The organism is Streptomyces sp. NPDC058195 (genome assembly GCF_042883525.1).
GTDB lineage: Bacteria > Actinomycetota > Actinomycetes > Streptomycetales > Streptomycetaceae > Streptomyces.
Genome location: NZ_JBHVVM010000004.1, coordinates 200,372 through 255,583 on the forward strand (window position 1 = coordinate 200,372; position 55,212 = coordinate 255,583).

Annotated in this window: 55 protein-coding genes (1 of these 55 running past the window's edge); 41 read left to right on the top strand and 14 right to left on the bottom strand. The window is 72.5% G+C overall.

The annotated features are described in order from the left end of the window. The 11 genes from pafA to ACFVWY_RS06945 form a co-directional block, all read left to right on the top strand. Positions 1 to 433 carry the end of a Pup--protein ligase gene (gene pafA, locus ACFVWY_RS06895; protein ID WP_389868048.1) on the top strand. The gene continues 929 nt to the left of window position 1, outside the view, so 433 of the gene's 1,362 nt are visible here — the last part of the coding sequence; the start codon falls outside the window, past its left edge; its stop codon occupies positions 431 to 433. 126 nt (positions 434 to 559) lie between these two features. Further along, positions 560 to 1,507 (top strand): FKBP-type peptidyl-prolyl cis-trans isomerase, encoded by a 948-nt coding sequence (locus ACFVWY_RS06900; RefSeq protein WP_389868050.1) that lies wholly within the window; start codon positions 560 to 562, stop codon positions 1,505 to 1,507. A gap of 43 nt (positions 1,508 to 1,550) precedes the next feature. Beyond that, positions 1,551 to 1,925, top strand: coding sequence for an FKBP-type peptidyl-prolyl cis-trans isomerase (locus tag ACFVWY_RS06905; RefSeq protein WP_389868051.1), 375 nt, complete (start codon positions 1,551 to 1,553; stop codon positions 1,923 to 1,925). A gap of 114 nt (positions 1,926 to 2,039) precedes the next feature. Then, positions 2,040 to 2,993 carry a helix-turn-helix transcriptional regulator gene (locus tag ACFVWY_RS06910; protein WP_389868053.1) on the top strand — a complete coding sequence of 318 codons (954 nt, stop codon included), beginning with the start codon at positions 2,040 to 2,042 and terminating at the stop codon, positions 2,991 to 2,993. Between the two features lie 16 nt (positions 2,994 to 3,009). After that, positions 3,010 to 3,969, top strand: a complete 960-nt coding sequence (locus ACFVWY_RS06915) for a helix-turn-helix transcriptional regulator (protein ID WP_389868055.1) — start codon at positions 3,010 to 3,012, stop codon at positions 3,967 to 3,969. Between the two features lie 18 nt (positions 3,970 to 3,987). Continuing rightward, on the top strand, positions 3,988 to 4,257 hold the full coding sequence (locus ACFVWY_RS06920; RefSeq protein ID WP_389868056.1) for a hypothetical protein: 270 nt from the start codon (positions 3,988 to 3,990) through the stop codon (positions 4,255 to 4,257). A gap of 75 nt (positions 4,258 to 4,332) precedes the next feature. Further along, on the top strand, positions 4,333 to 4,533 hold the full coding sequence (locus ACFVWY_RS06925) for a hypothetical protein (RefSeq protein ID WP_389868058.1): 201 nt from the start codon (positions 4,333 to 4,335) through the stop codon (positions 4,531 to 4,533). Positions 4,534 to 4,805: 272 nt separating this feature from the next. Then, positions 4,806 to 5,099: a Sec-independent protein translocase subunit TatA gene (tatA, locus tag ACFVWY_RS06930; RefSeq protein ID WP_389868348.1), complete on the top strand. Its 294-nt coding sequence runs from the start codon at positions 4,806 to 4,808 to the stop codon at positions 5,097 to 5,099. A gap of 65 nt (positions 5,100 to 5,164) precedes the next feature. Next, a complete protein-coding gene (tatC, locus tag ACFVWY_RS06935; protein ID WP_389868060.1) occupies positions 5,165 to 6,115 on the top strand; it encodes a twin-arginine translocase subunit TatC in 951 nt (316 codons plus the stop codon). Between the two features lie 18 nt (positions 6,116 to 6,133). Continuing rightward, complete coding sequence (locus ACFVWY_RS06940; protein WP_389868062.1) at positions 6,134 to 7,042, top strand: diacylglycerol kinase; 909 nt, start codon at positions 6,134 to 6,136, stop codon at positions 7,040 to 7,042. Between the two features lie 44 nt (positions 7,043 to 7,086). After that, positions 7,087 to 9,921 carry a DEAD/DEAH box helicase gene (locus ACFVWY_RS06945; RefSeq protein WP_389868064.1) on the top strand — a complete coding sequence of 945 codons (2,835 nt, stop codon included), beginning with the start codon at positions 7,087 to 7,089 and terminating at the stop codon, positions 9,919 to 9,921. A 165-nt stretch (positions 9,922 to 10,086) separates the two neighbouring features. Here the strand turns inward: ACFVWY_RS06945 and ACFVWY_RS06950 are convergent, their stop codons facing one another. Further along, positions 10,087 to 10,530 carry an SPW repeat protein gene (locus tag ACFVWY_RS06950; RefSeq protein WP_389868065.1) on the bottom strand — a complete coding sequence of 148 codons (444 nt, stop codon included), beginning with the start codon at positions 10,528 to 10,530 and terminating at the stop codon, positions 10,087 to 10,089. A 455-nt stretch (positions 10,531 to 10,985) separates the two neighbouring features. On the opposite strand from ACFVWY_RS06950, the gene ACFVWY_RS06955 reads away from it, so the two are divergent. Next, complete coding sequence (locus ACFVWY_RS06955) at positions 10,986 to 11,177, top strand: hypothetical protein (RefSeq protein WP_389868067.1); 192 nt, start codon at positions 10,986 to 10,988, stop codon at positions 11,175 to 11,177. 90 nt (positions 11,178 to 11,267) lie between these two features. On the opposite strand, the gene ACFVWY_RS06960 is transcribed toward ACFVWY_RS06955, so the two are convergent. Both ACFVWY_RS06960 and ACFVWY_RS06965 read right to left on the bottom strand, forming a co-directional pair. Then, positions 11,268 to 12,110 (bottom strand): siderophore-interacting protein, encoded by an 843-nt coding sequence (locus ACFVWY_RS06960; RefSeq protein ID WP_389868068.1) that lies wholly within the window; start codon positions 12,108 to 12,110, stop codon positions 11,268 to 11,270. Between the two features lie 46 nt (positions 12,111 to 12,156). Further along, entirely contained in the window at positions 12,157 to 13,065 is a 909-nt protein-coding gene (locus tag ACFVWY_RS06965; protein ID WP_389868350.1) for a 5'-3' exonuclease H3TH domain-containing protein, read from the bottom strand. A gap of 382 nt (positions 13,066 to 13,447) precedes the next feature. Between ACFVWY_RS06965 and ACFVWY_RS06970 the strand changes: the two genes are divergently transcribed. From ACFVWY_RS06970 to ACFVWY_RS06985, 4 genes are all read left to right on the top strand, one after another. After that, complete coding sequence (locus ACFVWY_RS06970; protein WP_389868070.1) at positions 13,448 to 14,521, top strand: glycine betaine/L-proline ABC transporter ATP-binding protein; 1,074 nt, start codon at positions 13,448 to 13,450, stop codon at positions 14,519 to 14,521. Beyond that, positions 14,514 to 17,150 carry an ABC transporter permease/substrate binding protein gene (locus ACFVWY_RS06975; protein WP_389868071.1) on the top strand — a complete coding sequence of 879 codons (2,637 nt, stop codon included), beginning with the start codon at positions 14,514 to 14,516 and terminating at the stop codon, positions 17,148 to 17,150. Before ACFVWY_RS06970 ends, ACFVWY_RS06975 begins: the two co-directional genes overlap by 8 nt. Positions 17,151 to 17,332: 182 nt before the next feature. Beyond that, the gene (locus ACFVWY_RS06980; RefSeq protein ID WP_389868073.1) at positions 17,333 to 17,899 is read left to right on the top strand and encodes a helix-turn-helix domain-containing protein; all 567 of its coding nucleotides are present in this window, start codon (positions 17,333 to 17,335) and stop codon (positions 17,897 to 17,899) included. A 10-nt stretch (positions 17,900 to 17,909) separates the two neighbouring features. Beyond that, entirely contained in the window at positions 17,910 to 18,614 is a 705-nt protein-coding gene (locus ACFVWY_RS06985) for a helical backbone metal receptor (RefSeq protein ID WP_389868075.1), read from the top strand. On the opposite strand, the gene ACFVWY_RS06990 is transcribed toward ACFVWY_RS06985, so the two are convergent. Further along, on the bottom strand, positions 18,553 to 19,704 hold the full coding sequence (locus ACFVWY_RS06990) for a TDT family transporter (RefSeq protein WP_389868076.1): 1,152 nt from the start codon (positions 19,702 to 19,704) through the stop codon (positions 18,553 to 18,555). The genes ACFVWY_RS06985 and ACFVWY_RS06990 overlap by 62 nt on opposite strands. Before the next feature lie 71 nt (positions 19,705 to 19,775). Here ACFVWY_RS06990 and ACFVWY_RS06995 point away from each other — a divergent pair, with 71 nt between their 5' ends. After that, complete coding sequence (locus ACFVWY_RS06995; protein WP_389868078.1) at positions 19,776 to 20,711, top strand: LysR family transcriptional regulator; 936 nt, start codon at positions 19,776 to 19,778, stop codon at positions 20,709 to 20,711. Positions 20,712 to 20,815: 104 nt separating this feature from the next. Beyond that, positions 20,816 to 21,772, top strand: a complete 957-nt coding sequence (locus tag ACFVWY_RS07000) for a phosphotransferase family protein (protein WP_389868080.1) — start codon at positions 20,816 to 20,818, stop codon at positions 21,770 to 21,772. 58 nt (positions 21,773 to 21,830) lie between these two features. Here the strand turns inward: ACFVWY_RS07000 and ACFVWY_RS07005 are convergent, their stop codons facing one another. Next, positions 21,831 to 22,559: a FadR/GntR family transcriptional regulator gene (locus ACFVWY_RS07005; protein WP_389868082.1), complete on the bottom strand. Its 729-nt coding sequence runs from the start codon at positions 22,557 to 22,559 to the stop codon at positions 21,831 to 21,833. A 194-nt stretch (positions 22,560 to 22,753) separates the two neighbouring features. Here ACFVWY_RS07005 and ACFVWY_RS07010 point away from each other — a divergent pair, with 194 nt between their 5' ends. Beyond that, positions 22,754 to 23,716: a DUF2510 domain-containing protein gene (locus tag ACFVWY_RS07010; RefSeq protein ID WP_389868084.1), complete on the top strand. Its 963-nt coding sequence runs from the start codon at positions 22,754 to 22,756 to the stop codon at positions 23,714 to 23,716. Positions 23,717 to 23,732: 16 nt separating this feature from the next. Here ACFVWY_RS07010 and ACFVWY_RS07015 read toward each other — a convergent pair whose 3' ends face one another. Continuing rightward, the gene (locus ACFVWY_RS07015; RefSeq protein ID WP_389868086.1) at positions 23,733 to 24,935 is read right to left on the bottom strand and encodes an amino acid deaminase/aldolase; all 1,203 of its coding nucleotides are present in this window, start codon (positions 24,933 to 24,935) and stop codon (positions 23,733 to 23,735) included. Positions 24,936 to 25,486: 551 nt separating this feature from the next. Between ACFVWY_RS07015 and ACFVWY_RS07020 the strand changes: the two genes are divergently transcribed. The 3 genes from ACFVWY_RS07020 to ACFVWY_RS07030 are packed head-to-tail and all read left to right on the top strand — an operon-like array spanning position 25,487 to position 28,313. Next, the gene (locus tag ACFVWY_RS07020; protein WP_389868088.1) at positions 25,487 to 26,338 is read left to right on the top strand and encodes a hypothetical protein; all 852 of its coding nucleotides are present in this window, start codon (positions 25,487 to 25,489) and stop codon (positions 26,336 to 26,338) included. Then, on the top strand, positions 26,335 to 27,531 hold the full coding sequence (mycP, locus tag ACFVWY_RS07025) for a type VII secretion-associated serine protease mycosin (protein ID WP_389868089.1): 1,197 nt from the start codon (positions 26,335 to 26,337) through the stop codon (positions 27,529 to 27,531). The genes ACFVWY_RS07020 and mycP overlap by 4 nt, the downstream gene beginning before the upstream one ends. A gap of 53 nt (positions 27,532 to 27,584) precedes the next feature. Next, positions 27,585 to 28,313, top strand: a complete 729-nt coding sequence (locus ACFVWY_RS07030) for an SseB family protein (RefSeq protein ID WP_389868091.1) — start codon at positions 27,585 to 27,587, stop codon at positions 28,311 to 28,313. 108 nt (positions 28,314 to 28,421) lie between these two features. On the opposite strand, the gene ACFVWY_RS07035 is transcribed toward ACFVWY_RS07030, so the two are convergent. Then, positions 28,422 to 28,784 (bottom strand): DUF1844 domain-containing protein, encoded by a 363-nt coding sequence (locus tag ACFVWY_RS07035; protein WP_352277548.1) that lies wholly within the window; start codon positions 28,782 to 28,784, stop codon positions 28,422 to 28,424. Positions 28,785 to 29,127: 343 nt separating this feature from the next. Between ACFVWY_RS07035 and infC the strand changes: the two genes are divergently transcribed. The 9 genes from infC (at position 29,128) to ACFVWY_RS07080 (ending at position 38,979) form a co-directional block, all read left to right on the top strand. Beyond that, positions 29,128 to 29,805, top strand: coding sequence for a translation initiation factor IF-3 (gene infC, locus ACFVWY_RS07040; protein WP_389868094.1), 678 nt, complete (start codon positions 29,128 to 29,130; stop codon positions 29,803 to 29,805). A 120-nt stretch (positions 29,806 to 29,925) separates the two neighbouring features. Beyond that, on the top strand, positions 29,926 to 30,120 hold the full coding sequence (rpmI, locus tag ACFVWY_RS07045) for a 50S ribosomal protein L35 (RefSeq protein ID WP_018103793.1): 195 nt from the start codon (positions 29,926 to 29,928) through the stop codon (positions 30,118 to 30,120). Positions 30,121 to 30,229: 109 nt separating this feature from the next. After that, the gene (gene rplT / locus ACFVWY_RS07050) at positions 30,230 to 30,613 is read left to right on the top strand and encodes a 50S ribosomal protein L20 (RefSeq protein ID WP_072484442.1); all 384 of its coding nucleotides are present in this window, start codon (positions 30,230 to 30,232) and stop codon (positions 30,611 to 30,613) included. Positions 30,614 to 30,737: 124 nt separating this feature from the next. Beyond that, positions 30,738 to 31,568, top strand: coding sequence for a TrmH family RNA methyltransferase (locus ACFVWY_RS07055; protein WP_389868096.1), 831 nt, complete (start codon positions 30,738 to 30,740; stop codon positions 31,566 to 31,568). A gap of 103 nt (positions 31,569 to 31,671) precedes the next feature. Then, positions 31,672 to 32,835, top strand: coding sequence for an ATP-binding protein (locus ACFVWY_RS07060; RefSeq protein ID WP_389868097.1), 1,164 nt, complete (start codon positions 31,672 to 31,674; stop codon positions 32,833 to 32,835). 145 nt (positions 32,836 to 32,980) lie between these two features. After that, positions 32,981 to 34,108, top strand: coding sequence for a phenylalanine--tRNA ligase subunit alpha (gene pheS / locus ACFVWY_RS07065; protein WP_389868099.1), 1,128 nt, complete (start codon positions 32,981 to 32,983; stop codon positions 34,106 to 34,108). Continuing rightward, positions 34,108 to 36,621, top strand: coding sequence for a phenylalanine--tRNA ligase subunit beta (pheT, locus tag ACFVWY_RS07070; RefSeq protein ID WP_389868101.1), 2,514 nt, complete (start codon positions 34,108 to 34,110; stop codon positions 36,619 to 36,621). Before pheS ends, pheT begins: the two co-directional genes overlap by 1 nt. Positions 36,622 to 37,011: 390 nt before the next feature. Beyond that, complete coding sequence (locus ACFVWY_RS07075; RefSeq protein WP_389868103.1) at positions 37,012 to 38,361, top strand: transcriptional regulator; 1,350 nt, start codon at positions 37,012 to 37,014, stop codon at positions 38,359 to 38,361. A gap of 87 nt (positions 38,362 to 38,448) precedes the next feature. Beyond that, complete coding sequence (locus ACFVWY_RS07080) at positions 38,449 to 38,979, top strand: NUDIX hydrolase (RefSeq protein ID WP_389868105.1); 531 nt, start codon at positions 38,449 to 38,451, stop codon at positions 38,977 to 38,979. A 98-nt stretch (positions 38,980 to 39,077) separates the two neighbouring features. Here the strand turns inward: ACFVWY_RS07080 and ACFVWY_RS07085 are convergent, their stop codons facing one another. After that, positions 39,078 to 39,938, bottom strand: coding sequence for a 3-hydroxybutyryl-CoA dehydrogenase (locus ACFVWY_RS07085; RefSeq protein ID WP_389868107.1), 861 nt, complete (start codon positions 39,936 to 39,938; stop codon positions 39,078 to 39,080). A gap of 223 nt (positions 39,939 to 40,161) precedes the next feature. Between ACFVWY_RS07085 and ACFVWY_RS07090 the strand changes: the two genes are divergently transcribed. Next, positions 40,162 to 41,427 (top strand): glycoside hydrolase family 10 protein, encoded by a 1,266-nt coding sequence (locus ACFVWY_RS07090; RefSeq protein WP_389868109.1) that lies wholly within the window; start codon positions 40,162 to 40,164, stop codon positions 41,425 to 41,427. A gap of 63 nt (positions 41,428 to 41,490) precedes the next feature. Here ACFVWY_RS07090 and ACFVWY_RS07095 read toward each other — a convergent pair whose 3' ends face one another. After that, positions 41,491 to 41,700 carry a DUF1918 domain-containing protein gene (locus tag ACFVWY_RS07095; RefSeq protein WP_389868110.1) on the bottom strand — a complete coding sequence of 70 codons (210 nt, stop codon included), beginning with the start codon at positions 41,698 to 41,700 and terminating at the stop codon, positions 41,491 to 41,493. 84 nt (positions 41,701 to 41,784) lie between these two features. Further along, positions 41,785 to 42,756 carry a DMT family transporter gene (locus ACFVWY_RS07100; protein ID WP_389868112.1) on the bottom strand — a complete coding sequence of 324 codons (972 nt, stop codon included), beginning with the start codon at positions 42,754 to 42,756 and terminating at the stop codon, positions 41,785 to 41,787. On the opposite strand from ACFVWY_RS07100, the gene ACFVWY_RS07105 reads away from it, so the two are divergent. Continuing rightward, positions 42,755 to 44,224, top strand: a complete 1,470-nt coding sequence (locus tag ACFVWY_RS07105) for a PLP-dependent aminotransferase family protein (RefSeq protein ID WP_389868114.1) — start codon at positions 42,755 to 42,757, stop codon at positions 44,222 to 44,224. The genes ACFVWY_RS07100 and ACFVWY_RS07105 overlap by 2 nt on opposite strands. A 145-nt stretch (positions 44,225 to 44,369) precedes the next feature. Further along, entirely contained in the window at positions 44,370 to 44,945 is a 576-nt protein-coding gene (locus ACFVWY_RS07110; RefSeq protein ID WP_389868116.1) for a histidine phosphatase family protein, read from the top strand. A 177-nt stretch (positions 44,946 to 45,122) separates the two neighbouring features. Here the strand turns inward: ACFVWY_RS07110 and ACFVWY_RS07115 are convergent, their stop codons facing one another. The 3 genes from ACFVWY_RS07115 to ACFVWY_RS07125 all read right to left on the bottom strand — a co-directional run bounded on the left by ACFVWY_RS07115 (position 45,123) and on the right by ACFVWY_RS07125 (position 47,049). Beyond that, positions 45,123 to 45,866, bottom strand: a complete 744-nt coding sequence (locus ACFVWY_RS07115) for a Clp protease N-terminal domain-containing protein (RefSeq protein WP_389868118.1) — start codon at positions 45,864 to 45,866, stop codon at positions 45,123 to 45,125. A gap of 79 nt (positions 45,867 to 45,945) precedes the next feature. Next, on the bottom strand, positions 45,946 to 46,449 hold the full coding sequence (locus ACFVWY_RS07120; protein ID WP_389868120.1) for a hypothetical protein: 504 nt from the start codon (positions 46,447 to 46,449) through the stop codon (positions 45,946 to 45,948). A gap of 102 nt (positions 46,450 to 46,551) precedes the next feature. After that, entirely contained in the window at positions 46,552 to 47,049 is a 498-nt protein-coding gene (locus ACFVWY_RS07125; protein WP_389868122.1) for a peptidylprolyl isomerase, read from the bottom strand. 107 nt (positions 47,050 to 47,156) lie between these two features. Here ACFVWY_RS07125 and ACFVWY_RS07130 point away from each other — a divergent pair, with 107 nt between their 5' ends. From ACFVWY_RS07130 to ACFVWY_RS07160, 7 genes are all read left to right on the top strand, one after another. Continuing rightward, entirely contained in the window at positions 47,157 to 48,113 is a 957-nt protein-coding gene (locus ACFVWY_RS07130) for a GlxA family transcriptional regulator (protein ID WP_389868124.1), read from the top strand. A 104-nt stretch (positions 48,114 to 48,217) separates the two neighbouring features. Next, entirely contained in the window at positions 48,218 to 49,216 is a 999-nt protein-coding gene (gene gap / locus ACFVWY_RS07135) for a type I glyceraldehyde-3-phosphate dehydrogenase (protein WP_389868126.1), read from the top strand. Between the two features lie 104 nt (positions 49,217 to 49,320). Continuing rightward, the gene (gene argC / locus ACFVWY_RS07140; RefSeq protein ID WP_389868128.1) at positions 49,321 to 50,349 is read left to right on the top strand and encodes an N-acetyl-gamma-glutamyl-phosphate reductase; all 1,029 of its coding nucleotides are present in this window, start codon (positions 49,321 to 49,323) and stop codon (positions 50,347 to 50,349) included. A gap of 85 nt (positions 50,350 to 50,434) precedes the next feature. After that, positions 50,435 to 51,589 (top strand): bifunctional glutamate N-acetyltransferase/amino-acid acetyltransferase ArgJ, encoded by a 1,155-nt coding sequence (gene argJ / locus ACFVWY_RS07145; protein ID WP_389868130.1) that lies wholly within the window; start codon positions 50,435 to 50,437, stop codon positions 51,587 to 51,589. Then, complete coding sequence (argB, locus tag ACFVWY_RS07150; protein ID WP_389868132.1) at positions 51,586 to 52,488, top strand: acetylglutamate kinase; 903 nt, start codon at positions 51,586 to 51,588, stop codon at positions 52,486 to 52,488. Before argJ ends, argB begins: the two co-directional genes overlap by 4 nt. Beyond that, positions 52,485 to 53,675 carry an acetylornithine transaminase gene (locus ACFVWY_RS07155; protein ID WP_389868134.1) on the top strand — a complete coding sequence of 397 codons (1,191 nt, stop codon included), beginning with the start codon at positions 52,485 to 52,487 and terminating at the stop codon, positions 53,673 to 53,675. Before argB ends, ACFVWY_RS07155 begins: the two co-directional genes overlap by 4 nt. Positions 53,676 to 53,729: 54 nt before the next feature. Next, entirely contained in the window at positions 53,730 to 54,266 is a 537-nt protein-coding gene (locus ACFVWY_RS07160; protein WP_093541137.1) for an arginine repressor, read from the top strand. Positions 54,267 to 54,287: 21 nt separating this feature from the next. Here ACFVWY_RS07160 and ACFVWY_RS07165 read toward each other — a convergent pair whose 3' ends face one another. Then, entirely contained in the window at positions 54,288 to 54,989 is a 702-nt protein-coding gene (locus ACFVWY_RS07165) for a L,D-transpeptidase (RefSeq protein WP_389868136.1), read from the bottom strand. Between the last annotated feature and the right edge of the window lie 223 nt (positions 54,990 to 55,212).

Below are 55,212 nucleotides of genomic sequence, written 5' to 3' on the forward strand. Positions count from 1 at the left end.
GCTCGACGCGGTCGAGGCCGAGGACCTCGACCGGATCGAGACCGAGATCGACTGGGTGATGAAGTACAAGCTCATCGAGCGGTACCGGGCCAAGCACAACATGACCATGTCGCACCCGCGGGTCGCCCAGATAGACCTCGCGTACCACGACATCCACCGTCGGCGCGGCCTGTACTACCTGCTGGAGCGCAAGGGACAGGCCGCCCGTGTCTGCAACGACCTGAAGATCTTCGAGGGCAAGTCCGTGCCCCCGCAGACCACCAGGGCGCGGCTGCGCGGCGACTTCATCCGCAAGGCCCAGGAGCAGCGGCGGGACTTCACCGTCGACTGGGTCCACCTCAAGCTCAACGACCAGGCACAGCGCACGGTGTTGTGCAAGGACCCCTTCCGTTCGGTGGACGACCGAGTGGAGAAGCTGATCGCGGGTATGTGAGCGGGCGCGGGTCACTCCCGGCCACCGGCGCGACGCGGGCCCCGTACGTATCTCGTACGGGGCCCTGCGTACGCCCTAGAGTGGCGGGGACTCAACCCATCGTGTCGTCTGAGATCTGAGGAACAAGTGCGCCGACTTGCCGGCCTTCTCGTTGTCCCCCTCCTGCTGCTGACCGCGGCATGTGGTGACGAGAAGGGCTCCGATTCCGTTTCCGCTTCCGCCGAGTCGAAGGAAGGGTTCCCCGCGATCACCGCGGGTGCGAAATTCGGTGAGAAGCCGACCCTGGCCAAGGGGGAGGGCAAGCCGCCCAAGGAGCTCAAGACCAGAGTCCTCAGCAAGGGCGACGGCGCCACGCTCAAGAACGGCGACGCGATCCAGGTCAACTACCTCGGCCAGTCCTGGGACTCCGACAAGCCCTTCGACAACAGTTTCGACCGGAAGCAGCCGTTCGACCTGACCCTGGGCGCCGGCATGGTCATCCAGGGCTGGGACAAGGGGCTCGTCGGCCAGAAGGTCGGCAGCCGCGTCCAGCTGGTCATCCCGCCGGACCTCGGCTACGGCGCCCAGGGCCAGGGTGACATCAAGCCGAACGCCACGCTCGTGTTCGTCGTCGACGTCCTGAAGGCGACGCAGATCCCGGCCTCCGCCAAGGGCACCGAGGTCGCCCAGGACAACATCGATCTGCCGAAGGTCGGCACCAACACGGACGGCAAGGCCCCCAAGGTCACCGTCCCGACCAAGAGCGCCCCGCCCGCCAAGCTCGTCTCCAACTACATCCTGGAGTCCAAGGGCGAGGTCGTGAAGGACACCGACAGCGTCGTCGTGAACTACGTCGCACTGACGTGGAAGGACGGCAAGACCTTCGACAGCACCTACGCCGCGGGCAAGACGCAGACCTTCCCGCTCGCCCAGGTGACCCTGAAGGGGCTGAAGAACGGCCTGGTCGGCAAGAAGATCGGCAGCCGGGTGCTGCTCGTCATCCCGCCGGACCAGGGCTTCGGCGACAAGGCGCAGCAGACCATCCCCGCGAAGTCCACGCTGGTCTTCGCCGTGGACCTGCTGGCGAAGATGTAAGACTGTCCCGGTTGCCCAGTTCATCATCAAGAGGAGCAAGTCAGTGAACATCGAGAAGCCCGAGATCGACTTCCCGGAAGGCGCGCCGCCGGCCGACCTGGAGATCAAGGACCTCTGGGAGGGCGACGGCCCGGTCGCCAAGGCGGGCGCCACCGTTTCCGTTCACTACGTCGGTGTGGCCTTCTCCACCGGTGAGGAGTTCGACGCCTCCTGGAACCGCGGCAGGCCGCTGGAGTTCCAGCTCGGCGCCGGCCAGGTCATCGCGGGCTGGGACCGCGGCGTGCAGGGCATGAAGGTCGGCGGCCGTCGTCAGCTGACCATCCCCGCGCACCTCGGGTACGGCGACCGCGGCGCCGGTGGCGGCGCCATCGCGCCCGGCGAGACGCTGATCTTCGTCTGCGACCTGGTCGCCGTCTGATCTCCGCCTCCGCAGGAACGAGGGCCCGTGCCGTCAGGCACGGGCCCTCGCTTTTGTCCCGGCAGCGCGGGGCGGTACGGTCGACCGTCGTAGAGCGAAACAGAAGGGGCGCCGATGGCGATTGCCAAGGCCGAGCGGCTGATGAACCTGGCGCTGTGTCTGCTGGGGACGCGCCGTCCGCTCAGCAAGCGCGAGCTGCGCGGTTCCATCGAGGCCTATCTGGAAGCGGGCTCCGACGACGCCTTCAACCGGATGTTCGAGCGTGACAAGGAAGATCTGCGCGAGCTCGGTCTGGTCATCGAGACCGTGGAGAACCTGGACGGGGAGACCGGCTACCTCGCCCGCCGCGACAGCAACCGGCTGCCCCCGATCACCCTGGACGCCGAGGAGGCCGCCGCGCTCGGGCTGGCCGCCAAGGTCTGGCAGCAGGCCCGGCTGGCCGGTGCGGCCAGCGGCGCCCTCCAGAAGCTGCGGGCCGCGGGCATGCCGGAGGCCGAGGACGCCTACGAGGTGCACAGCGCCCTCGAACCGCGCATCCCCGTCCACGAGACGGCGTTCGAGCCCCTGATGCTGGCCTGCCGCGACCGCCGCCCGGTCACCTTCGACTACCGCAAGGGCAACGCCGCCACGCCCGAGCAGCGCCAGGTCGAGCCCTGGACCCTGGAGTGCTGGCGCGGCCACTGGTACCTGGCGGGCTGGGACCGGGACCGCCGCGCCGAGCGGGTCTTCCGGCTCTCCCGCATCACCGGCCGGGTCCGCTCCCGGGCCGGAGCCTTCACCGCCGGGGTGCCCGACGTCGTGACCGTACGCGAGACCGTCGAGAGCTGGGCGGGGGAGACGGCCACCAGGACCGCGCGGATCAAGCTGCGAACCGGCGCCGGTTACCCGCTGCGCTCGCGCGCCGTGACGGTCCGGGAACTCGGGAACGGGTGGGACGAGTTGGAGATTCCGTACGGACACGGCCTGGACGCCTGGCTCGTCGAGTTCGGTCCGGACGTCGTCGTACAGGAACCCGCCGACCTGCGGGCCGATGTGGTGGACCGGCTGCGCGCCGTGGCCAAGGACTGAGGGAGAAGCGCCACCCATGGCCACGAACGCGATCGACCAGACCCGCCGGATGCTCTCCCTGGTGACGTACCTGCGCGAGCGCCCCGGCGCCCACGTCCAGGACGTCGCCCGCGCCTTCGGGATCACCGAGGACGAGCTGATCTCGGACCTCGACGTGCTGCCCATGTGCGGCACCAGCTTCCGCGGCGGGGACCTGCTGGACATCGACACCGACGGCGACCGGATCTGGTGGCACAACCCGGACGACGTCGCCGAGCCTCTGCGGCTCGCCGCCGACGAGGCGACCGCGCTGCTGGTCGCCGCCCGTGCGGTGGCCACGCTGCCGGGGCTGCGCGAGAGCGACCGGCAGGCGCTGCTGCGGGCCACCGCGAAGCTGGAGACCGCGGCTGGTGAGGTGGGGGCGGCGAGCTCGCGGCTCTCGGTCACCTTCGAGTCCGAGGGCGGCGTCTTCGCCGAGGTCGACCGGGCGATCTCCGAACGGCGCCGTCTCTGGCTGCGCTACTACTCACCCGCGCGCGACGAGCTGACCGAGCGCGAGGTGGACCCGATCCGGCTGTTCGCCGTGGGGCACACCTACATGGAGGCGTGGTGCCGCTCCTCCGAGGACCGGCGCACCTTCCGGCTCGACCGGGTCGCCGCGATCCGCCTGCTGGACGAGCCCGCCGCACCGCCCGAGCTGGAGCTGCGCGATCTGTCCGCGGGACTCGTCCAGCCGGCCGCGGAGGACCCGGAAGTCATCGTCGAGGTGGGCCCCGGCGGACGCTGGGTCGCCGAGTACTACCCGCACGACAGCGCGGAGGAACTGCCCGACGGCGGGCTGCGGATCGCGCTGCGCACCCCCGACCCGGCCTCGTTGCGCAGGCTCGCGCTGCGGCTGGGCGGCGAGGGCCGCATCGTCTCCCCGCCGGAGCTGGCGAGCAGCGCGCGGGACGCGGCCCGTGCCGCGCTCGCCGGGTACGACGACGGCGCGGTCTGAGCGGATACCGAGGAAGATATGAGCCAGATGTCTGTGGTGTCAGGCGTTCCGACCGTGGTGGTGCCCGAATCCGTACGGTTCAAGGCCGCGTGCCCGGACTGCCACGAGCGCTTCGAGCTGGCCGCGGCGGCCCTCCGCCTGGCCGTGGGGGCGAGCCGCCGGACGACGTTCTACTCCTTCACCTGCCCGCGGTGCGGGGCAGCCGTCCGCAAACCGGCCGGGGAGCGGATAGTCGAACTGCTCAGCCGGGGCGGTGTGCGGACCCTGCGTCTGCACACCGGCTGCTAGAGAGCGCCCGAAACCGCCTGGCCCTTCGCCACCGCACGCCGTCCGACACCACCTAGAAACATCGAGGCTCCGCGCATGTTCTGGCCCATGCTCGCCATCGCCCTGGGCTTTCTCGGGATCGCCGTCCTCGGCGCGCTGGCCGTCAGAGTCTTCGTCGAGGCCCAGCGGCTCGGGCGTCAGGTGACGCGTACCACCCAGCGCATCAACCGGGCCGCGGAGGACCTGGAGCGAGCCGCGACCGACCTCGCCGCGACCGGCGAGACGCTGCGCCCGTAGAGGTGGCTCCCCTCCCCTCCCGGCAGCCCGGAACCCGCTGTGAGCTGGGAGGATCGATCCGGCCGGGCGCGGCCTCCTGTTTCGCGGGTTCGGGGGGTACGCTGCTCACGGCGGCCCTGAGAGCGAGGCATGGGCCGTAATCGCACGGATGCATGGGTATTGCCCTGCGTTTACTCCTGCGGGATACGATCGCTGACGGTAAGAAGATCGGACGTCTTGTCCGAGGTTCCATCCGCCCCACCCCTGCCGCCTCGGTGAGAAGGTACACGCATATGTTCGGAAGGCTCGGCGCTCCCGAGATCATCCTGATCCTCGTCGTCATTGTTCTGCTGTTCGGCGCGAAGAAGCTTCCTGACATGGCTCGCTCGCTCGGCAAGTCGGCCCGCATCCTCAAGAGCGAGGCCAAGGCCATGAAGTCCGAGGGCGGCCCTTCGGCGACGCCGGCCGAGCCGGCCGCCAACGACACCGCCCAGGACCAGGCCGCCCCGCGCACCATCAAGGCAGCGCCCGGCGACGTGAGCAGCTCGCGTCCGGTCGGGGAGCCGACCGACTCGACCAACCGCTGACAAGTAACGGGCCGACGCAGGCGCGCTGATCGGCACGGGCCTGCTGCACGAGATGAGGACGTGGGTTGCTCAAGTCTGCCCGCAAGCAGGAGACGGACCCAGAGGGCCGCATGCCCTTGGTGGAGCACCTGCGTGAGCTGCGTAACCGCTTGGCCAAGGGGCTGCTCGGGATCGTCATCGTCACGATCGTGGCCGCGTTCTTCTACAAGGACATCATCGAGTTCTTCACCAACCCGGTGCTGAAGTCGGTCGGCTGTGAGTACAGCCTCGCCGAGCTGGCCAAGAAGAGCGACGCCACCTGCGCACGCATCGTGCTGAACGGTCTGCTCACGCCGTTCACCCTCGCCCTCAAGGTCTCCCTGATGGCCGGTGTGGTCCTCTCGTCCCCGGTCTGGCTCTACCAGCTGTGGGCCTTCGTGGCCCCCGGGCTCCACAAGCACGAGAAGAAGTACTCGCTCGCCTTCGTGGGCGCCGGGTTCCCGCTCTTCCTCGCGGGCGGTTTCTTCGCGTACAAGACGCTGCCCACCATGGCGCGGGTGCTGCTGGAGTTCTCCCCGGCCGACCTCGACAACCAGCTGCCGCTGGACGAACTGCTCGACCTGATCACACGCATGGTCGTGGTCTTCGGTCTCGCCTTCGAACTGCCGCTGCTGCTCGTGATGCTGAACGTCGGCGGGATCATCACCGGCAAGCGGATGCTCGGCTGGTGGCGGGGCATGATCATGGGCATCACCGTCTTCGCCGCCGTGGCGACGCCCAGCACCGACCCGGTGAGCATGCTGCTCCTGGCCGGACCGATCTGGGTGCTCTACTTCGCGGCCACGGCGGTCTCGCTCGTCAACGACCGGCGCAAGGCACGGGCCGCGGCGGCCGGACCCGATGACGACGAAGCCTCGGAGCTGGATCTCACGCCCGAGGACATCGGTGAGGTCGAGTCCGTCGCGTCCCGCAGGTCGCTGCCTTCGCAGTCGAACTCGGACCGTGACCGCTCGGGCGGTTACGACGACATCACCTGACCTTGTAAGGTCCCCCGGGTGACCAGCGAGATCACCCTCTTCGTCAATCCCACCGCGGGAAGCGGCCGGGGCGCGCACGCCGCGCAGCCGGCCGCTTCCGCGTTGCGGGACGCAGGTTTCTCCGTACGGACCGTGCTCGGCGTGGACGCCGACGACGCGTTGCGGCGGGCCCGCGAGGCCGTCGGGGGCGGGACCGGGGCGCTGATAGCCGTCGGCGGGGACGGCATGATGTCCCTCGCCCTCCAGGCGGTCGCCGGGACGACGACCCCGCTCGGGGTCGTCGCCGTCGGCACCGGCAACGACTTCGCCCGCGCGCTCGGGCTGCCGGTCCGCGAACCGGCCGCCGCCGGACGGCTGGCCGCCGAGGCCCTGAAGGGCGGGGCGGTCCGGGAGATCGACCTGGGCAGGGTCGGCGAGCGGTGGTTCGGCTCGGTGCTCGCCTCCGGCTTCGACTCCCGGGTCAACGACCGGGGCAACCGGATGCGGTGGATCGGCGGCCGGTTCAAGTACGACCTCGCGATCGTCGCCGAACTCGCCTCGTTCAGGCCCATCCCGTACCGCGTCAGGCTGGACGGGGGGCCGGTCCGGGAGATCGAGGCCACCTTGATCGCCGTCGGCAACGGGACGACGTACGGCGGCGGCATGCGGATCTGCGCCGGTGCCGTGATGGACGACGGGCTCTTCGACGTGACCGTGGTCGGGGACTGCAGCCGCACCACGCTGCTCAAGGTCTTCCCCCGCGTCTACAAGGGCACGCACCTCGGCCACCCCAAGGTCACCGTGCACCGGGTCTCCTCGATCGAGCTGTCCGCGGCCGGTGTCACCGCGTACGCGGACGGTGAACAGCTCGGGGCGCTGCCGCTCACCGCGACCTGTGTTCCCGGCGCCGTGCGGGTGCTCGCGCCGGTGCCGGCCCCCGCCATTTAAAGATCGCGTCACTGTCGTAGGCGGCGGGTAGGCTCGTATGCAAGATGACAGAGGACCTCTCACCAGCCGAGCGATACCAGGCTTCTCGGGCGCGTGCAGCCGAGCTGGCCACCGCACTCGCGCCCTTCCGCGAGCTGTACGAATTCGATCTGGACCCCTACCAGATCGAGGCCTGCGAGGCCCTGGAAGCAGGCAAGGGGGTGCTCGTCGCGGCCCCGACCGGCTCGGGCAAGACGATCGTCGGCGAATTCGCCGTGCACCTCGCCCTGGAGCAGGGCCGCAAGTGCTTCTACACCACGCCGATCAAAGCCCTGTCCAACCAGAAGTTCGCCGATCTGGTCAAACGCTACGGACCGGAGCGGGTCGGCCTGCTGACCGGTGACAACAGCGTCAACGCCGATGCCCCGGTGGTCGTCATGACCACCGAGGTGCTGCGCAACATGCTGTACGCGGGCTCGCAGGCGCTGCGGGGCCTGGGCTACGTGGTGATGGACGAGGTGCACTACCTCTCGGACCGGTTCCGCGGCGCCGTCTGGGAGGAAGTGATCATCCACCTCCCGGATTCCGTGACGCTGGTGTCGCTGTCGGCGACCGTCTCCAACGCCGAGGAGTTCGGCGACTGGCTGGACACCGTCCGCGGGGACACCCAGGTCATCGTCTCCGAGCACCGCCCCGTGCCGCTCTGGCAGCACGTGCTGGCGGGCCGCCGGATGTACGACCTCTTCGAGGAGGAGACCGACCACGGGGGCCGCGGGGCAGGCCGCCGCGAGGTCAACCCTGACCTGGTCCGCCTCGCCCGGATGGAGAACCAGCGCGGTTACAACCCGCGCGAGCGCCGCCGCGGCAAGATGGTCCGCGAGGCCGACCGGGAGCGCGAGCGCCGCCAGCGCAGCCGGATCTGGACACCGTCCCGGCCCGAGGTCATCGACCGGCTGGATGCCGAAGGGCTGCTCCCCGCCATCACGTTCATCTTCAGCCGGGCCGGGTGCGAGGCCGCCGTACAGCAGTGCCTGCACGCCGGTCTGCGGCTCAACGACGAGGACAAGCGGCGCCTGGTCCGGGAGATCGTCGAGGAGAGGACCGCGTCCATCCCCGGCGAGGACCTCCACGTCCTCGGGTACTACGAGTGGCTCGAAGGGCTGGAGCGGGGCATCGCCGCCCACCACGCGGGCATGCTGCCGACCTTCAAGGAGGTTGTCGAGGAGCTGTTCGTACGCGGGCTGGTCAAGGCGGTCTTCGCCACCGAGACCCTCGCTCTCGGCATCAACATGCCCGCGCGCTCCGTGGTGCTGGAGAAGCTCGTCAAGTGGAACGGCGAGCAGCACGCCGACATCACTCCCGGCGAGTACACCCAGCTCACCGGGCGGGCCGGGCGGCGCGGCATCGACGTCGAAGGCCACGCCGTGGTGCTGTGGCAGCGCGGGATGGACCCGGGCGCACTGGCCGGGCTCGCCGGTACGCGTACCTACCCGCTGCGCTCCAGCTTCCGGCCGTCCTACAACATGGCCGTGAATCTGGTGCACCAGTTCGGCCGGCACCGTTCGCGCGAGCTGCTGGAGACCTCCTTCGCGCAGTTCCAGGCCGACCGGTCGGTGGTCGGCATCTCCCGGCAGGTCCAGAAGAACGAGGAGGGCCTGGAGGGGTATCGGGAGGGCATGACCTGCCACCTCGGGGACTTCGAGGAGTACGCGCGGCTGCGCCGCGAGCTCAAGGACCGGGAGACCGAGCTGGCCAAGCAGGGCGCGTCACAGCGGCGGGCCGCCGCCGCGGCGTCGCTGGAGAAGCTGAAGCCCGGTGACATCATCCATGTGCCCACCGGCAAGTTCGCCGGACTCGCCCTGGTCCTCGACCCCGGGCTTCCCGCCGGCCGGACCAACGCGCACGGTCACCGCGGCTTCGAGTACCACGACGGGCCGCGGCCGCTGGTGCTCACGGCCGAGCGCCAGGTCAAGCGGCTCGCCTCGATCGACTTCCCGGTTCCGGTGGAGGCGGTGGAGCGGATGCGGGTGCCGAAGTCGTTCAATCCGCGCTCCCCGCAGTCGCGCCGCGACCTGGCCTCCGCGCTGCGGACCAAGGCCGGGCATATAGTGCCCGACCGGCACCGCAAGGGGCGGTCCGCGGCTGCCGATGACCGGGAGATCGCCCGCTACCGCGCCGAGCTGCGTGCCCACCCCTGCCACGGGTGCGACGAGCGCGAGGACCACGCCCGCTGGGCCGAGCGCTATCACCGCCTGAAGCGTGACACCCGGCAGCTGGAGCGGCGGATCGAGGGCCGGACCAACACCATCGCCCGCACCTTCGACCGGATCGTCGCGCTGCTCACCGAGCTCGACTACCTGCGGCACGACGAGGTCACCGAGCACGGACGCCGTCTGGCCCGTCTCTACGGCGAACTGGACCTGCTGGCGAGCGAATGCCTGCGGGCGGGCGTCTGGGAGGGGCTGAACCCCGCCGAACTCGCGGCGTGCGTCTCGGCGCTGGTGTACGAGGCACGGCAGGCCGACGACGCCGTGGCGCCGAAGCTGCCCGCCGGACCCGCGAAGACAGCGATGGGCGAGATGGTCCGGATCTGGGGGCGGCTCGACGCCCTGGAGGAGGACTTCAAGATCAACCAGGCGGAGGGCGTCGGGCAGCGTGAGCCCGATCTCGGCTTCGCCTGGGCGGTCTACATGTGGGCGTCGGGGCGGACGCTGGACGAGGTGCTGAGCGAGGCGGAGATGCCGGCCGGGGACTTCGTGCGGTGGTGCAAGCAGGTGATCGACGTGCTGGGGCAGATCGCGGCCGCCGCTCCGAAGGACGGGAGTTCCGTGGCGCGGAGCGCCCACAAGGCGGTGGACGCGGTGTTGCGGGGGGTCGTGGCCTACAGCTCGGTCGGCTGAGGCCCGGGGCCAGCCCTGGCCGGTCGCGGTTCCGCCCGGCCTGTCGGACGTGCCCACGGCGCCCCCGGACCTCGGTCCGGGGGCGCCGCACTCCGAGGACGCCGCGTTCGGGCACGATCCTTTCCGGCGGCTCCTCGCTCCTTCCCCAGTAGTGTCTCCGCCCTCTCAGTCGGGATGCTTTCCGCTCTTCAGGGCCACGCCGACGCAGACCAGTCCGAGCAGCACGGTCAGACCGCCGACGATGATGTTGCTGATGACGATGCCGATGCCGGGGCCGCTGCCGACGATCCATGTGGCCAGGATGGTCCAGGCGCCCATGACGCAGATGGCCCAGCTCAGGCCGTACATGCGCTCCGGCATGACGGTGAACCCGAGGCCCAGCGCGGCGATCGCGATACCCATGATCAGGTTGTGGGTCGTGAGGGCGGGCTGACTCGCCGTGAAGTGCAGTACCCACGGCGAGATGGCGCAGTACAGGCCGACCAGGAACACCGGTGCGTCCACCAGGGCCACGTCCCGGCCACCGAGCATGCGGGCGTAGCGGTCCCGCATCTCGGAGACATCGGGGTGGGTGGCCATGTCATGGCCGGTGTGCGAGATGTTCGACATGAGGTCGTCTCCTTCCCTCCTGCGGATCGGGTCGCCCTTTCTCTGCGGTGAGCGGCCCGCAAGGCCATTCTGCGCTTATTCCACGCTTATGTGCCGGTTCGAGGCGTGAGGGGAACGGAGGGAAGCGCGGCTCGGTCCAGGCCCCGTGCGCGTGCGAAGCGGCCCCGTGCCTCGGCCAGGCGGACGAGCGGGGCCGGGCAGCCGAGTGCGGTCCGGCCGGACTCGGACATCGGTCCAGTCGGCTGGGAGAGGGGGCGGGCCGTCCGGCGCTGCGTGCGGGGCCGGACCGGGGGCGGTGCTCGGTCGCGGGGGAGCCCTGCTGGTCCTCGCGGTGGTGGTCGGGCTGTCGGGCTGTCGGGCCGGGCACGGCGGGTTCGTCGACCTGCTCGACGCGTACGCGGCCGCCGCCCAGTCGGTCGCGCGGCCGACAGCCCGACCACCACCGCGAGGACCTGGTGGAGCGCGTGGTGGTGGGCACGGTGCCGGGGGAGGCGATGTTCAGCGCGCTACGGCGGCTCGCGCACGCGGACGCCTCGACGCGCGGCTACGGCGGCACCGGCGGTGAGGACGGTCGCGGGCCGGGACACGGGAGCGAGGGCGCCGGTCCGGGCCGCGAAGAGGGGCGGGAGCCGGGCGCGGAGGGATGATGCGGCGCGTGGGACGCGCAGGGGCGGCGAAGGACTCCGGGTGCGCGTGCGTCCCGGCCGCCGGCCGGGAAGCACAGGGCTGATCCGGTGCTACGCGGCGTACTCCTGCTCGCGCTCCACCTGTGCGTTCCACTCGCGCTTCACCGAGCGCCAGGCGTCGTCGTTCTGGCCGAGCCGCCAGTAGCCGGAGATGGACAGCTGGGGGAGCGGCACCCCGCGGTCCAGCCGCAGGTGACGGCGGATCTCCCTCACGAAGCCCGCCTCGCCGTGGATGAACGCCCGGACCTCGCCCGCCGGGAACTCGAGCCCCTTCACCGCGTCGACCAGCGCCTCGCCGACCGGGCGCGTGCCGCGGTGCAGCCAGGTCACCCCGACACCGTCCGGCGTCACGATCTTCTGCTCCTCCGCGGCATCCGCCACCTCGACGAACGCGTGCACCACCGCGTCGGCGGGCATCTGCTCCAGGGCCGCCGCGATGGCGGGCAGCGCGCTCTCGTCGCCCGCCAGGAGGTGCCAGTCCGCCGACGCGTCGGGGCCGTAACCCCCGCCAGGCCCCAAGAACGTCACCCGCTCGCCCGGGACCGCCCGCATCGCCCAGGGCCCGGCCAGGCCCTCGTCGCCGTGGACCACGAAGTCGATCGACAGCTCGCGCGCCACCGGATCCCAGGACCGCACCGTGTACGTACGGGTCGTGGGCCACAGCTCGCGCGGCTGCTCCTCGCGGATGCGGGCCATGTCGAAGGGGTGCGCGTAGTCGGCGCCCTCGGGGGCGAAGCAGAGCTTGATGTAGTGGTCGGTGTACCCGGAGAGCCCGAAACCGGCGAGGCCCTCACCGCCGAGCACCACGCGCACCATGTGCGGCGTGATCTGCTCGGTGCGCACCACCTCGGCCCCCCGTGCCGTGGGTGCCTGCCGCGCCGGTCGTTCTGCCACGAGGTTCTCCCTGCTCCGATTGCTTAGGCTTGCCTAAGCTAACATCTCAGCCGGGCAATGTGGAGAGCAGGCGCTGAAGGGCGCCGCCCAGCCCCCACCGCTTCGCCAGGGCCTCAAGGGCCGCGGGGTCGCGCGGGGCGGCGGGCAGCGCGGGGTCGAACTCCGGCAGTGGTACGTCGTGGGCGACCCGGACCACTGCGGGGGCGACCGCCACGTAGTCCCGCGCCTCGTCGAGCCGTCTGCGCTGTGAGGGCGTCAGCCGGGATGCCGGGTCGTCGACGGCGGCCATGATCCCGGCCAGGTCGCCGAAGGCGTCCAGCAGCTTCGCCGCGGTCTTCTCACCGATGCCGGGTACGCCCGGCAGTCCGTCGCTCGGGTCGCCGCGCAGCAGGGCCAGATCGACGTATCCGGCGCCGTCCACCCCGTACTTCTCCCGCAGCCATGCCTCGTCCGTCAGCTGGAGCGAGCCGACACCCTTGATCGGGTAGAGCACCCGCACTCCGCGTGCGTCGTCGACCAGCTGATAGAGGTCGCGGTCGCCGGTGACGATGTCCACCGGGCCGCTGGCGCGCCTGGTGAGCGTGCCGATCACGTCGTCCGCCTCGTACCCGGCGACGCCGACCCGGGCGATGCCGAGCGCGTCCAGCACGTCCTCGATGACGGGTACCTGCGGGGCCAGGGTGTCCGGTGTCTCCTCCTCGTCCGGCAGGCCCTCGGGGGTCTCCGCGGCGACCCGGTGAGCCTTGTACGAGGGGATCAGCTCGACCCGCCAGTGCGGGCGCCAGTCCGCGTCCATGCAGGCCACCAGGTCGTCCGGCCGGTGGTCCTGGACCAGGCGGGCGATGAAGTCGAGCAGTCCGCGCACGGCGTTGACCGGCGTCCCGTCCGGCGCGCGCACCGAGTCGGGCACGCCGAAATAGGCGCGGTAGTAGAGGGAGGCGGTGTCGAGGAGCATCAGGCGTCGGGTCACATCCCGATGATGCCGCACGCCTCTGACACCGGCCCTCGCGTACACGGCCCTCGCGCGCCCCGGCCCCGGCGTGCGGGCTGGCCGTCCCGGGGGCGGGGCCCGGACGGCGCGGGACGTCCACCGCTGGTTCATGTGTGACCTGGGTCACTCTTGTGTTTGCCCGGTGTAAGCGAGGGCAGGCGCGCAGCCGGAGCGGAACACGTACCGGTTTCAACCAGTGCACGTGCCATGCGGACCGAATCCGCGCCGCTCCACGGTCTGCCGGAGGGGGTGGCAGACCGTTTTCGGTTCAACCCGCGAGGTGTATGTGTCCAGGCTGCAAGCTGAGCACTTGTACAAAGTGTTCGGCAGACGACCCGATCAAGCCGTGCAGAAGCTCGAGAGCGGCACGGACCGCGACGAGCTGCGCGCCGACGGAACGACCGCAGCGGTGATCGACGCCTCGTTCACCGTGGAGCCGGGACAGATCTTCGTCGTGATGGGTCTGTCCGGGTCCGGCAAGTCCACGTTGCTGCGCATGCTCAACGGACTTCTGGAGCCCACGGCCGGACGCGTGCTGTTCGACGGCCAGGACCTGACCGCCCTGAGCCCCGCGGAACTGCGTCACGTCCGCTCCTCCAAGATCAGCATGGTCTTCCAGCACTTCGCGCTCTTCCCCCACCGCAGCGTGCTGGAGAACGCCGCGTACGGCCTTGAGGTCCAGGGCGTACCGCGTGCCGAGCGGGAGAAGCGCGCCGCCGAGGCACTGGAGCTGACCGGCCTGGCCGGCTGGGAGAAGTCCTGGCCCGACGAGCTGTCCGGCGGCATGCAGCAGCGCGTGGGCCTGGCCCGCGCCCTGGCCACCGACGCCGACCTGCTGCTGATGGACGAGTCCTTCAGCGCGCTCGACCCGCTGATCCGCCGCGACATGCAGGACCAGCTCCTCGAACTCCAGAAGCGGCTGAAGAAGACCATCGTCTTCATCACCCACGACCTCAACGAGGCTATGCGCCTCGGCGACCGGATCGCCGTCATGCGCGACGGGCGGATCGTCCAGCTCGGCACCGCCGAGGACATCCTCGTCACCCCGGCCAACGACTACGTCGCCTCCTTCACCCAGGACGTCGACCGGACCCGGGTGCTGACCGCGGGCGCCATCATGGCCGAGCCGCACACCGTCATGGGCCGTGGCACGGACGGCGCCGCCGAGCTGCGTACCCCCGCCGACGTGATCGAGGCCGCCCCGGCCACCGTCAGCGAGTCCACCCCGATCATCGAGCTCTTCACGCCCTGTTCGCAGAGCGGGGCGGCGGTCGCCGTCACCGATGCCAAGGGCAAGCTCGTCGGCGTCGTCCCGCCCGCCCGGCTGCTCGCCGTCCTCGGTGAGCCGATGACCCCCGTCGAAGCCCCGCGGGACGTCGCGGCCGACGCCGTCGTCACGAAGAAGGTGGCCAGTGTTTAGGCTCCACCTCGGCGACTGGGTCGACTCCGCCGTCGACTGGCTCCAGCGCCACCTGGCCTGGCTCTTCGACGCGATCAGCTCCGTCGTCAGCGGCATGTTCGACGGCATAGCCGCCGTGCTCTCCGCCCCCGCACCGCTGCTCTTCGCGGGCATCGTCGCCGTCGTCGCCTGGTGGCTGCGCGGCCTGCTCGCCGGTGTGCTCGCCTTCGTCGGCTTCGCCCTCATCGACTCCGTCGAGCTGTGGGACGAGGCGATGGACACCGTCACCCTGGTGCTCGTCGCCACCATCATCGCGCTGGCGCTCTCCGTGCCCCTGGGCATCTGGGCGTCCCGCTCCAAGGCGGTCAGCGCGGTCACCCGGCCGGTCCTGGACTTCATGCAGACCATGCCCGCCATGGTCTATCTGATCCCTGGCGTGATCTTCTTCGGTGTCGGCGTGGTGCCCGGCATCATCGCCACCATCATCTTCTCGCTGCCCCCGGGCGTCCGGATGACCGAGCTGGGCATCCGGCAGGTCGACGGCGAGCTGGTCGAGGCGGCCGAGGCGTTCGGCACCACCCGTCGCAACACCCTGCTCCGGGTCCAGCTGCCGCTCGCCCTGCCCACGATCATGGCCGGTATCAACCAGGTCATCATGCTGGGCCTGTCCATGGTGGTCATCGCGGGCATGGTCGGCGGCGGCGGCCTCGGCGGCGCCGTCTACCGCGCCATCGGCAACGTGGACGTCGGCCTCGGCTTCGAGGCGGGCATCTCCATCGTCATCGTGGCGATGTACCTGGACCGGATGACCAGCGCGCTCGGCCGCGAGGTCTCCCCGCTGGCCCGCCGCGCGCTCGCCAGGACGCAGGCCATGGCCGGCGGCCTCAAGATCTGGAACCACCGCCCGCAGCCCGTCGTCGCCGTCTGCGGTGTCGTGATCCTCGCGCTCGTCGCGGGCGCGCTGGGCGTCTTCGGCTCCTCGGGCACGGACAAGTCCGCGAACACCGCGGGCGACGCCGCGATCGGTGCGGGCAAGAAGATCAGCATGGGCTACATCCCGTGGGACGAGGGCATCGCCTCCACGTTCCTCTGGAAGGAGATGCTGGAGCGGCGCGGCTTCGAGGTCGAGGTCAAGCAGTACGAGGCCGGTGCGCTCTACACCGGCATGGCCAACGGCCAGATCGACTTCGAGACCGACTCCTGGCTCCCGGTCACCCACGCCAGCTACTGGAAGAAGTACCAGGACCGCCTGGAGGACATGGGCTCCTGGTACGGCCCCACCTCGCTGGAGCTGGCCGTCCCGGCGTACCTGAAGGACGTCACGACCCTGGACGACCTCAAGGGCAAGGGCGGGCAGTTCAAGAACCGGATCGTCGGCATCGAGCCGAGCGCCGGTGAGATGGGCCTGCTCAAGGACAAGATCATGCCGGGCTACGGCCTGGACAAGGAGTACAAGGTCATCGACGGCTCCACTCCGTCGATGCTGGCCGAGCTGAAGCGCGCGTACGCCAAGAAGGAGCCGATCGTCGTTCCGCTCTGGTCGCCGCACTGGGCGTACAACCAGTTCGAGCTGACCAAGCTCAAGGACCCCAAGAACCTCTGGGGCAAGGGCGACGGCATCCACACCCTGGCCCGCAAGGGCTTCACCGCCGACAACCCCGAGGTCGGCGGCTGGCTCAAGAACTTCAAGATGACCGAGGACCAGCTCACCGGTCTTGAGGCGCAGATCCAGAAGTCCGGCTCCGGCAAGGAGCAGGAAGCGGTCCGCACCTGGCTGAAGGACAACCCGGGTGTCGCCGACAAGTGGACCCCCGTCGCCGCGTCGGGCCCCGCCAAGGCCGCGAACGGCAAGGACGAGCGGGACCGCGCCGTCGAGATGGCCTGGTTCCCCTGGGAGGAGGACATCGCCGCCACGTACCTGTGGAAGGCGGTCCTGGAGGAGCGCGGTTACACGGTCAACCTCAAGCAGTTCGAGGTCGGCCCGATGTACACCGCGATGTCGCGCGGTCAGATCGACGTGCAGTTCGACGGCTGGCTGCCGTACACCCAGAAGAACTACTGGGAGAAGTACGGATCGAAGCTGAGCGATCTCGGCTCCTGGTACGGCCCCACGTCCATCGAGGTCGCGGTGCCCTCCTACGTGAAGGACGTCAGGACCCTCGCCGACCTCAAGGGCAAGGCGGAGCGGTTCAAGGGCCGGATCATCGGCATCGAGCCCGGCACCGCCACGATGGAGAACCTCAAGAAGAACGTCCTGCCGGCCTACGGCCTGGACAAGGAGTACAAGGTCCTCGACGCCTCGACGCCCGGCATGCTGGCCGAGCTGAAGCGCGCGTACGCCAAGAAGGAGCCCATCGCGGTGCTGCTCTGGACCCCGCACTGGGCGTACAGCGAGTACGGCATGACCAAGCTGGCGGACCCCGAGAAGGCCTTCGGCAACGGCGACCGGCTGCACACCATCGCCTCCAAGGACTTCCCGAAGCACTACCCGCAGCTCACGAAGTGGTTCAAGGACTTCAAGCTGAGCGAGGGACAGCTCGCCGGGCTGGAGAACCAGATCCAGAAGCGCGGCGCGGGCCACGAGGAAGAAGCCGTGAAGGCCTGGATGGAGAAGAACCCGGGCATCGCGGACACCATGGCTCCGCGGTAGGACGCCGCACGGTACCGGGGGACCGGACCGCCGGAAGAGGGGTGGGCACCGCCGTCGGCGGTGCCCACCCCCTTTTTCCGGACTTTCGGGCTCCCGGGCGTGCACCGGGCGGCCGACCTTACGCAACCGTGTGCGTAAACCGCCGTCACCCGGGAGGATGGCGAGTCGGGAGGGAGCCGGACATGGACGACAAGGAAGCACTCCGCGTGGGCGCCGCGGTCCGCCGCAGACGCAGGACCCTGGGGCTCACACTGGCCGTGGTCGCCGACCGCAGCGGCCTGTCCGTGCCGTTCCTCAGCCAGATCGAGAACGAGCGGGCCCGGCCCAGCGCCCGGTCCCTGGACCGGGTCGCCGAGGCCCTGGAGACCACCACGGCACGGCTGAGGGCGGCCGCCGACTCCGCGCGCGCCGTCGACGTCGTACGCGCGGGCGGAGCCGACGTGCGCGCGGGCGGAGTCGACGGGGTGCGCCGGGTGGTGCGCGGGCGCCACCAGCTCAGCGCCCTGGAGTTCACCGGCGAGATCGATCTCGGGCGCGAGTTCCAGCACCGCAACGACGAGGTGATGTACGTGGTGCGGGGCGCCGCCGAGGTGGAGGCCGAGGGGCAGGCGTACCGGCTGGAGGAGGGCGACACCCTCTTCCTGTCCGGCGGGGTGCGGCACCGCTGGCGGGCCACGGTGCCCGGCACGCGCCTGCTGGTCGTCGCGGTCGCCGAGCACATCGACGCCACCTACGACTCACGCCGCTGAGAGGGCCGCCGTGCGCGTCGTCTCCCTGGTCCCCTCGCTCACCGAGGCCGTCGCGGTCACCGCCCCCGGCCTGCTCGTCGGCGCCACCGACTGGTGCACCCGCCCGGCCGGCCTCACCGCCGCCCGGATCGGCGGGACGAAGAATCCCGATGTCGCCGCCGTGCTCGCGCTCCGGCCCGACCTGGTCGTCGCCAACGAGGAGGAGAACCGCCCGGACGACCTCGCCGCGCTCCGGTCCGCCGGTACGCGCGTGCTGGTCACCGGGATCCGCACCCTCGACCAGGCCCTCGCGGAGCTGGAGCGCGTCCTGGCCGCCTGCGGCCTGCCCCGGCCGCGCTGGCTGGACGAGGCCGAAGCGGCCTGGGCGGCCCTGCCCGCGCCCCGGGCACCGCGCCCCGCGGTGGTGCCGGTCTGGCGCCGCCCCTGGATGGTCCTGGGCCGCGACACCTTCGCCGGGGACCTGCTGGCCCGGCTCGGTGTCCGCAACGTCTACGCGGACCACGCCGAGCGCTACCCCCGCGTCCCGCTCGCCGAGCTCAACGCGGCGGGCGCCGACCTGGTGGTGCTGCCCGACGAGCCGTACCGCTTCACCGCGGACGACGGGCCCGACGCCTTCCCCGCGCTGCCCGCCGCTCTCGTCGACGGGCGGTACCTCACGTGGTACGGACCGTCACTGGTGCGGGCGCCTGCGGCGCTGCGAGCAGCGCTCCGCTGAACAGCCCGCGCAGCGTCCGCACCGCGGCCACCGCCCACGCCGCCACCAGCAGCACGTACAGCGCGACGGCCAGCCAGGTGAGCGCGGTGAGACCGGTGTGCCGGGCCAGACCGGCGGCGCCCGTGACACACGTACCGACCGGGAAGGTGAAGCCCCACCACGTCATGCCGAACGTCATCCCGTTCCGCGCGGCGCGCACCACCAGCGCGACGGCCAGCGCCAGCCACAGCAGCGCGAAGCCCATCACCGGTACCCCGTAGAGCACGCCGAACACCTTCAGACCCTCGGCGTAGGGGGCCCCGATCGCGCCCGGCGCCACGTCGGCAAGCTGGTTGACCGCGGTCGTCGACTGTCCCAGCGGGCCGAGGACCAGGAAGAGCGTGGGCGTCAGCATGAGCGGCAGCGGCCCCTGGTGGACCAGCCGGGCGAAGATCAGCGGCAGCATCACCAGCGTCGCCAGCAGGCTCAGCCCGAACATCGCGTAGCAGGCCAGCAGCATCGCCTCCCGCCACTGACCGGCCGGCAGCTCCGGCACCAGCAACGGCCCCAGGGCCGCGGAGACCATCGGGGCCACCAGCGGCAGCAGCCACACCGGCGACGCGGTGCCGGGCTCGATCCGGTGGCGCGCGACCATCAGATAGGGGACGGCCACGGCGGCGGCCAGCCCGGTCAGCGTGCCCGCCGTGTACAGCACCACGTCCACCGCGACGGCCGCGTCGTGCCCGATGACGTCCTGTCCGACCACCATCGTCGAGCCGCCGACCGCCAGCAGCGCCATCGCCAGACAGCCGTAGAACGGCGCGACGGCCGGGTCGAGCAGATGGCTGCGGGCCTGGTCGCGGTGGGCGGCCCAGTGTCCGGTACGGGCCACCAGCACCACGGCGAGCGCGATCACCGCGAGCCCCCACACCACCGTGCAGGCCGTCCGCAGACCCGCGATGTGCACGGGCAGCGCGACACCGGCACTGGCGACGATCGAGGTGCCCATGACGGCCGCGTACCAGTTGGGGCCGAGATACCGCAGGGAGGGCAGCCGTTCGGCGGCCGGATCCGGTGCGGGGGAGTGCGAGGTCTGCGGAAAGATGGCCATGCCATGATTTTCCCGGCACGAGTCGCCGCCCCACCAGACATCCCGTGTCTATGAGGTCATAAAGTGAACTTATGACTGGCGACGCGGCTGCCCCGCTCTCCCACCGGGTGCCCGACCTGGGCGCGCTGGAACTCCTGCTCGCCGTCGCCCGGCACGGCAGCCTGGGGAGGGCGGCCCGGGACATCGGCGTCAGCCAGCCCGCCGCCAGCAGCCGCATCCGGTCCATGGAGCGCCAGCTCGGCGTGGCCCTGCTGGACCGCTCGCCGCGCGGCTCCCGGCTCACCGACGCGGGCGCCCTGGTCACCGACTGGGCCCGCCGGATCGTCGAGGCCGCCGAGGCCTTCGACGCGGGCGCCCAGGCGCTGCGCGACCGGCGCGACTCCCGGCTCCGGGTCGCCGCCTCCATGACCATCGCCGAATACCTGCTGCCCGGCTGGCTGATAGCGCTGCGCGCCGAACGCCCGGACACGGCGGTCTCGCTGCTCGCGGGGAACTCCGCGGTGGTCGCCACCCGGCTGCTGACCGGCGAGGCCGACCTCGGATTCGTCGAGGGGCTCACCGTGCCGGAAGGGCTGGACGGCACGGTCATCGCCCACGACCGCCTCGTCGTCGTGGTCGCCCCGTCCCACGCCTGGGCCCGCCGCCGCACCCCCCTCACCCCGCGGGAACTGGCCGCGACCCCGCTGGTCCTGCGCGAGCAGGGCTCCGGCACCCGCCAGGTCCTGGACGCGGCGCTCGCCGCGCATGGCGGCCTCGCCCAGCCGCTGCTCGAACTCTCCTCCACGACCGCGGTGAAGGGCGCGGCGCAGAGCGGTGCCGGACCCTGCGTCCTGAGTGAACTCGCGCTCGGCGAGGAGCTCTCCGCCCGCCGCCTGGTCAAGGTCCCCCTCGCCGGGGTACGCCTGCGCCGCCAGCTGCGCGCCGTCTGGCCCTCCGGCCACCGCCCGGCGGGACCGGCCCGCGACCTGCTCGCCCTGACCGGCCGGGACAGCCGGGCCGCGTACTGACCGGGGGCGTGCCCCGCCGCGCCACGTACCGATGCGCGGCGGCGCCGGACGCGTCCGGGTGAAAGAACTGGCGAAGGCGCGATCCGCTGGTGAAGGATGCCCCGATGGACATGATCGCGCCCCCCGCCTCCGGCGTACGCCACCCCTGGTCCGGGCTGCCCGCCCCCTTCCGCCGGGCCGTCGAGGACATCCTCGGCGCCCCGGTCGTCGAGGCGGACAGCCAGAGCGGCGGCTTCTCACCCGGCGTCGCCGCCCGGGTCCGGCTCGCGGACGGGCGCCGCGCGTTCATCAAGGCGGTGAGCGCCGAGACCAACCCCGACAGCCCGCGCCTGCACCGCACCGAGGCCCGGCACACCGCGGCCCTCCCGCCCGGCACCCCGGCGCCCCGGCTGCTCGGCTCGTACGACGACGGCGTCCGGGTCGCCCTGGTGCTCCAGGACATCGACGGCCGTCAGCCCCGCGTCCCCTGGGATACCGCCGAGCTGAGCCGGGTCCTGGCGGCGGTCGGCGAGCTGGCCGCGTCCCTGACCCCGGCACCGGCCGACGCGCCCGCCGTGGCCGACCGCAAGGCCGCCATGTTCAGCGGCTGGCGGACCCTGCTGGCTGGCGGGGACACGGACGGGCTCGACCCGTGGGCCGCGCGCCATCTCGGTCTGCTCGCGGACCTGGAGGCGGGCTGGGCGGCACCGGCCTCCGGGGACTGCCTGGCCCACAGCGATCTGCGGGCGGACAACATCCTGCTCACGGACGACCGGGTGTTCTTCGTCGACTGGCCCCACGCGGTGCGGGCCGCCCCCTGGTTCGACCTGCTCATGATGCTGCCGTCCGTGGCGGCGCAGGGCGGCCCCGACCCGGAGGCCGTCTTCACCGCCCACCCGCTGGGGCGCGGCGCCGACCCGGCGGGCGTGACCGCGGTGCTCGCCGCGCTGACCGGCTACTTCCTCTCCGACGCGCGCCTCCCCGCCCCGCCCGGACTGCCGACGCTGCGGGCCTTCCAGCAGGCCCAGGGCACGGCGGCGCTGCGCTGGCTGCGCGGACGGCTGGGGCACCCGGCGGCCTGAACCGGCTCCCGCAATGGTGTGCCCATGGACCTTTACGGTCTCCTGGACGCCTCCCCCGTCAGGTGAGGAATCCGCGCAGCAGCGCCGCGGTGCCCGCGCAGTGCTCGCGGGTCACCGCGCGTGCCGTCTCCCCGTCCCCCGCGAGGACCGCCTCGACGAGGCCGGTGTGCTGGTGCTGCGAGTGCTCCAGGTTGCGCACCAGCAGCGGGATGCAGTCGAGCAGGTCGTTCAGGGCGGCCCGGACGGCGGCGTACTGCGCGGCCAGCGACGCGGAACCGGCGAGCTCGGCCAGGGTCAGGTGGAACAGGGTGTCGCGCCTGCGGTAGTCCGGGAGGGGCGCCTCGTGCGTCGCCGCCAGAGCCGCCCGCAGCCGCTCGGCGTCCCGGCCGGTGAGCCTCTGTGCCGCGCACAGCTCGGCCGCCCCGGCCTCCAGCACTTCGCGGAAGCGGAGCACGTCCTCGATGTCGACCGCCGCCACCCTCCGGCGCAGCTCCTCCTCGCCGGGGCTGTCGGCGCGCGGCCGGACGAACGTGCCGCCGTACCGGCCGCGCCTGCTCTCCACCAGCCCCTGGTCCTGAAGCACTTTCAGCACCTCGCGCAGGGTGACCCGGCTGATCCCCAGCAGCTCGGAGAGGTCCCGCTCGGCCGGGAGCCGGCCACCGCCCGGCACCAGCCCCAGCCGGATCACCTGGAGGATCTGCTCCAGCGCCTCCTCGAAGCCGTTCCCCGCCCGGACGGGCCGCAGCACGGGCGTCAGGCGGTCGACGAACTCGCTGTCCCCGGTCACACCCCGTTCCCCTCCCGGTCGCATGGCCGACCGTCAGATCAGTGGTCGACCACCAATGGTTGACCTTCACACCATAAACTTCCGGCCGGTCGGGCGCGGAGCCTCCCCGGGTAGCCCCGGCACCCCTCGGCGGACCTTTCGGACAAGCCGCGAACGGCCTGATCGGGCCGGTCAGCGAACCCTAGAGTGGGCGCATGAGCGACATGACACCGCCCGGCTGGTACCCGGACGCCGCGGCACCGGGCAGCGAGCGCTGGTGGGACGGCACGGCGTGGACCGCTCACCTCCGCCCGGCAGCCCCGGCAGCCCCGGCAGTCGCAGCTGCCCCAGCCGCCCCGGCCGCACCCGCGCACCAGGGCTTCGGCCCGCCCGTACCGGCCCCCGCCCCGGCCTTACGGGCCCACGGCACCCGTACGCTCGCGCTCGCCGCGGCCGGGCTGCTCGTCGTCGGCGCCGCCGTCACCGGAGCCGTCCTGCTGGGCCGGGACGGGGACGGGGACGGCCCGGCGTCCGGGGCCGCGCCCAGCGCCTCCGTACCCCCGAGCGCCACCACCGCGCCGTCGCCCGCCGGCTCACCGGCCGAGGCGGACCCGAAGGTCCTCGTCGACCAGCTCAACGGCATCACCCTGCCGATCCCCAGCGGCTGGGAGAAGCCCGACCGGACCGTCGAGCAGGTCCCCACCATGCGTACCGTCGGTTCCTACGACTGCCCCAGCAGTCCCTCGCGCACCTGCTACCACGGCACGGTGACCAGCCGCACGGCGAACGCCACGGGCACCACCTCCGCCGAGAAGCTCGCCAAGAGCGATATCGTCACCGCCGCCGACGGGGCCTACGAGGAGAGCATCGTCGGTGACCGCACCCACGGCGGAATCGTCTCCCACCAGCAGCTCGACTCCGCACCCGTGGCCGTCGCCGGACGCGCCGGGTACCAGGTGCGCTGGCGGGTGCGGACGGCCCAGGGGCCCGGCGGCTACGTGCAGTCGCTGGTCTTCCCCTCCACCGTCGGCACCGAAGCGCTGATCATCGTGCGGTACGCCTTCGACGCGGGCCCGGACGGGCCCCCGCTCTCGCTCATGGACACCGTCACCAAGGCGATCCGGCCGGTCGGCGACAGCACGGCGACCGGCGGCGTGGGCAGCTCGATCGCCCCCTGAAACCGGTCCGCCCGGCTCACAGGAACGTGCGGCCCTCGCCCCGGTACGTCGGCACGGTCGCGGTCACCCGGTCGCCCTCGACGAGCTGCAGCTCGTCGAAGCGCTCGCACATCTCACCGGCCTTCGCGTGCCGGAACCACACCTTGTCGCCGATCAGCAGGTCGTCGGCCGCGGCGCCCAGCAGCGGGGTCTGCACCTCGCCCGGCCCCTCCTGCGGGTCGTAGCGCAGCCCCTCGGGCAGATACGGCACGGGCAGCCGGTCCGGTCCCGCGGGCCCGGATGCCGGGTAGCCGCCGCCCAGGACGGTGACCGTCCCCACCCCCGGGCGGCGCACCACCGGATGCGCGAACAGCGCCGCCGGACGGGCCGTGAACGACGTGTAGTTGTCGAACAGCCGCGGTACGTAGAGCCCCGACCCGGCGGCGATCTCGGTCACCGCCCGCTCGGCCGCCGTGTGCTGCACGCTGCCGGTGCCACCACCGTTCACGAACTCCAGGTCCGGCGCCACCGCCCGGACCGCGCGCACCACCTCGGCCCGCCGCACGGCCAGCTCCCTGCGCCCCGCGGCCTGCATCAGCCGCACCGCCCGGGACCGCAGAGGCCGGCCCGCGACCGCGTCCCCGACCCCGGCGATGTGCCCCTCGTACGCCATGAGTCCCACCAGCCGGAAGCCGGGCCGCCGCACCACCGAGCGCGCCAGCTCCGCCAGCTGGGCGGGGGAGCGCAGCGGGGAGCGCAGGGCGCCGATCCGGACCCGGCCGCCGAGGAGCTGGAGCGAGGTGTCCAGCTCCAGGCAGACCCGGATCTCCTCATGGCCGCCCGCCCGCGCCGCGTCGATGAGTTCCAGCTGCGCGTGGTCGTCGACCATCACCGTCACCGCGGCGGCCAGCTTCGGATCGGCGGCCAGCTCTCCGAGCGCGGCCCGGTCGGCCGTCGGATAGGCCAGCAGCACGTCCTCGAAACCGGCCCGCGCCAGCCACAGCGACTCGGCCAGCGTGAACGACATGATCCCGGCGAAACCGGGCCGGGCCAGCACCCGTTCCAGCAGCGCCCGGCAGCGCACCGACTTGCTCGCCACCCGGATCGGTTTCCCGCCCGCCCGGCGGACCAGGTCGTCGGCGTTGGTGTCGAACGCGTCGAGATCGACCACGGCGATCGGGGCGTCCAGATGGGCGGTGGCCCGGTTGTAGCGGGTCCGGTCAGCGGCACGGGCAGTCATGGCCGCAGCTTGCCAGACGACCGTACCGCTGGGTAGGGGGATGTTCCGCACAGAACGTCAGGGGTCGGACGACCGGCTCCCGCAGGGGCGGTCCCACCCCGTAGAGTGACGGAACGCGGCAACCAACGGGCCTGCCTGCGACGTCGATCCGCGCACGGTACGGAATGGGACCAGGGAGACGGATGAGTACCGAGGCGCAGCGCGCTCCTGTCCCGCCCCGCCCCACGCCCCCGCCCGCCGCCTCCCCCGCGCCCCCGTCCGCGGTCCCTGCGGCTCCGCCCGCCCCCGTGCCCCTTTCCGCTCCCGCCCTCCCGTCCGCGGTCCCCGCGGACCCGCCCTCTCCCGGGGCCCCGCCCGCCCCAGCGCGTGCCGGCATCCCGCCTGCCGCGACGCCCGCGGAGACCACGGCCCAGCTCCGGGCGGTCCACCCGGTCCCGGCCGCCCCGGCCGTCCCGCCCGCCCCCGATGCTCCGCCGGTCCCCGGGCAGCCGCCCCCGCCGACCCGGCGCAGACCCGTCGGAGCGGTCGATCTGACCCCGCCCCCGGGAACCGTGCCGCAGCCCGGCCCGTACGTGTACCCGCGGCCCTTTCCCGCGCCGCGCCCCGAGACGCCCGCCGAGACCACCACCCGGCTGCGCCCGGTCCGTACCCGCCACCCCGTCCGGACGGCAGCCGCCGCCGTCTGCGTGGTGCTCGGTCTCGGGCTGATCGGCGGCGCGGCCACCGGCGCCTGGCTCACCAGCGACTCCTCCGCCGACGACGCGCGCGGCACCTACGCCGTGGGCCGCTCCGCCTGGCACAGCGTCCCGGTGGACACCCTCTTCCCCCGTACGCTGCGCGGCGACGGGGCGGGCCCCGGCGGCGCCGACCGGATCTGGACGCGCCTGGCCGTCGCCCCGGACGGCGGCTGCCGACCGGCCCTGGACCCGCTGCTGGCACGGGCCCTTGGCCCGGTCGGCTGCGAGCGGCTGCTCCGGGCCACCTACGCCGACGCCACCACCAGCAGCGTCACCACCGTCGGGGTGATCTTCACCGAGGGCGACGCGGCCGCGATGAAGTCCCTGAGCGCCCGCTTCGCCGAGCAGCGCCTGGACCGGCGCACCGACCTGATGCCCCGTGCCCATCCGGTCAAGGGCACGGCCGCGGCCGGATTCGGCGACCGGCAGCGGGCCAGCTGGTCGGTGCATGTGCTGACCGAGGTGCCCGTGATCGTCTTCGCGGTGTCCGGCTTCGCCGACGGGCGTACCGTCACCGACCCGCAGCCCGCCGCGGCGGCGATGACCGAGGGCGCCACGACCGCCGCCGCCCAGGCCGGTCTGGGCCACGAGGCCAAGGGCATCGCCGACCGGATCGAGCGCGGCCTGCGCCGTACCGTCACCGACCTCATGGAGAAGCCGGAATGAGCCGCAGCAGCCGCCGCCACCGCGCCCTGGGCGCGGTCTGCGCCGCCACCGCGCTCGCGCTGCTGCCCGCGCACCCGGCTGGTGCCGACGCCATCCGCGACCAGCAGTGGGGCCTGGACGCGCTCCACACCGACCAGGCCTGGCGTACCACCAAGGGCCGCGGCGTCACCGTCGCCGTCGTCGACACCGGCGTGGACGGCGGGCTGCCCGATCTGACCGGGCAGGTCCTGCCCGGCAAGGACATGATCGGCTTCGGCGCCCGTCGCGGCGACCGCGCCTGGGCCCGGCACGGCACGGCGATGGCGGGCATCATCGCGGCCCGCGGCCACGGTCCGGCGCGTGACGACGGGGTGCTCGGCATCGCCCCCGAGGCGAAGATCCTTCCTGTCCGGGTGATCCTCGAAGCCTCCGACCCGGCCCGTGCCAAGGCCCGCAAGTCCCGCGGCACGGCCCTCGCCGACGGCATCCGCTGGGCCGCCGACAACGGCGCCGACGTCATCAACCTCTCGCTCGGCGACGACAGCAGGTCCGCCCATCCCGAACCGGGCGAGGACGCCGCCATCCAGTACGCGCTGCGCAAGGGGGCCGTCGTGGTGGCCTCCGCGGGCAACGGCGGCGAGAAGGGCGACCACATCTCGTACCCCGCCGCCTACCCCGGCGTGATCGCGGTGGCCGCCGTCGACCGGTATGGCAGCCACGCCGCGTTCTCCACCCGCCGCTGGTACGCCACCGTCAGCGCCCCCGGGGTCGATATCGTCGTCGCCTCGCCGGACCGCCAGTACTACGTGGAGTGGGGCACCTCCGCCGCCGCCGCGTTCGTCTCGGGCGCCGTCGCGCTGGTCCGCGCCGCCCACCCCGGACTGTCGCCCGCCCAGATCAAGAAGCTGCTCGCCGACACGGCCCGCAGCGCCCCCGCCTCCGGCCGCGACGACGCCCGGGGCTACGGGATCGTCGACCCCGCCGCCGCGATCGAGGCCGGGGCCGCGCTCCGCCCCGCCGGGGCGCGCGCCGAATCCGCCGAGGCCGGTTACCAGCGGCGGTACTTCGGCCCGGGACCGGCCGCCCGTACGCCGGACGGCGGACCGGCCGGCTGGCTCGCCGCCGGTGCGGGCGGCCTCGGCGCGGTCCTGCTGGCCGCCGCCGTGATGCTCTGGCGGGGCAGGGGCCGCGGCCCGGCCGCCGCCCGGGGCTGACGGGCCGCCGACCTGTTGTCGGGGCGGAAACGCCCAGGTACTACGCTCGCCCTGTGGCGCAGAAGAACATTCCGGACCCCGGATACTCCGACGACGACGGCTCGGCCGACCCGGCACTCACCGAGGCCCTGGCGGCCTGGGCCGAGGACCGCACGGCCGTGGGCCCGGTACTCGAAGCCCTCAAGGGCACCCGGCTGCTGGTCCCGGTCGTCGCCGTACTGGGGGAGGTGGAGGAGGACGAGAACGGGCTGCGTCGCGAGAAGACCAGTGACATGGCCGTCCCCACGCTCCAGGCGGGTGACCGCCGGGCCCTGCCCGCCTTCACCTCCACCGACGCGCTGGCCCTGTGGGATCCGGGCGCACGCCCCGTCGCCGTCCCCCTGCACCAGGCGCTTCAGGCCGCCGCGCACGAGAAGGCGGACACGGTCGTCCTCGACATGGCCGGACCGGTCGCCTTCGAGCTGACCGGCTCCGCGCTGCTGGCCCTCGCCGAGGGCCGCACCAGCGCCGACCCGCTGGACGACCCCGCCGTCACCGAGGCGGTACGCGAGGCGGTCGCCGCCGAACCCGCGGTGCTCCGGGCCCACCTCGGCCCCGGGCGGACCGACGGCACCCTCGCCCTGGTCCTCGCCCCCGGCGCCGAACCCGCCGAGGCGGCCCGCAGGGTCGCCGAACGGCTGGCGGCCGACGAGACCCTGCGCGCCCGGCTGGTGCGCGGACTGGACCTGGCCCTGCTCCCGGCCGACGCCGCCGCACCGGGCGAGCCCCTGTTCACCCGCTGACCGCGCGAGCCCCCGTACGCGCGGACCCCGCCGAACGCGCGAGCCCCCTGCCCGGACCGGGCAGGGGGCTCGTCTTCTGCTGCTTCTACGGGAACCGGGGCGCCGGGCTCAGCCGAAGACGGGGCCGGTGTACTTCTCGCCGGGGCCCTGACCGGGCTCGTCCGGCACCAGCGAGGCCTCGCGGAAGGCCAGCTGGAGCGACTTCAGGCCGTCCCGCAGCGGGGCCGCGTGGAAGGAGCTGATCTCGGTGGCGCTGGCGTCCAGCAGCCCGGCCAGCGCGTGCACCAGCTTGCGGGCCTCGTCGAGGTCCTTGTGCTGGTCGCCGTCCTCGGTCAGCCCGAGCTTCACGGCGGCGGCACTCATCAGATTGACCGCGACCGTCACGATCACCTCGACCGCGGGCACCTCCGCGATGTCGCGGGCCATGTCGTCGAAGCCGGGGGAATCACTGCTGGGGGTCGCGTCACTCATGCGCCATACGATAGGCCCACACCGGAGCCGCCCCGTCCGCGGGAGCGGCGGACGGCACCTGGTTAGCGCCTGCCCCGGGGAGCTGCTAACCTTGTGTAACGACCGGCTGTGCAGCTATGTGCCCAGCCCACAAGTGGAGGCTCCGATCTCCCACCTGACCGCCCTCCGGGGTGGCGGGTCATCCGGTCAGGCAGTGGCCATCGTTCCGTACGGACGATGGGACTGCCCGATGTGCCCCGCGGTTGACCGCGGTGGTTCCGGTTGTTCCAGGAGCCCCGCCTGTGTCCCGTCCGGGGCATTTTTCTTGCACTGGTGCGGTTGGTTTTAGGAAAACAGACGTTACGTGGCTGTCCGCCAGGCGGCCGCGTGGTGCTACCGAGGAGGATCCATCAGCGCCGAGCCCCGCATCAACGACCGGATTCGCGTTCCCGAGGTGCGACTTGTCGGTCCCAGCGGCGAGCAGGTCGGGATTGTTCCGCTTGCCAAGGCCCTGGAACTCGCACAGGAGTACGACCTCGACCTGGTCGAGGTGGCGGCGACCGCCCGTCCGCCCGTGTGCAAGCTCATGGACTACGGGAAGTTCAAGTACGAGTCGGCCATGAAGGCCCGTGAGGCGCGCAAGAACCAGGCGCACACGGTCATCAAGGAGATGAAGCTCCGGCCGAAGATCGACCCGCACGACTATGACACCAAGAAGGGTCACGTCGTCCGGTTCCTCAAGCAGGGCGACAAGGTCAAGATCACGATCATGTTCCGTGGTCGTGAGCAGTCCCGCCCCGAGCTGGGCTTCCGTCTGCTCCAGCGTCTGGCTTCGGACGTGGAGGAACTCGGCTTCATCGAGTCCAACCCGAAGCAGGACGGCCGGAACATGATCATGGTTCTGGGCCCGCACAAGAAGAAGACCGAAGCCATGGCCGAGGCCCGCGAGGCCCAGGCCGCCCGCAAGGCGGAGCGTCAGGGTTCCACCCCCGACGCCGAGGCTCCTGCCGAGGCTCCGGCCGAGACACCTTCCGAGGCGTGACCTCAGGGGCCGCCATCCAGGCGGCCCCGGGTTTCCCCGGGAGTCCCATCAAGATCTGACGCCCCTGCCGTCCGGTGCCCACACCGCGAGGGGCGCCACTGACGAGGAGAGAACGGCGCGATGCCGAAGAACAAGACGCACAGCGGTGCCAGCAAGCGCTTCAAGATCACCGGCTCCGGCAAGGTGCTCCGCGAGCGCGCGGGCAAGCGCCACCTTCTTGAGCACAAGTCGTCCAAGAAGACCCGCTCGCTGACCGGCACGGTCGTAGCGGCTCCGGCCGACGCCAAGAAGGTCAAGAAGCTTCTCGGCAAGTGAGTCCGCGGCCCGCGGTGAATCCGCGGGCGGCGCATTCGACCCAGACCGGGACCGATTCGTTTCCGGGCCGTGTGAGTCCAACCACGGCCCCGCTACAAGGAGTTAACAAGTGGCACGCGTCAAGCGGGCAGTAAACGCTCACAAGAAGCGCCGGGCGATCCTCGAGCAGGCCAGCGGTTACCGGGGTCAGCGTTCCCGCCTGTACCGCAAGGCGAAGGAGCAGGTCACCCACTCCCTCGTCTACAACTACAACGACCGCAAGAAGCGCAAGGGCGACTTCCGTCAGCTGTGGATCCAGCGCATCAACGCCGCTGCCCGCCAGAACGGCATGACGTACAACCGCCTCATCCAGGGTCTGAAGGCCGCCAACATCGAGGTGGACCGCAAGATCCTGGCCGAGCTCGCGGTCAACGACAGCAACGCGTTCGCCGCTCTCGTCGAGGTTGCCCAGAAGGCCCTCCCGAGCGACGTCAACGCCCCGAAGGCCGCCTGATCCAGGTAGCACTCCAGCCTTCCGAGCCGGACCCGCAGGCGCTCGCCGTCTGCGGGTCCGGTGCGTTGCACGACCCGTTCCGCACGTCCGCCACCTCCGTACGCAGAGAGGCCCGCCGCCGACCATGGGCACCCCCGAACTGATCTCCCCGCGATCGCCGCGCGTCATCGCCGCCCGGCGGCTGGCCAAGCGCAATTTCCGCGGCAAGGAGCGCCGGTTCATCGCCGAGGGGCCGCAGGCCGTGCGCGAGGCCGCCGGGCACCGGGGCAGCGACGGCGCGCCCACCCTGACCGAGCTGTTCGCCACGGTCGAGGCGGCCGAACGGTATGCCGACATCGTCGCCGCCGCCCACGCGGCCGGAGCCCGGGTGCACCTCGCCGACAGCGCCGTGCTGGCCGATGTCTCGCAGACCGTCACCCCGCAGGGCCTGATCGGCGTCTGCCGCTTCCTGGACTCCCCGTTCGAGGCGATCCTCGCCGCGCGGCCGAAGCTCGTCGCCGTGCTCGCCCACGTACGCGACCCCGGCAACGCCGGTACGGTGCTGCGCTGCGCCGACGCGGCGGGCGCCGACGCCGTGGTGCTCACCGACGCCTCGGTGGACCTCTACAACCCCAAGTCCGTCCGGGCCTCGGTCGGTTCGCTCTTCCACCTGCCGGTAGCCGTCGGCGTGCCGGTCGAGCAGGCCGTGAGCGGACTGCGGGAGGCGGGCGTGCGCATCCTCGCCGCCGACGGGGCGGGCGCGGACGACCTCGACGACGAGCTCGACGCCGGGACCATGGGCGGCCCGACCGCCTGGGTCTTCGGCAACGAGGCCTGGGGCCTGCCGGAGGAGACCCGGGCGCTGGCCGACGCCGTCGTCCGGGTGCCCATCCACGGCAGGGCGGAGAGCCTCAACCTCGCCACGGCGGCGGCCGTCTGCCTGTACGCCTCCGCCCGTGCCCAGCGCCGGGGCTGACCGCGGCCCTGCGCCACCGCAGGGTGTCGCTCCGTCACCGACGACTAGTAGGGTGGCGGACTCGGGGGCCCACTGCACTGGTTCGAGAGGTGGGGTACGGGATATGGCTGTCGGCATGAGCAGGCCGCGCGGGACACACGCGGCCGTCGTGCACGCCTGCGAACCCCCCGCTGCGGCCGGTGAACCGGACGGGATCGTGAAGCTCGGAGCCGCCGACGTGAGTGTCGACCCCGACGACCTGCCCGACGGCCTGGTCATCGCCGACGAGACCGGCCAGGTCATCTGCTTCAACGCCGCCGCCGCCCGGATCACCGCGGTACCGCAGGCCGCCGCCCTCGGCCACGGCCTGGAGCACGTGCTGCCCCTGGAGGATCTCAAGGGCCGCCGCTGGTGGCCCCTGACCGACCCGTACGGCGGCCTCGCCACCCGGGGCGGCCAGCCCGAGCGCAACCTGCTGCTGCCCGGCGGCCGGGAGGTCCTGGTCTCGGCCCGCTACGTGCGCGAGCACCCGACCGGGCCGGTGCGCCGGGTGGTGGTCTCCCTGCGCGGCACCGAGGCGCGCCGCCGCAACGAGCGCAGCCACGCCGAGCTGATCGCGACGGTCGCCCACGAGCTGCGCTCCCCGCTGACCTCCGTCAAGGGCTTCACCGCGACCCTCCTCGCCAAGTGGGAGCGGTTCACCGACGACCAGAAGCGCCTGATGCTGGAGACGGTCGACGCCGACGCGGGCCGCGTCACCCGGCTCATCGCCGAGCTGCTCGACATCTCCCGGATCGACTCGGGCCGCCTGGAGCTGCGCCGCCAGCCCGTCGACCTCTCCGCCGCCGTCGAGCGCCACATCCAGGCGCTCACGGCGGGAGGTCTGACCCCTGACCGCTTCCTGGTCCGCACCCGCCAGCCGCTGCCCGCGGTCTGGGCCGACCCGGACAAGGTCGACCAGGTGCTGGGCAACCTCCTGGAAAACGCGGTGCGGCACGGCGAGGGAACCGTCACCATTGAGGTCGCGCCCGCACCCGCGAAGAGCGACGAGAAGGGAACGGCCGTCACCGTGAGCGACGAAGGCCCCGGCATTCCCGAGGAGTCGATGGGCCGTGTCTTCACCCGCTTCTGGCGGGGGAGCAAGCGCGGCGGCACGGGCCTGGGCCTCTACATCGTCAAGGGCATCGTCGAGGCGCACGGCGGCACGATCACGGTCGGCCGCGGCCCCGGCGGCGGTGCGGAGTTCCGATTTATCCTGCCCGTGAGCGCGCCGGCCTACCTGGTCTGAGCGGCCCACGGGCCTCCCACTCATCCTGTGGCCCTTAGACTCGACCTTTGGCACCTTTGCGTCCTCCAGTCGTCGATCGGGGCCATGGGGGTCCGGGCCATCCCCCGGTAAGCGCAGTATCAGCCAATCGGAAGCACGGGAAGAGATGTCGGCACCGAACAAGTCGTACGACCCAGTCGAGGTCGAGACACTGAAACCGGAAGAGATCGAGCGCATGCGGGACGAGGCGCTCGCCGCCTTCGCCGCCGCCGGTGACCTCGACGCGCTCGCCCAGGCGAAGACCGCGCACACGTCGGGTACGTCGCCGCTGTCGCTCGCCAACCGCGAGATCGGCGCACTGCCGCCGCAGGCCAAGGCCGAGGCCGGAAAGCGCGTGGGCCAGGCCCGCGCCGCCGTCGGCCGCGCGCTCGCCGCCCGCCAGGCGGAGCTGGAGGCCGAGCGGGACGCCCGCGTGCTGGTCGAGGAGGCCGTGGACGTCACCCTGCCGTACGACCGCACCCCGGCCGGGGCCCGGCACCCGCTGACGACGTTCATGGAGCGCGTCTCGGACGTCTTCGTGGCCATGGGCTACGAGATCGCCGAGGGCCCCGAGGTCGAGGCGGAGTGGTTCAACTTCGACGCCCTGAACTTCGTGCCCGACCACCCGGCCCGGCAGATGCAGGACACCTTCTTCGTCCAGGGCGCCGACGGCGCGAAGACCGACGAGTCCGGTGTCGTGCTGCGCACCCACACCTCGCCGGTCCAGGCCCGCACCCTGCTCGACCGCGAGCCCCCGGTCTACGTGGTCTGCCCCGGCCGGGTCTACCGCACCGACGAGCTCGACGCGACACACACCCCGGTCTTCCACCAGATCGAGCTGCTCGCCGTCGATGAGGGCCTCACCATGGCCGACCTCAAGGGCACCCTCGACCACATGGTCCAGGCGCTCTTCGGACCGGACATGAAGACCCGGCTGCGGCCGAACTTCTTCCCGTTCACCGAGCCGTCCGCCGAGATGGACATGGTCTGCTACGTCTGCCGCGGCGCGTCCGTCGGCAACCCGGACCGCCCCTGCCGCACCTGCGGCAGCGAGGGCTGGATCGAGCTCGGCGGCTGCGGCATGGTCAACCCGAAGGTGCTCACCGCCTGCGGCGTCGACCCCAAGAAGTACAGCGGATTCGCCTTCGGGTTCGGCATCGAACGGATGCTGATGTTCCGCCACAACGTAGAAGACATGCGAGACATGGTCGAGGGTGACGTCCGGTTCACCCGGCCGTTCGGGATGGAGATCTGATGCGCGTCCCGCTTTCCTGGCTGCGGGAATACGTCGACCTGCCGGAGACGGAGACCGGCCGTGACGTACAGGCCAAGCTCGTCGGCGTGGGCCTGGAGGTCGAGACCGTCGAGCAGCTCGGCGCCGGTCTCAAGGGCCCGCTGGTCGTCGGACAGGTACTGACCATCGAGGAGCTGGAGGGCTTCAAGAAGCCGATCCGCTTCTGCACGGTCGACGTCGGCGACGCCAACGGCACCGGCGAGCCGCAGGAGATCGTCTGCGGCGCCCGCAACTTCGCCGTCGGCGACAAGGTCGTCGTGGTCCTCCCGGGCGCCGTGCTGCCCGGCGACTTCGCGATCGCCGCGCGCAAGACGTACGGCAAGACCTCCCACGGCATGATCTGCTCGACCGACGAGCTCGGCATGGGCGACGACGGCACGCACGGCATCATCGTGCTGCCGCCGGAGCACGAGGCCGGCACCGACGCGATCGAGCTGCTCCAGCTCGTCGACGAGGTCCTCGACATCGCCGTCACGCCCGACCGCGGCTACTGCCTGTCGATGCGCGGCGTCGCCCGCGAGGCCGCCATCGCGTACGGGCTGCCGCTGCGCGACCCGGCGCTCCTGGACGTGCCCGCGCCGAACGCGTACGGCTACCCGGTCAAGATCGCCGATCCGATCGGCTGCGACCGCTTCACCGCGCGCACCGTCGTCGGCCTCCAGCCCGAGGCCCGCTCCCCGATCTGGCTGCGGCGCCGCCTGCAGAAGGCCGGGATGCGGCCGATCTCGCTCGCCGTGGATGTCACGAACTACGTGATGCTGGAGCTCGGCCAGCCCCTGCACGCCTACGACCGCACCCGCGTCGACGGGCCGATCGGGGTGCGCCGCGCCCAGCAGGGCGAGAAGCTCACCACCCTCGACGGCACGGTCCGCGTGCTGGACGCCGAGGACCTGGTCATCACCGACAACCGCGGGCCGATCGGCCTCGCGGGCGTCATGGGCGGTGCCCACACGGAGATCGCGGACGCCCAGGAGGGCGAGCACCGCACCACCGAGGTCGTCATCGAGGCCGCGCACTTCGACGCGATCTCGATCGCCCGGACCGCACGCCGCCACAAGCTCTCCTCCGAGGCGTCCAAGCGGTTCGAGCGCGGCGCCGACCCGCAGGCCGCCGCGGCCGCCGCGCAGCGCACCGTCGACCTGCTGGTGCTGCTCGCCGGTGGCACCGCCGAGGCCGGGGTCACCGAGATCAGCGCGCCGTCCGCGCCGCGCACCATCGCGATGCCCGCGGACCACCCCGACCGGGTGGCCGGTGTCACCTACGGCCGCGAGACCGTCGTACGCCGTCTCCAGCAGGTCGGCTGTGACGTGTACGGGCAGGACGAGCTGATCGTCACCGCGCCGTCCTGGCGCCCCGACCTCGGCGAGCCGAACGACCTCGCCGAGGAGGTCATCCGGCTGGAGGGCTACGAGAACCTCCCGTCCACCCTCCCCACCCCGCCGTCCGGCCGGGGGCTCACCGACCGCCAGCGGCTGCACCGCCGCATCGGCCGGGCGCTCGCCGGGGCCGGGTACGTGGAGGCGCTGAACTACCCGTTCATCGGCGACGCCGTCCTCGACCAGCTCGGGCTCGACACCGAGGACGACCGCCGCCGTACCGTCCGGCTCGTCAACCCGCTCTCCGACGAGGAGCCGGCGCTGCGCACCACGCTGCTGCCCGGTCTCCTCGGCGCGCTGCGGCGCAACGACGGCCGCGGCAGCCACGACCTGGCGCTCTTCGAGACCGGTCTGGTCTTCCGGCCGACCGGCGGCGAGACCAAGGCCGTCCGGCTGCCCGTCGACCACCGTCCCGCCGAGGAGCAGATCGCCGCGCTCGACGCCGCGCTGCCGCGTCAGCCGCGCCGGGCCGCGGTCGTCCTCGCGGGCGCCCGCGAGCAGGCCGGCTGGTGGGGAGAAGGCCGCCCGGCGGGCTGGGCGGACGCCGTCGAGGCCGCCCGTACCATCGCCCGCGAGGCCGGTGTCGAGGTGACCGTCCGCAGCGACCGCCACGCCCCGTGGCACCCGGGCCGCTGCGCCGCGCTGTACGTCACGGTCGACGGCGAGGAGACCCTCTTCGGCCACGCCGGTGAGCTGCACCCGCGGGTCGTCAAGGACCTCCACCTCCCCGAGCGCAGCTGCGCCATGGAGGTCGAGCTCGACGTGCTGGAGCAGGCCGCCGACGGCGCGCTCCGGGCGCCGCGGATCTCCACCTTCCCGGTGGCGACCCAGGACGTCGCGCTGGTCGTCGCGGAGAACGTCCCGGCCGCCGACGTGGAGCGGGCACTGCGCGAGGGCGCGGGCGAACTGCTCGAAGCGGTGCGTCTGTTCGACGTCTTCACCGGTGAGCAGATCGGCGAGGGCCGCAAGTCCCTGGCGTACGCGCTGCGTTTCCGCGCGGCGGACCGCACGCTGACCGTCGACGAGGCGAGTGCCGCGCGCGACGCGGCGGTGGCCCTCGCCACCGAGCGGACGGGCGCGGTGCTGCGCGGCGCGTAGCCTCCGCACCGTACACGGCAAGGAGGGGCGCACCCGGCTATCGGGTGCGCCCCTCCCGCGTGCTCGCCGGGCGGTGGGGACCGCGTCCGGGCCGGGGCCCGGCCACCCTCCGATCGATGGGCAGTGGGTCGTGCGGTCCGGCACCGTCCGTGCTGCCGCGGAGTGTCGGGCAGGTCGGCAGGACGGACGGTGCGGGAGCGGGTCGCCGTGCTGTACGAGGGGGAGCAGACGACCCGGCCGCCTCCTGCGAGGCGACTGATTCAACCGATCTTCGAGCCGGTGCGACAGGGTGCGCGGGGGGACGGTTCGGGCATTACGTTCACACCCCGTGTGAATCGTGCTCCACTGGTGCGACACGCCTCGGCGTGCCGAACCACCAAAGGGGCACACATGGGGGCAACGGAGCCCAACGTTCTGCTGGCTGCCCTGATCGAGGAGGCGGGGGTCTCCCGGGCCGGGCTGGCCGCGCACATCAACCGGGCGGGGCGGTCCCGCGGTCTGCTCCTGCGGTACGAACACACCGCGGTGGCCCGCTGGCTGAAGGGGCAGCGCCCGCGCGGCCAGGTGCCCGACCTGATCTGTGAGGTGCTCGGCAACCGGCTGAGAAGGACGGTCGCGCTCGACGACATCGGCATGGCGGCGCCGGGCCCCGGCGCGGTCGTGCCCGCCTCCTCGCTCAACGGCTTCGTCGAGCGGGCCACCGCGCTGTGGCGGGCCGACGACACGCAGCGCCCGTACGGCCCCGGACCGGCCGCCGTCACCGGCACGGCGGCGGTGATGCCGGTCTGGGAGTGGGAGAACCCTCCGGAGGACCTCGATGTGTCCCGCGGCGGCCCGGCCCGGGTCTCCATGGCCGACATAACGACCTTGCGCGCGGCCCGCGCCCACTACGAACTGATGTACCGCCGGGCGGGCGGGATCGCGACCCGCTCCCGGATCGTCGGCTTCCTCAACGCCGGGACCGCCCCGCTGCTGCGCGGCGGCTACAGCGACGCGATGGGCCGGCGGCTTCACCGCGCGGCGGGAGGTCTGGTCGCGGTCGCCGGGATCTGCGCCTACGACTCCGACGCGCACGGCCCGGCCCAGCGTTACTTCCACCAGGCGCTGCGGCTGGCCAAGGCGAGCGGTGACCGGGGGTTCGGCGGCTATGTCATCGCCCTGCTGGTCAACCAGTCGCTGCTGCTCGCCGACTACCGGCAGTCCGTGGCCTTCGCCCAGGCGGCGCTGCGGGCCGCCAAGGGACACATCAGTCCCGCGCTCGCCGCCGACCTGTACGCGATGCAGGCCAAGGCGTACGCCGGTCTCGGTGACGTGGGCGGCGCGCGGGAGTGCATCCGGCGCGCCGAGGCGGAGGCCGCGCGGATCACCCCGGGCCTGGAGCCGGACGAGACCGGGTACGTCCAGCCGGGGCTTGTCGACGTGCAGGTGGCCGAGGCGCTGCTGGGCATCGGAGACCTGCCGGGCGCCAGGGAGCACGCCGCCAACGCGGTACGCGTCCCGGCGCACGAGCGGGGCAGGGTGCACCGGCTGGCCATGCTCACCCATGTCGAGCTGCGCCAGGGCGAGGCGGACCGGGCGGCGGCCACGGCGGTGGAGATGGCGGAGCGGGCCCGGGGCATGGAGTCGCGGCGGCTGCGCGACCGGCTGTGCGCCGTGCGCGAGGAGCTGATCGCGAGTGGCTGCGCCGACGCGGGCCGGGCCGCCGAACTCATCGACGGAGCGCTCCTCGTGCCGCTGTGAGCCGCCCCGGGCCAGGACCGGTGCGTTCCGTTCCGGTGCGGCTCCTGCTGCGATGTTGCCACCTACGTGTCGGAAGGCGGCAGAAACGTGCAGTGGGCGAATCTGAACGAACAGACTGTGTATGAGAACCGTTGGTTCCGGGTCAACCTCGCGGATGTGGCCCTCCCCGGTGGCCGTCATCTCGACCACTACCTCATCCGGCTGCGCCCCGTCGCGGCGGCCACCGTCGTCAACGCGGCCGAGGAGGTGCTGCTCCTCTGGCGCCACCGGTTCATCACGGACAGCTGGGGCTGGGAGCTGGCCGCCGGAGTCGTCGAGGACGGCGAGGACCTCGCCTTTGCCGCCGCCCGGGAGATGGAGGAGGAGACCGGCTGGCGCCCCGGCCCGCTGCGCCCGCTGCTCACCGTGGAGCCGTCCAACGGGCTGACCGACGCCCGGCACCACCTCTACTGGTCCGAGGAGGCGGTGTGGACCGGTGAGCCCCGCGACGCCTTCGAGTCCTCGCGTCGTGAGTGGATAGCGCTCAAGCGGGTGCCCGAGCTGATCGCCCGGGGCGAGGTCCCGGCCGCGGGCATGGCCGCAGGGCTGATGATGCTCCATCACTTACGGCTGGGGTGAGCGTCCGCAGGACGGCCGGCGAGAACATCCGCTCACGCGCGGGGGCCGGTCCGGGGATCGCCCGGACCGGCCCCCGCGAGAGGCGACGCCGATGGGAATCAGGCGTACGGGTAGAAGCCCGAGCCGGTCTTGCGGCCGAGCCTGCCCGCGTCCACCATGCGCTGGAGCAGCGGCGGAGCGGCGTACAGCGGCTCCTTGAACTCCGCGTACATCGAGTCGGCGACCGAGGCGACCGTGTCGAGCCCGATCAGGTCGGCGAGCTTGAGCGGGCCCATGGGGTGGGCGCAGCCGAGCTCCATGCCGTTGTCGATGTCCTCACGGCTGGCGATCCCCGACTCGAACATCCGGATCGCGGAGAGCAGGTACGGGATCAGCAGGGCGTTGACCACGAAACCCGAGCGGTCCTGGGCGCGGATCGGGTGCTTGCCCAGCACGTCCCGGACCAGGGCCTCGGCGCGCCGCACCGTCTCGTCGGACGTGGTCAGCGCGGGGATCAGCTCGACGAGCTTCTGCACCGGGGCCGGGTTGAAGAAGTGGATGCCGATGACCTGGTCGGGGCGGGAGGTCGCCACGGCCAGCTTCACCAGCGGGATGGAGGAGGTGTTCGAGGCGAGGATCGCGTCCTGCCGGGTCACGACCTGGTCGAGCACCTGGAAGATCTCGGTCTTGACCTGCTCGTTCTCCACCACGGCCTCAATGACGAGATCGCGGTCGGCGAACTCACCCAGGTCGGTGGTGAAGGCCAGCCGGGCCAGCGCGTCGTCGCGCTCCTCGGCCGTGATCTTGCCGCGTTCGGCGGCCTTCGACAGGGAGTTGTGCAGCCGGGTGCGGCCGATCTCCAACGCCTCGCCGGTGGTCTCGGCCACCAGGACATCGAGACCGCTGCGGGCGCACACCTCGGCGATGCCCGCGCCCATCTGGCCACAACCCACTACTCCGACCCGCGCAATGTCGGCCATAGAGTCCGTCACCTCGTGCCTTTCGCTGTTCCGGGGCCGCGGGTTCCCGTCCGATTCCGGTGCCCGGCCCGACCCCACGACGTTACTCGCGTCCTGCGGGTCATCGCGGGCCGGGGCGGGCATGCTCTGCGTTACGCCTGGTTACTGGGGCGACGGATGTTGACGACGAGCACAGAGAGACGGCAGGTGCAGCGAAATGCGGCAAATGGCCCGAAGAGGCTTTGTGACGGGTGCGGCAGGCGTGGTTGCGGGGGTCATGGGAACAGCCGTCGCGGCGGGTGACGCGGCCGCGGTCCCAGTCCGGCGGGACGAGGCTTCGGGGGCGGGCGTGTCGTCGCCGGGGAGGCGCCGTGATGTCGCGCGGCGCGAACTGCGCGGCATGTGGGTGGCCAGCGTCGTCAATCTCGACTGGCCCTCGAAGCCGGGACTGCCGGCTGCGGCGCAGAAGGCCGAGCTGATCGCGTACCTCGACAAGGCGGTGGAGCTGCGGCTGAACACGGTCGTCCTCCAGGTCCGGCCGACCGCCGACGCGCTGTGGCCCTCGCCTTACGAGCCATGGGCCCAGTACCTCACCGGCGTCCAGGGCAAGGACCCCGGCTGGGATCCGCTGGGCACCGCGGTCAGCGAGGCGCACCGCCGTGGACTGGAGCTGCACGCCTGGTTCAACCCGTACCGGGTCGCCAACCACACCGACCCGTCCCGGCTGGCCGCCACCCACCCGGCCAGGCTCCACCCCGACTGGGTCCTGCCGTACGGCGGCAAGCTCTACTACAACCCCGGGATCCCCGAGGTCCGCCGCTTCGTCCAGGACGCGATGCTCGACGCGGTCCGCCGCTACGACATCGACGCCGTGCACTGGGACGACTACTTCTACCCGTACCCGGTCGCGGGCCAGGTCTTCGACGACGACGCCACGTACGCCACGTACGGCGCGGGCTTTCCGGACAAGGCGTCCTGGCGGCGCGACAACACCGACACACTGGTGCGCGAGACGGCCGAGCGGATCAAGGCCATCCGGAAGAACGTCCAGTTCGGCATCAGTCCGTTCGGGGTATGGCGCAACGCCGCGACCGACCCGCTCGGCTCCGACACCAAGGCGGGGGTGCAGACGTACGACGACCTGCACGCCGACACCCGCGGCTGGGTCAAGAAGGGCTGGATCGACTACATCTGCCCGCAGATCTACTGGAACATCGGCTTCGCCGCCGCCGACTACGCCAAACTGCTGGCCTGGTGGAGCGAGGCCGTCCGGGGCACGGGCGTCGACCTGTTCGTGGGGGAGGCGCTCTACAAGGCCGGTGACCCGGCCCAGCCCGCCGCCTGGCAGGACCCGGCCGAACTCTCCCGCCACCTCGACCTGGCCGCCGACCACGACCAGGTCCGCGGTCACGTCTACTTCTCCGGGAAGGACGTGGTCACCGACCGGATCGGGGCGATGGCGCGGGTGGTGGGCGACCACTACCCGGGCCGGGTGCTTCCGCCCCGCTGACGGGTGTCGCGGGCGGACCGGCCGGAGAACCGGCCGACCTGCCCGCGCCCCCCGGAACATGCCCTACGCGGCCGGCGGCCGCTTCCGTGCGCCGCTGTGCTCCACGACGCTGTCGGGTCCGGGCGAAATCAGATGTTCGTGTCCGTCGTCGGAGCGGACGCGGTACGGGGGAGTGCCCCCGGCACCGAGTACTTCGACGATCTCTGCGACCTTGTCGTGCTGGCCCACGGTCCGGCCGTGGGTGACCAGGCGGTCGCCGGTGCGTGCCTCCATCGGGACTGACCTCCTCCAGGGTGGCGGTCCATGTCGACAAGTCTATGTCCCGGCCCGGACTTCGCCCGGCGAACGGCTTCGCGGTCAGCGCGAGCGCCCCGCCCGCTGGGTGGCGGCGATACAGACGAGCACCGCGAGCGCCGCCACCGGAGCCGCCACCGGGACCTCCTCGTCCAGCAGGAAGAACGACCACCCCAGGGTCAGCAGGGGCTGTGCGAGCTGGAGCTGGGAGGCCCTGGGCACCCCGATCTCCGCCATCCCGCGGTACCAGACGTAGAGGCCGAGGACGGTCGAGGCGGCGGCCACCCACACCAGTCCGATCACCCCGTGCGCGGTCAGCCGCATCGGTTCGGCCGGCACCGCGACCGCCGCTCCCGCCAGCGCGAGCGGCAGGCAGAGCACCAGGGCCCAGCTCACCACCTGCCAGCCCGGCATCACCCGGGCCAGCCTGCCCCCTTCCGCGTACCCGGCCGCGCACACCAGCAGCGCGCCGAAGAGGTACGGATCGCCGCCGGACAGCTCGCCCCCGCTCTGCCACACGGTGAACGCGATCACCACGCCCGCGCCCGCCAGTGCCGCGATCCAGAAGGCGCGGGGCGGGCGCGCCCCGGTCCGCAGCGAGGAGAACACCGCCGTGGTCAGCGGCAGGAGTCCCACGACCACGGCCGCGTGCGAGGTCGTGGAGGTCTCCAGCGCCAGCGTGGTCAGCAGCGGGAAGCCGACCACGACCCCCGCGGCGACCACGACGAGCGCGGCCCGGTGCCGGCGCTCCGGCAGCGGGGCCCGGCCCAGCAGCAGGGCCCCGCCCGCGATCAGGGCGGCGAGCAGGGTGCGCAGCGACACCAGCGACCAGGGGCCGAAGCTCTCCAGGCCCCAGGCGGTGGAGGGGAAGGTCAGCGAGAAGGCGAGGACTCCGAGCCCGGCGAGGGCGGTTCCGCTCCGGCGCGGCGCGCGCCCGGAGGCGGTGGGGGCCGCGGGGGAGGACGTGGCTCCGGTGGCGGGTGGTGCGGTGACCGCTATCGTGTCGCAGGGGATAGCGCTATTGTCATCTCTCATGCACGAGCGTACCAGCGTCGCTGAACTGGCCGAATGTATCCGCGGTGAGCTCAACCGCTATCCACCTGGTGGAAAGCTGCCGTCGAGCCGGGAGCTCGTGGAGCGCTTCCGGGCCAGCCCCGTCACCGTGTCCCGGGCCGTCGCCCAGCTCGTCGCCGAGGGCCTGGTGGTCACCCGGCCCGGCTCCGGCGCCTTCCGGGCCGAGCTCCGCGCCGGGACACCCCCGGGCGACACCTCCTGGCAGGAGGTCTCCCTCTGCGGCGACGGAGGCCCCGAGGCGGTGCCGCGCACCGTCGACGCCTCCGGTGTGCTCGTCACCCTCGCCGCCCCGCCGCCCGGGGTCATCGAGCTGAACGGCGGCTACCTCCACGCCTCCCTCCGGCCGGAGCGGGCGCTGGCCGCCGCCCTCGCCCGCGCGGGCCGCCGCCCCGGCGCCTGGGGGCGCCCGCCCACCGACGGCCTGACCGAGCTGCGGTCCTGGTTCGCCCGGGACATCGGGCCCGCGCTCACCGCCGCCGAGGTGCTGATCACGGCGGGTGGCCAGAGCGCCCTGGCCACCGCGTTGCGCGCCCTCGCCCCGCCCGGTGCCCCGGTGCTGGTCGAGTCACCCACGTACCCGGGCATGCTGGCGGTCGCCCGCGCGGCCGGGCTGCGGCCGGTTCCGGTGCCCGTCGACGCCGACGGCGTACGGACGGACCTGCTCGACGCCGCGTTCCGGGCCACCGGCGCCCGCGTCTTCGTCTGCCAGCCGCTCTTCCAGAACCCGACCGGCGCGGTCCTGGCCCCGAAGCGGCGCGCCGAGGTCGTCCGGATCGCCCGCGGCGCGGGTGCCTTCGTGGTCGAGGACGACTTCGCGCGCCGCCTGGTCCACGACGACGCCGGGCCACTGCCCGCGCCGCTGGCCGCCGACGACCCGGACGGGGTGGTCGTCCACGTCCGCTCCCTCACCAAGATCGCCTCGCCGAGCCTGCGGGTGGCCGCGCTCGCCGCCCGGGGGCCGGTGATGGAGCGGCTGCGGGCCATCCAGGTCGTCGACAGCTTCTTCGTGCCCCGCCCGCTCCAGGAAGCGGCGCTCGAACTCGTCGGCGCCCCGGCCTGGGGCCATCACCTGCGGGCCGTGTCGGCCGCGCTGCGGGAGCGTCGCACCGCCCTGACGGCGGCCCTGGGCAGGGAGCTGCCCGCGCTCGGACTGCCGCACATCCCGGCCGGGGGCGGCAGCCTCTGGCTGCGGCTGCCCGGAGCGGAAGCCGGTGCGGACGAGTCCGCCGTCGTCTCGGCGGCCCTGCGCGCGGGCGTCGCGATCGCGCCCGGCCGCCCGTACTTCTGCGCCGAACCCCCGGCCCCGCACATCCGGCTGAGCTTCGCCGCGGTCGCCGGGGCGGCCGGGATCACCGAGGGGGTACGGCGGCTGCGCACCGCCTGCGAGGAGGTGATGCCCGGTTCTGGCGCCGGCGGTCCGCGGCCCTGATCGAGAACGTCCCCGCGTCCCGTGGGAAGAGGGGAATCAGGCCAATCGGTCCCGCGGAAGGGTGCACGGGCCCCGGTGCGGCCCGGTGCGGACGGACGTGTGAGACCCCTTGACCGACAGGGTGTTCGGATCCACGATCGCCGCCATGACTTCCAGAGTCTCGTTGGTCGCCGCGGCCCGCAGCTCCGGCCTGCTCGCCGAGCGTTTCGACGACGACCGGCCGCTCGACCCCACCGGTCTGTACGAGATACGGCTCGCCGCGCCCGCCCTCGCCTCCCTGGGCGCCGCCGAACTGCGCTACTGCTCACCGACCCCGCGCAGCCGCGCGACCGGCGACGCGCTCGGCTTCGCCCCGCTCGTCCAGCCCGCCCTGCGCGACTGCGACATGGGCCGGTGGCGGGGCTGCACCCTCGCCGACGTCGCGGCGTGCGAACCGGCGGCGGTCGACGCCTGGCTCGCGGACCCGCGCGCCGCCCCGCACGGCGGCGAACCGCTGCTCGCGTTCATCACCCGGGTCGGGGGCTGGCTGGACACCCGCCCGGTGTGCGACGGCGCCATCGTGGCCGTGGCCGAACCCGCGGTCGTCCGGGCCGCTTTGGTCTACGCGCTGAAGGCCCCGCCGTCGACGTACTGGAACGTGGACGTCGGACCGCTCTCCACGGTCACGCTCACCGGCGGGCCAGGCCGCTGGAGCCTGCGGCTCGAAGCGGGGGCGCGCTGAGCGGCGCACCGGAAACGGCCTGGTCGCAGCGCGGTCGCCGTCGCTTCCGCGGCCGTGCCCGCCACGCCGCCCGGCGGACCGCCGCCTGGCCTGAATCCGCCGCGGAGGGGAACCGGCACCGGTCCCGACCGGCACCGGTCCCGACCGGGAGCGGCCGCCGTGTGACCGCCGCTGAGATCAGCCGCTCTGCTCGGTGCCGGTGAGCAGGGCGAGAGCCTCGGTGACGGCCGTCTCGAGCGCGGCCTTGTCGAGGCCGAGCCCGGTCAGTACGCCCGCGCCGTCCTCCTGCTCCAGCAGGGCGAGCAGGAGATGCTCCGTTCCGACGTAGTTGTGGCCCATCCGGAGGGCCTCCCTGACCGTCAGTTCGAGCACCTTGCGGGCCCCGGCGTCGTACGGGGCGAGTTCGGGCAGTTCGCCGCTCACGGCCGGGGGCAGTGCCTCGGTCGCGGCCCGGCGGACGGACTCCAGCGTGACGCCCCGGGCCCTGATGAGGGCGGCGGCCAGCCCTTCCGGTTCGCTGAGCAGCCCGAGCACCAGGTGCGCGGTGCCGATCTCGTCGTTGTGCGCCGTGCGGGCCTCGTTCATCGCGGCCATCACGACGTTGCGGGCCCGCGGGGTGAAGCGGCCGAACCCCTGGCTGGGGTCGAGGCCGGAGACCTCGCCGGGGTCCTTGGGCACGAACCGCTTCTGGGCCGCCTGCCGGGTCACCCCCATGCTCTTGCCGATCTCGGTCCAGGAGGCGCCCGAGCGGCGGGCCTGGTCCACGAAGTGCCCGATCAGATGGTCGGCCACGTCGCCGAGGTGGTCCGCCGCGATCACCGCGTCGGACAGCTGGTCGAGGGCGTCGGTGTGGGACTTCTTGATGGCCTCGATCAGATCGTCGAGGCGCACGGGATGGGCCGGGTGTGTGGGATTCACCATGCGTCAACCGTAGGTTGACAGCCCCCGGGTGTCAACCGTCGGTTGACACCCGGGGTGCACGGGACGGCGCGTCACGGACTCAGTGCGGCGGCTCGGCTCCGTTGCAGAAGACGCATGTGTCCCAGTACGCGGGCGCGCACAGCACCCGGTGCCGTACGCACGAGGCCATGAAGGCCTCCTCCGGCCCGGGGAAGGTGTCGTCGCGGGGGTCGGCGTCGGCGGGGTCGAACGCCTCGACCATCTCCCGGTACTGCCGCAGGAACCTCTCGGCGTAGGGCGGGTCGTAGTCCAGCTCGTTCCACCGGTGCCTGAGCAGGGCCAGGTCGAGCACCCGCAGGACGAAGTCCTTCGCCGCGGCCCGCTCGCCGGGGGAGCGGCCCCAGTCGATCTCCTCCAGGTCGAACCCGACCGTCCCGCGCCCCACCGCGCTCTGGTCCTGCGCGTTCAGCAGGGTGGCGAAGCGGTACTCCCAGACGCTCCCGGCGAGTGCGGACACGGCCAGCATGAGTACATCGACGAAGACGTCCGTACTTCCGTTGGACATCGACAGACTGTGGCCCGCGCCGCGGAATGTGTTCCCCATGGCGGCACCGTAACGAGTGGGGCGGGGCTACCGGTACGACGGAGCGCGCCGCCCGGCGTGGAGGCCGGGCGGCGCGCTCGTGTCAGTGAATGAGGGTACGGGTCAGAGGGTTCCGCTGTCCGCGATGGTGACCTTCGCGGAGGGGCGGCCGCTCCCCGAGCCGAGGGCCTCGATCTTCTTGACCAGGTCCATGCTCTCCTGGTTGTCGACCTCACCGAACACCACGTGCTTGCCGTCCAGCCACGACGTCACGATCGTCGTGATGAAGAACTGCGAGCCGTTCGAGTGGGGACCGGCGTTGGCCATGGAGAGCAGGCCGGGCTTGGAGTGCGTGAGCTTGAAGTTCTCGTCGGGGAACTTGGCGCCGTAGATGCTCTTGCCGCCCGTGCCGTCGCCGCGGGTGAAGTCGCCGCCCTGAAGCATGAAGTCGGGGATGATGCGGTGGAAGGACGACCCCTTGTAACCGAAGCCCTCCTCGCCGGTCGCCAGCTTCCGGAAGTTCTCCGCCGTCTTGGGGACGACGTCGTCGAACAGCTTGAAGGTGATCCGCCCGGCGGGCTTGTCGTCGATGGTGATGTCGAAATAAACCTTGCTCGTCATGGATCCATCCTGACATCGCGGTGTTCGAAGCCGACGGCCGGGCGGGTCTATCGCGGTCCCGCACCGTGGGCGCCTCGAAGACGCGCACCCCACGTAGCCTCTCCCTCGTGCCAGCCTCCCGCCTGTACCGCGTCGCCGTCCTCGTGCTCGAAGGCGCCAAGCCGCTCGACGTCGGAATTCCGGCGCAGGTCTTCTCGACCCGCGCGAGCATGCCCTACGAGGTCCGGGTGTGCGGGGCGGTCCCCGGGCTCGTGACCGGCGGTGACGGCCTGGCGTACGGCGTCACCCACGGCCTGGACGCGCTGGCGTGGGCCGACCTCGTCTTCGTCCCCGGCTACCGGTTCCCGGACCGCGAGGACCCGCCGCAGGCCGTCCTCGGCGCGCTGATCGCCGCCCATGCCCGGGGCGCGCGGCTCGCCGCCATCTCGACGGGCGCCTTCGCACTCGCCGCCACGGGCCTGCTCGACGGCAGGCGCGCCACGACGCACTGGCACTACACGCGGGCGCTGGCGGCCCGGCATCCGCTCGTCCGGGTCGACGAGAACGTCCTGTTCGTCGACGAGGGCAGCGTGCTGACGTCGGCGGGCGCCGCCTCGGGCATCGATCTGTGCCTGCACATCCTGCGCGGCGACCTCGGAGTGGCCGCGTCCAACCACGCGGCCCGCAGGCTCGTCGCGGCCCCGTACCGCAGCGGCGGCCAGGCGCAGTACGTACCGCGCAGCGTGCCCGAACCGCTCGGCGAGCGGTTCGCCGCCACCCGGGAATGGGCGCTCCACCGGCTCGGCCGTCCCCTCACCCTGGAGGCGCTCGCCCGGCACGCCGCGGTGTCACCGCGCACGTTCTCGCGGCGCTTCGTCGAGGACACCGGGTACACGCCGATGCAGTGGGTCATGCGGGCCCGCGTCGATCTCGCCCGCGAACTGCTGGAGCGTTCGGAGCGGAGCGTCGAGCAGATCGCCACCGACGTGGGCCTGGGCACCGGCGCCAACCTGAGGCTGCACTTCCAGCGGATCCTCGGCACCACGCCGAGCGAATACCGGCGCACCTTCACCAAGGGGGAGTAACCCGCTGCCGCGTGGCGAGATCCTTGTGAACCGTGGCAATCGTGCCGCTGTCGCGCGCGGGCGCGGCGCGCGAGATTGGGTGGCGAACCGAAGGGACACCACTCATGACTCGCATCGCCATCAACGGATTCGGCCGCATCGGACGCAACGTGCTCCGCGCCCTGCTGGAGCGCGACACCACACTCGAGGTCGTCGCCGTCAACGACCTCACGGAGCCCACCGCGCTCGCCCGGCTGCTCGCCTACGACTCGACGTCCGGTCGTCTCGGCCGTCCGGTGACCGTCGACGGGGATGTCCTTGTCGTGGACGGTCACCGCATCAAGGTGCTGGCCGAGCGCGAGCCGGCGCAGCTTCCGTGGGCCGAACTCGGGGTCGACATCGTCCTGGAGGCCACCGGCCGCTTCACCTCGGCGAAGGCCGCCCGCGCCCACCTCGACGCGGGCGCGAGGAAGGTGCTGGTCAGCGCGCCGTCGGACGGCGCCGACGTCACGCTCGCCTTCGGGGTCAACACCGAGGCCTACGACCCGGACGTGCACACGGTCGTCTCGAACGCCTCCTGCACCACCAACGCGCTGGCGCCACTGGCCGCGGTGCTCGACGGCCTCGCCGGTATCGAGCACGGTTTCATGACGACGGTGCACGCCTACACCCAGGAGCAGAACCTCCAGGACGGCCCGCACCGCGACCCCCGCCGGGCGCGCGCCGCGGGTGTCAACATCGTGCCGACGACGACCGGCGCCGCCAAGGCGATCGGCCTCGTGCTGCCGAACCTCGACGGCAAGCTGTCGGGTGACTCGATCCGCGTGCCGGTTCCGGTGGGCTCGATCGTCGAGCTCAACACGACGGTGGCCCGCGAGGTGACGCGCGACGAGGTGCTGGCCGCGTACCGCACCGCCGCCGAGGGGCCGCTCGCCGGCGTCCTGGAGTACTCGGACGACCCGCTGGTGTCGTCGGACATCACGGGCAACCCGGCGTCGTCGATCTTCGACTCGGCCCTCACCCGCGTCGAGGGCCGCCACGTCAAGGTGGTCGCCTGGTACGACAACGAGTGGGGCTTCTCCAACCGTGTGATCGACACGCTCCAGCTCCTCGCCGCGCACTGACCGGACGCCGGAGCAGAACCCCGCCCCCGTACGACTCCGCCCCATAAATCTTTGCATAAAAGTGCAGCGTTGCGTATAGTCATGCCATCGACGAGGAGGTTTCGATGGTGGTACGCGCAGCGGTGGCAGGGGCAAGCGGATACGCCGGCGGGGAACTGCTCCGCCTTCTGCTGGTTCACCCCCAGGTCGAGATCGGGGCGCTCACGGCCAACTCCAACGCGGGGCAGCGGCTCGGCGCGCTCCAGCCGCACCTGCGGCCCCTCGCCGACCGGGTGCTCCAGCCGACCACGCCCGAGGTCCTCGCCGGACACGACGTGGTCTTCCTCGCGCTCCCGCACGGCCAGTCCGCCGCCGTCGCCGAACAGCTCGGCGATGACGTCCTGATCGTGGACATGGGGGCCGACTTCCGGCTCAGGGACGCCGGTGACTGGGAGCGGTTCTACGGCTCCGCGCACGCCGGGACCTGGCCCTACGGCCTGCCCGAGCTCCCCGGTGGGCGCCCGGCGCTCTGCGGCACCAAGCGGATCGCGGTGCCCGGCTGCTACCCGACCGCCGTCTCGCTCGCCCTCTTCCCGGCGTACGCGGCCCAGCTCGCCGAGCCGGAGGCCGTGATCGTCGCCGCCTCCGGCACCTCCGGCGCGGGCAAGGCGGCCAAGCCGCACCTGCTCGGCTCCGAGGTGATGGGCAGCATGTCCCCGTACGGGGTCGGCGGCGCGCACCGGCACACCCCCGAGATGATCCAGAACCTCAGCGCCGCGGCCGGCGAGCCGGTCGGCGTCTCCTTCACGCCGACCCTGGCGCCGATGCCCCGCGGCATCCTCGCGACCTGCAGCGCGAAGGCGAAGCCCGGAGTGAGCGCCGAAGCCGTCCGCGAGGTGTACGAGAAGGCCTTCGCCGACGAACCCTTCGTGGACCTGCTCCCCGAGGGGCAGTGGCCCGCCACGGCGGCCGTTCACGGTTCCAACGCCGTACAGATCCAGGTCGCCCTCGACACGTCCGCGGGCCGGATCATCGTGATCAGCGCCATCGACAACCTCACCAAGGGCACCGCCGGCGGCGCCCTGCAGAGCATGAACATCGCCCTCGGCCTGCCCGAGGAGACCGGCCTTTCCACGATCGGCCTCGCTCCGTGAACGACGAGGGCACGGCCGCCGGCCAGCGGATGACCACGAAGACCGCGCCGCGCCGCGCGGCCGGAGAAGCGAACGAGGAGATGCAGTGAGCGTCACGGCAGCACAGGGGTTCTCCGCGGCGGGCATCGCCGCGGGAATCAAGGAGAGCGGCAACCCGGACCTGGCCCTGGTGGTCAACCACGGTCCGCGTCGCGCCGCCGCGGGCGTCTTCACCTCCAACCGCGTCAAGGCCGCTCCCGTCCTCTGGTCGGAGCAGGTCCTCAAGGGCGGCGAGGTCACCGCCGTCGTCCTCAACTCCGGCGGAGCCAACGCCTGTACGGGCCCCAAGGGCTTCCAGGACACCCACGCCACCGCCGAGAAGGCCGCCGAGGTCCTCACCGGCCACCACGCCGGTGAGATCGCGGTCGCCTCGACGGGGCTGATCGGCACGCTGCTCCCGATGGACAAGCTGCTGCCCGGCGTCGAGCAGGCCGCCGCCGCCCTGAGCGAGCACGGCGGCGAGAAGGCCGCCATCGCGATCAAGACCACCGACACCGTCCACAAGACCGCCGTCGCGGGCGGTGAGGGCTGGACCGTCGGAGGCATGGCCAAGGGCGCGGGCATGCTCGCCCCCGGCCTCGCCACCATGCTGGTCGTTCTCACCACCGACGCGGACGTCGACGCCGCCGGGCTCGACTCCGCGCTGCGTGCCGCCACCCGCACCACCTTCGACCGGATCGACTCCGACGGCTGCATGTCGACCAACGACACCGTGCTGCTGCTGGCTTCCGGCGCGAGCGGGATCACCCCGGAGCGGGCGGCGTTCGACGAGGCCGTCCGGGCGGTCTGCGCCGACCTCGCCCGGCAGCTCATCGGGGACGCCGAAGGCGCCTCCAAGGACATCCGGATCGAGGTCATCAACGCCGCGACCGAGGACGACGCCGTGGAAGTGGGCCGCTCCATCGCCCGGAACAACCTCCTCAAGTGCGCCATCCACGGCGAGGACCCCAACTGGGGCCGGGTGCTCTCCGCGATGGGCACGACGAAGGCCGCCTTCGAGCCCGACCAGCTGAACGTCGCGATCAACGGCGTGTGGGTCTGCAAGAACGGCGGCGTCGGCGAGGACCGCGATCTGGTCGACATGCGCTACCGGGAGGTCGCCATCACCGCCGACCTCGCCGCCGGGAGCGAGTCCGCCGTCATCTGGGCCAACGACCTCACCGCGGACTACGTCCACGAGAACAGCGCGTACAGCTCATGAGCGCCGCGCGGAAGCACACCGCACTCCCCAAGGCCCAGATCCTCATCGAAGCGCTGCCCTGGCTGACCCGGCACAACGGCAGGACCGTCGTCATCAAGTTCGGCGGCAACGCCATGGTCGACGAGGAGCTGAAGGCCGCGTTCGCCCAGGACGTGGTCTTCCTGCGCCAGGCCGGTCTCAAGCCCGTCGTCGTGCACGGCGGCGGACCGCAGATCAGTGCCCAGCTCGACAAGCAGGGCCTGGTCAGCGAGTTCAAGGCAGGGCTGCGCGTCACCACGCCCGAGGCGATGGACGTCGTACGGATGGTGCTGGCCGGGCAGGTCCAGCGTGAGCTCGTCGGGCTGCTCAACCAGCACGGGCCGCTCGCCGTCGGCATCACCGGCGAGGACGCCCACACGATCACCGCCACCCAGCACCGGCCGACCATCGACGGCGAGCTCGTCGACATCGGCCGGGTCGGCGAGATCACCGCCATCGACACCGGGGCGATCCGGGCGCTGCTGGACGACGGCCGCATCCCGGTCATCTCCTCGATCGCCCGCTCCGCCGACGACAACCACGTCTACAACGTCAACGCCGACACCGCGGCCGCGGCGCTCGCCGCCGCGCTGGACGCCGAGACCCTGATGGTCCTCACCGACGTCGAGGGCCTCTACGAGGACTGGCCGAACAGCGACGACGTGATCAGCCGCCTCACCGCGACCGAACTGGAAAAGCTGCTGCCGGAGCTGTCCAGCGGCATGGTGCCGAAGATGCAGGGCTGTCTGCACGCCGTGCGCAACGGCGTCGAGACCGCCCGCGTGATCGACGGCCGGGTCCAGCACTCGATCCTGCTGGAGATCTTCACGGACGAGGGAATCGGCACGATGGTCGTGCCCGACGCGCAGGGGGAGTCATGAGCAACCAGGAACTCGCGCAGCGCTGGAGCCACGCGCTCATGGACAACTACGGGACGCCGCAGCTGTCCCTGGTCCGCGGCGAGGGCGCCCGGGTGTGGGACGCCGACGGCACCGAGTACCTCGACTTCGTCGGCGGCATCGCGGTGAACGCGCTGGGCCACGCCCACCCCGCCGTCGTCGAGGCGGTCTCCGCCCAGATCGCCTCCCTCGGCCACGTCTCCAACCTCTTCGTCGCCGAACCGCCCGTCGCCCTCGCCGAACGGCTGCTCCAGCTCTTCGGCCGCGACGGCCGGGTCTACTTCTCCAACTCCGGTGCCGAGGCCAACGAGGCCGCCTTCAAGATCGGGCGGCTGACCGGGCGCACCCATATGGTCGCCACCGACGGCGGCTTCCACGGCCGGACCATGGGCGCGCTCGCGCTGACCGGCCAGCCCGGCAAGCGCGACCCGTTCCTCCCGCTGCCCGGCGACGTCACGCACGTCCCGTACGGCGACGCGGAGGCGCTGCGGGCCGCCGTCACCACCGACACCGCGCTGGTGATCATCGAGCCGATCCAGGGCGAGAACGGTGTGGTGGTACCGCCCGCCGGATACCTGGAGGCCGCCCGGGAGATCACCCGGGCCACCGGCACCCTGCTCGTCCTCGACGAGGTGCAGACCGGCATCGGCCGCTGCGGCCAGTGGTTCGAGCACCAGGCCCACCAGGGCGTCGAGCCCGATGTCGTCACCCTCGCCAAGGGGCTGGGCGGCGGGCTGCCGATCGGCGCGACCGTGGCCTTCGGCCCGGCGGCCGGGCTGCTGAAGCCGGGCCAGCACGGTACGACCTTCGGCGGCAACCCGGTGGCCTGCGCGGCCGGGCTCGCCGTCCTGGACACCCTGGCCGCCGACGGAGCCCTGGACCGGGTCAAGCGGACCGGTGAGAAGATCCGTGCCGGAGTGGAGGCCCTGGGGCACCCACTGGTCTCCCACGTACGCGGCTCCGGACTGCTGCTGGGTATCGTGCTCACCGAGCCGCTCGCGCCCCAGGCGCAACGGGCGGCCCAAGGAGCCGGAATCCTGGTCAACGCACCCGCCCCCGACGTCCTGCGGCTGATGCCGCCGCTGATCATCGGCGAGGCGGAGGCGGACGCGCTGCTCCACGCGCTGCCCGCCGTCCTCGACGCGGCACGGGCACAGGCCATGGGATAGAAGCGCACCACCAGCACAAGGGGACGGGACGATCCGGAGAATGAGGCGACGACGATGACCGAGGCGCAGGAAACCGAGCACGGCGGACCGTCCGTGCCGCAGACCCGCACCGCACGCCACCGCCGGATCGTGGACATCCTGAACCGGCAGCCGGTGCGCTCGCAGAGCCAGCTGGCCAAGCTGCTCGCCGACGACGGGCTGAGCGTCACCCAGGCGACGCTCTCCCGCGACCTGGACGAGCTGGGCGCGGTGAAGATCCGCAACACCGGCGGCGAGCTGATCTACGCGGTGCCCAGCGAGGGCGGGTTCCGCACCCCGCAGGCACCGCTGGGCGGCTCGGCGAAGGAGGAGCGGATGCGGCGGCTCTCGGCCGAACTGCTCATCTCCGCGGAGGCCTCGGCCAACCTCGTGGTGCTGCGGACACCGCCGGGCGCCGCCCAGTTCCTCGCCTCGGCCATCGACCAGGCCGAACTGCACGACATCCTCGGCACCATCGCGGGCGACGACACCCTGATGCTGATCAGCCGGGATCCGGCGGGTGGCCAGGCGCTCGCCGACCACCTGCTGAGGCTGGCCCAGAACGAGCGCTGAACCGGCCGGCGGCCAGTCCGGTCAGTAGCGCGTGATCGCGGTCGGGCCCGACCGGGTGCCGATCGCGATGTGCGGCCGACGGGCCGGGTCCGTCCAGCGCAGGATCCGGTCCATGGCGTCCGCGGGCACCGAGACACAGCCCGCGGTCGCGCCGCGTCCGTTGACGTGGAGGAAGATCCCGGCGCCGCGCCCCCGCACCGGCCGCCGGTAGTTGAAGCCGATGACGAGGGCCCGCGCGTACTGCGTGCGGTACGCGATCAGGTGCTCCGCCTCGCTCGCCCGGCAGTCCGCGGGACGCGGCTCCACCCAGCGGTTGTAGGCCCGCGCCGCGTTGTCCTGGCACCACCACGAGCGGTCGTTGATCCGGCGGTAGCGAGGGGCGGTACCGGTCGGCGCGGGGCCGATGCCGAACGCGTACGGCAGGTCGTACAGGCCGGTGGGGGTGGTGTCGGTGCTCTGTTTGCGGGTCGCCCCCTCGGCCAGGCCCCTGGCGCCGAAGCGGGCGGGTGCGGTTCCCTCGCGCACCCAGGTGCCCCGGCGCAGACTCCACCAGGCGACGGTGCCGGAGGTGGAGCCCCTGGCCGGGGCCTCGGCCGTGATCAGCTGACTGCCGCCGCCGGTGTCGGCCAGCCGCAGGGGCAGCGGGGGTGCGGCGGCGGGCCGGGCCGCGACCGTGCCCGCCAGCGCGAGCAGTGCCGACAGGAGGACCGGGAGTCTGCGCATGCCCGGCACGGTAGGCCCGAGGGCCGCGCGGCGCACGCGGGACTGCTCCGTATGGCCCAGTGCTGCCGTGCCGCCTTCCGGTCCGCCGCGGGCAGCGGGGGCAGCGGGAGCGGGCAGGGGGCCGGGCCGCCCTCCGCAGCTTTGACAAAAAATACAGAGCTCTGCATAGTTATGCCTATTGGTGGCCCCGTCGGCCTGCACGGCGAGGCGTGACCTCGCCCGA

What these genes read in the sequence shown, in the direction of transcription:
- ACFVWY_RS06910 (WP_389868053.1), top strand. Translation starts at nt 2,040, where the DNA reads ATGGCGATTGCCAAGGCCGAGCGGCTGATGAACCTGGCGCTGTGTCTG.
- ACFVWY_RS06915 (WP_389868055.1), top strand. Translation starts at nt 3,010, where the DNA reads ATGGCCACGAACGCGATCGACCAGACCCGCCGGATGCTCTCCCTGGTG.
- ACFVWY_RS06920 (WP_389868056.1), top strand. Translation starts at nt 3,988, where the DNA reads ATGAGCCAGATGTCTGTGGTGTCAGGCGTTCCGACCGTGGTGGTGCCC.
- ACFVWY_RS06925 (WP_389868058.1), top strand. Translation starts at nt 4,333, where the DNA reads ATGTTCTGGCCCATGCTCGCCATCGCCCTGGGCTTTCTCGGGATCGCC.
- tatA (WP_389868348.1), top strand. Translation starts at nt 4,806, where the DNA reads ATGTTCGGAAGGCTCGGCGCTCCCGAGATCATCCTGATCCTCGTCGTC.
- ACFVWY_RS06945 (WP_389868064.1), top strand. Translation starts at nt 7,087, where the DNA reads ATGACAGAGGACCTCTCACCAGCCGAGCGATACCAGGCTTCTCGGGCG.
- ACFVWY_RS06950 (WP_389868065.1), bottom strand. Translation starts at nt 10,530, where the DNA reads ATGTCGAACATCTCGCACACCGGCCATGACATGGCCACCCACCCCGAT.
- ACFVWY_RS06965 (WP_389868350.1), bottom strand. Translation starts at nt 13,065, where the DNA reads ATGCTCCTCGACACCGCCTCCCTCTACTACCGCGCCTATTTCGGCGTG.
- ACFVWY_RS06980 (WP_389868073.1), top strand. Translation starts at nt 17,333, where the DNA reads ATGGACGACAAGGAAGCACTCCGCGTGGGCGCCGCGGTCCGCCGCAGA.
- ACFVWY_RS06990 (WP_389868076.1), bottom strand. Translation starts at nt 19,704, where the DNA reads ATGGCCATCTTTCCGCAGACCTCGCACTCCCCCGCACCGGATCCGGCC.
- ACFVWY_RS06995 (WP_389868078.1), top strand. Translation starts at nt 19,776, where the DNA reads ATGACTGGCGACGCGGCTGCCCCGCTCTCCCACCGGGTGCCCGACCTG.
- ACFVWY_RS07000 (WP_389868080.1), top strand. Translation starts at nt 20,816, where the DNA reads ATGGACATGATCGCGCCCCCCGCCTCCGGCGTACGCCACCCCTGGTCC.
- ACFVWY_RS07010 (WP_389868084.1), top strand. Translation starts at nt 22,754, where the DNA reads ATGAGCGACATGACACCGCCCGGCTGGTACCCGGACGCCGCGGCACCG.
- ACFVWY_RS07015 (WP_389868086.1), bottom strand. Translation starts at nt 24,935, where the DNA reads ATGACTGCCCGTGCCGCTGACCGGACCCGCTACAACCGGGCCACCGCC.
- mycP (WP_389868089.1), top strand. Translation starts at nt 26,335, where the DNA reads ATGAGCCGCAGCAGCCGCCGCCACCGCGCCCTGGGCGCGGTCTGCGCC.
- ACFVWY_RS07035 (WP_352277548.1), bottom strand. Translation starts at nt 28,784, where the DNA reads ATGAGTGACGCGACCCCCAGCAGTGATTCCCCCGGCTTCGACGACATG.
- rpmI (WP_018103793.1), top strand. Translation starts at nt 29,926, where the DNA reads ATGCCGAAGAACAAGACGCACAGCGGTGCCAGCAAGCGCTTCAAGATC.
- ACFVWY_RS07055 (WP_389868096.1), top strand. Translation starts at nt 30,738, where the DNA reads ATGGGCACCCCCGAACTGATCTCCCCGCGATCGCCGCGCGTCATCGCC.
- ACFVWY_RS07060 (WP_389868097.1), top strand. Translation starts at nt 31,672, where the DNA reads ATGGCTGTCGGCATGAGCAGGCCGCGCGGGACACACGCGGCCGTCGTG.
- pheS (WP_389868099.1), top strand. Translation starts at nt 32,981, where the DNA reads ATGTCGGCACCGAACAAGTCGTACGACCCAGTCGAGGTCGAGACACTG.
- pheT (WP_389868101.1), top strand. Translation starts at nt 34,108, where the DNA reads ATGCGCGTCCCGCTTTCCTGGCTGCGGGAATACGTCGACCTGCCGGAG.
- ACFVWY_RS07075 (WP_389868103.1), top strand. Translation starts at nt 37,012, where the DNA reads ATGGGGGCAACGGAGCCCAACGTTCTGCTGGCTGCCCTGATCGAGGAG.
- ACFVWY_RS07085 (WP_389868107.1), bottom strand. Translation starts at nt 39,938, where the DNA reads ATGGCCGACATTGCGCGGGTCGGAGTAGTGGGTTGTGGCCAGATGGGC.
- ACFVWY_RS07095 (WP_389868110.1), bottom strand. Translation starts at nt 41,700, where the DNA reads ATGGAGGCACGCACCGGCGACCGCCTGGTCACCCACGGCCGGACCGTG.
- ACFVWY_RS07105 (WP_389868114.1), top strand. Translation starts at nt 42,755, where the DNA reads ATGCACGAGCGTACCAGCGTCGCTGAACTGGCCGAATGTATCCGCGGT.
- ACFVWY_RS07100 (WP_389868112.1), bottom strand. Translation starts at nt 42,756, where the DNA reads ATGAGAGATGACAATAGCGCTATCCCCTGCGACACGATAGCGGTCACC.
- ACFVWY_RS07110 (WP_389868116.1), top strand. Translation starts at nt 44,370, where the DNA reads ATGACTTCCAGAGTCTCGTTGGTCGCCGCGGCCCGCAGCTCCGGCCTG.
- ACFVWY_RS07115 (WP_389868118.1), bottom strand. Translation starts at nt 45,866, where the DNA reads ATGGTGAATCCCACACACCCGGCCCATCCCGTGCGCCTCGACGATCTG.
- ACFVWY_RS07120 (WP_389868120.1), bottom strand. Translation starts at nt 46,449, where the DNA reads ATGGGGAACACATTCCGCGGCGCGGGCCACAGTCTGTCGATGTCCAAC.
- ACFVWY_RS07125 (WP_389868122.1), bottom strand. Translation starts at nt 47,049, where the DNA reads ATGACGAGCAAGGTTTATTTCGACATCACCATCGACGACAAGCCCGCC.
- gap (WP_389868126.1), top strand. Translation starts at nt 48,218, where the DNA reads ATGACTCGCATCGCCATCAACGGATTCGGCCGCATCGGACGCAACGTG.
- argC (WP_389868128.1), top strand. Translation starts at nt 49,321, where the DNA reads ATGGTGGTACGCGCAGCGGTGGCAGGGGCAAGCGGATACGCCGGCGGG.
- argB (WP_389868132.1), top strand. Translation starts at nt 51,586, where the DNA reads ATGAGCGCCGCGCGGAAGCACACCGCACTCCCCAAGGCCCAGATCCTC.
- ACFVWY_RS07155 (WP_389868134.1), top strand. Translation starts at nt 52,485, where the DNA reads ATGAGCAACCAGGAACTCGCGCAGCGCTGGAGCCACGCGCTCATGGAC.
- ACFVWY_RS07160 (WP_093541137.1), top strand. Translation starts at nt 53,730, where the DNA reads ATGACCGAGGCGCAGGAAACCGAGCACGGCGGACCGTCCGTGCCGCAG.
- ACFVWY_RS07165 (WP_389868136.1), bottom strand. Translation starts at nt 54,989, where the DNA reads ATGCGCAGACTCCCGGTCCTCCTGTCGGCACTGCTCGCGCTGGCGGGC.